This is a genomic window from Shinella zoogloeoides (assembly GCF_030733845.1).
GTDB lineage: Bacteria > Pseudomonadota > Alphaproteobacteria > Rhizobiales > Rhizobiaceae > Shinella > Shinella zoogloeoides_C.
Window position 1 is genome coordinate 774,899 of sequence record NZ_CP132311.1, and the last position, 53,975, is coordinate 828,873.

Sequence of the window (53,975 nt, forward strand, 5' to 3'; positions counted from 1 at the left end):
TCCGTTCTTCGGCTCCGGCACGACCGGCGCCGTCGCCAAGCGCCTCGGCCGCCATTTCGTCGGCATCGAGCGCGAGCAGGCCTATATCGATGCCGCCCGCGAACGCATCGAGGCGGTAGAGCCGCTCGGCAGCGGCACGCTTTCCGTGATGAGCGGCAAGAAGGCCGAACCGCGCGTCGCCTTCAACACGCTGATCGAAAGCGGCCTTATCCAGCCGGGCACCGTGCTGACGGATGCGCGCCGCCGCCACAGCGCCATCGTGCGCGCCGACGGCACGCTCGCTTCAGGTAACGAGGCCGGCTCGATCCATCGCGTCGGCGCCAGGGTGCAGGGGCTCGATGCCTGCAACGGCTGGACCTTCTGGCACTATGCCGAAGGCGCCGAGCTGAAGCCGATCGACGCGCTGCGTGCCGTCGTGCGCTCGGGAATGGCCGGCCTCGAATAGCCGGCAGCCCACCCGAAAAACCTTTCTCCAGCCGCGGCCTCCGGTGTCCCTGCACCGGGGGCTGTGGCTTTTAAAAGTCCAAGTTTTTTACAGCAGCAACCCCAACTTCGGCAGCTTCGATTCAGGTGATGTTAACCATCGGGCGCTTACTGTGATCGAGCAAACACATCAGGCCAAGCAACGGAAATCGTTGTGGAAAGCCAGGGCCGATCAACCGGCGAGGCAGGCAGGATATCGCTTTTCCGGTTTTTGTACCTTCAGTCCCGGAAATGCGAAAACGCCCGGAGCTCACAAGGCTCCGGGCGTTTCGGTTTCCCGGTCATCGACATCGACGCGCACAATGCGGCCCTTCGCGTCGAAGGTCACTGTCTCCTCGCCCGAGCGGCGGGAGACCAGCCCGGAATGCCGGCTCGTCGCCACGAGGCTCCAGAGCGAACGCGCCGCGCGAGGGGACACCCGCTCGACCAGCGAATCCTCCGCCCGCTGGTCGGGAAATTCCTCGAAATAGCGGCGGAAGGCATCGAGGATCGCCGCGCGGCCCTTAATGGAGCCGCCGGTGCCGGCCGAGCGGTAGACCGCATCATCGGCGAAGAAGGCACTGATGGCCGAAAAGTCGAGGGCGGCGATGGCGGCGTGGTAGTCGCGCACCGCCTGCACCGGGTCGAAATCGATAGGGGTATCAGAGCGTGATGCCATGGGCGGCAAGGTCGCTCTTCAGCTTTTCCGGATCGGTGAACAGCACGGCGTTCCAGCCGGCAAGCCGCGCGCCCTCGACATTGGCGGGGGCGTCGTCGATGAAGAGCGTATGGGCCGGCGACAGGCCGAAATCGCGGGCATGCTTCTCGTAGATCGCAAGGTCCGGCTTGATGAGCCCGGCCTCGCCGGAAACCGTGACGCCGCGCGGCATATCGAGGAAGGGGAACAGCTTGCGCGCTTCCTTGAACGTGTCGGCCGCGAAATTGGTGAGCATGGTCACGTCGCGGCCTTCGGTGATCAGCGTCTCCATGATGGCGACGCTCTCGACATAGGCGTGCGAGACCATTTCGTGCCAGTATTTGCGGAAGGCGCGGATATGCTCGATGCGATCGGGATGCGCCTCGATCAGCAGCGCCTCGGCGTCTTCCCATTTGCGCCCGCGGTCCTGCTCCAGGTTCCAGTCGTGCGTGCAGACATTGGCGAAGAACCAGTTGCGTTCCGCATCGTCGGGAATGAGGCGGGTGAACGGGATATGCGGATCGTAGTGGATCAGCACCCTGCCGATGTCGAAGACGATGTGTCGGATTTCGATGCTGCTCATGCTTTCCTCGCCTTTTGAAATGCGTCGGGTATGGCCTGTTTTATTGCCTTCTTCATGACGGTCGGCAGCGCCTCGCCGTCGAGCGTCTCCTTCGGCTGCCACCATCCTTCGCCCGCATCCGCGATCCGCGATATCTTGGAACGGTAGACGGTGAGGCGCAACTCGAAATGGGTGAAGACATGGGTGACGGTGCCGCTCGCCTGCCATTCGGCCGGGAAGGGCGCCGCGGCCGTCCCCGTCTCGCCGTCGATGCGCGCCGTCCAGGCGCTGCCGGGCACTTCCGTCATGCCGCCGAGAAGGCCGCTCGTTTCCCGCTTGCGCAGGAACACCGCGCCCGTCTCGTCCTCGGCGACGAAGGCCGCGCCGAGCCGCACCGGCTTCTCCTTCTTCGCGGCCTTGCGCGGGTAGAGTTCGGGGTCCTCGCGGCCGAGCACGCGACAGTCCGCATTGAGCGGACAGAGCGCGCAGGCCGGCCGGCGCGGCGTGCAGATCGTCGCGCCGAGGTCCATCATCGCCTGCGCGAAGTCGCCCGGCCGGTCCGCCGGCGTCATCGCGGCGACGAGCGTGCGCATTTCGGGCTTTGCCGCGGGCAGGGGCGTCTCGATGGCGTGGAGGCGGGAGATGACACGCTCGACATTGCCGTCGAGCACCGCGCTCTTCCGGTTGAAGGCGATGGCCGCGATGGCCGCCGCCGTGTAGTCGCCGATGCCGGGCAGGGTCTTCAGCCCGTCCTCCGTATCGGGAAACACGCCGCCATGCTGGAAGGCGACGGCTTCGGCGCATTTCTTGAGGTTGCGGGCGCGGGCATAGTAGCCGAGACCCGCCCAGGATTTCATGACGTCCTCGGTGTCGGCATTGGCAAGGTCGCTCACCGTCGGCCAGCGCGACGTGAAGAGCGCGAAATAGGACTTCACCGCGCCGACGGTCGTCTGCTGCAGCATCACCTCGGAAAGCCAGATGCGGTAGGGGTCGGGCGTCACGCCGCGCGCCGCCATGGGCGGGCTGACCCGCCAGGGCAGGTCGCGATGGTGCCGGTCGTACCAGGCAAGGATGAGATCGGCGGGCGCCGCTGTCCGGTGGGCTTGGGTCATGATTTGCCTGATGGGGATCGTCGCGACCCTGTATGTCGATGCAGTTGCCGGCGCAAAACCGCTGCACACTTTTCTCGCAATTGATCTATAACTGGCGGAGTGGTCCGCGATCTTCAAGGTGCTTCGCGCAGGAAAAAGGAATATTTTCCCGTCGCGGTTCCAGCAGAAGCCTGCCTACGGAACCACGAAAACATGAGTAAGGTGAAACGTGAACAACAAGGCCGAAAAGCAGCGGCGCGGCATCGTCCAGATTAGTGAAGTGGCCAATGCCCTCATCGATCCGGTGCTGGCAAAACGCGCCGGCATCAACACGATGCTGCTCGGCTCGTGGGACGAGATCGCCGGCTCGCAGTTTGCCGAATGCACCCGGCCCGAACGCATCGCCTGGCCGCGCCGCGCCGCGGAAATGGCAGGCGAGGGCGGCGGCTACCAGCCCGGCGTGCTGACCATCGCCTGCGAGGGCGCGCGCGCGCTCTTTCTCAGCCACCAGCAGGGCGAGATCATCCAGCGCATCAACGGCTTCTTCGGCTTCCCGGCGATCAACCAGGTGCGGATCGTGCAGAAGCCGGTTTCGGCCGGCCCGCCCCGGCGTGCCAAGCCGCGCCCGCTGACCGGCGAGGCCGCGCGCCATCTCGACGACCTCGTGGTCGGCATCGAGGGCGAGGCGCTGAAGGCGGCCCTCATGCGGCTCGGCACGGCGGTGATCGGCCGCCGGCGCTAGCTTATCCGTAATCATCGAACGGTCACAATTCTTTGAAGTTACTCGCCTTAACTCCGCTTGTTCCCGCCCCAAAGCAGGTATAACGGGGGTGCTGACAGCAATTGCGGGGAAGTGTTCAGCGCTTCATCCGCGATTGCGCCGAGAGATCAAGAATTCCCCATCCCTTCCGACAGGAGAGACCATGTCCCTTTCCGAAATGAGCCTGATGAAGCGCCTCTTCTCCGGCGTTGCCGTCGCGGCGCTCGCCGTGACGCTGGCTGCCTGCTCCGACGACAAGAAGGAGGAGACCGCCAAGGCTCCCGAAACCACCCAGACGACGGGCGAAAGCGCAAGCTCGACGCCGGCGACGTCCACGGGCACGACGACCGAGACCTCCACGACCACGACCACGACGACGACCACGCCCGCCGCCGAGACGGCGCAGCAGAAGCCTGCCGCAGAGATCCCGTCCGCCGAGGGCGACGTGGACATGGCGGAAGTGCTCAAGCCCGGCGCGCTGCCGGACATGGCGCTCGGCGAGGCGAATGCGCCGGTAACCATCGTCGAATACATGTCGACGACCTGCCCGCACTGCGCGACCTTCCACAACAACACCTTCGATGCCATCAAGACGAAGTATGTCGATAGCGGCAAGGTTCGTTTCATCGTGCGCGAGTTCCCGTTCGATCCGCGCGCCGCGGCTGCCTTCATGCTGGCCCGCTGCAACCCGCAGGACCCCACGAAGCTCACCGAGGCGGGGCAGTATTTCCCGATGATCTCCATGCTGATGAAGCAGCAGGAAACCTGGGCCGCCGCCCAGGATGGCCGCGAAGCGCTCATGCAGATGTCCAAGCTGGCCGGTTTTACACAGGAGAGCTTCCAGGCCTGCTTGACGAACCAGAAGCTTCTGGATGATGTGAACGCGGTACGGGAACGCGGTGCCAAGGATTTCGGGATCGCAGCGACCCCGACCTTCCTGATCAACGGCAAGCGCTATTCGGGAGACATGTCGGTTGACTCCATGTCGGCCCTCATCGACAGCCTTCTCTGATCCTTCGACCGGTCTTGCGGCGGGCGACGGCGGAAGCCGTGCGCCCGCTTTTTATTGGGCGGTTGGGAAGAAGACCCCTCCCCAACCCCTCCCCACAAGGGGGAGGGACTTAACGCGCGGCACCCTCGGCATTCAAGGTTTAGGGAAAAGCAGGCTGCTAGCCTTTCTCCCCCCTTGTGGGGGAGATGCCGGCAGGCAGAGAGGGTCTTCATGCGCCTTTCCGGCGAAGGAAGCCGCATGAAATTCACCAAGCTCCGCCTCCTCGGCTTCAAGTCCTTCGTCGAGCCCACCGAATTCGTCATCGAGCGCGGCCTGACCGGCGTCGTCGGGCCGAACGGCTGCGGCAAGTCGAACCTCGTCGAGGCGCTGCGCTGGGTGATGGGGGAGAACTCCTACAAGAACATGCGCGCGTCCGGCATGGACGACGTCATCTTCTCGGGCTCCGGCAACCGCCCGGCGCGCAACACCGCCGAAGTCGGCCTCTATCTCGACAATTCCGACCGCACCGCGCCCGCCGCCTTCAACGACGAGGACGAGATCCAGGTGACGCGCCGCATCGAGCGCGAGAACGGCTCGGTCTACCGCATCAACGGCAAGGAGGCGCGCGCCAAGGACGTGCAGCTGCTCTTCGCCGACGCCTCGACCGGCGCTCGCTCGCCCTCGATGGTGGGGCAGGGCCGCATCGGCGAGCTCATCCAGGCCAAGCCGCAGGCGCGCCGCCAGCTTCTCGAAGAGGCGGCCGGCATTTCGGGCCTGCATTCGCGCCGCCACGAGGCCGAGCTGCGCCTGCGCGCCGCCGAAACCAATCTCGAACGGCTCGACGACGTCACCTCGCAGCTCGAAAGCCAGATCGAGAGCCTGAAGCGCCAGTCGCGCCAGGCGAACCGCTTCAAGGCGCTCTCCGCCGATATCCGCCGCCACGAGGCGATGCTGTTGCACATCCGCTGGGTGCAGGCCAAGGAGACAGAGGGCGAGGCGGAAAGCCAGCTCAACCAGGCGACCTCGCTCGTCGCCGAGCGGGCGAACGCGCAGATGCAGGCCGCCAAGGACCAGGCCGTCGCCAGCCTCAAGCTGCCGGAACTGCGCGAGAACGAGGCCAAGCTCGCCGCCGTGCTGCAGCGCCTGCAGATCGCCCGCGCGCAGCTTGAAGAGGATTCCGCCCGGCTGCTGCGCCGCCGCGACGAACTCACCCGCCGTCTCGCCCAGCTTGCCGAGGACATCGTTCGCGAGGAGCGCATGGTGGCCGACAATGCCGCTGTGCTGGCGCGGCTGACGGCGGAAGAGGAGGAGATCGGCGATATCCTCGCCGAGGCCGACGAGCGCGCCGAGGAAGCCCGCGAGACCATGGACGCGGCCGCCGCGAAACTTGCCGAAAGCGAAGCCGCCCTTGCCGCTGTCACCGCCGAGCGGGCGGAAGCGCAGGCGGTGCGCAACCAACTCGAAAAGGCGATCCGCGACCTCTTTGAGCGCCACCTGCGGCTCGGCCAGCAGCTCGATGCGCAGGCGCGCGAACTGGGCGACATGGACGCGCGCATCGCCGCGCTGCCCGACCCGGAAGAACGCCGCGCCACCGTGCTGCAGGCGGAAGAGGCGCTGGAAGCGGCCGGCGAGATGCTCGTCGCCGTAGAGGAGTCGCTGGAGGAGGCCCGCTTCAACGAAACGACGCTGCGCGGCCCGGTCGATACAGCCCGCGCGCGCCTTGCCGGCATCGAGACGGAGGCGCGCACCATCCGCCGCATGCTGGAGGCGGGCAGCACCGGCGGCTCCTTCGCGCCCGTCGTCGAGGACGTGCATGTCGATCGTGGCTATGAAACCGCGCTCGGCGCGGCGCTTGGCGACGATCTCGATTCGCCCGCCGATGTCTCCGCGCCCGCGCATTGGCGCCTGTCGGGCGATGCCGCGGGCGACCCCGCCCTGCCGGCGGGCGTTTCCGCGCTGAATGCCCATGTCCGCGCGCCGGAGGTGCTGCACCGCCGCCTTGCCCAGATCGGCGTTGCCGGCAGCGCGCAAGAGGCGCTTTCCCTGCTGGCGCAGTTGAAAGCCGGCCAGCGGCTGGTCACCCGCGAGGGCGCGGTCTTCCGCTGGGACGGCCATGTCACCGGCGCGGATGCGCCGAGCGCCGCCGCGCTCCGCCTCGAGCAGAAGAACCGGCTCGCCGAGCTGGAGACCGAACTCGAAGACGCCCGCGCCGCCCTTGCGGATGCCGAGGCCGACCTTGCCCGCGCGAGCGAGACGATCCGCGCCGAGACGCAGCGCCAGCAACAGGCCCGCGAGGCCCAGCGCGGCGCGGCGCGGACGCTCACCGAGGCCCGCGAGGCGCTGGAAGCCGCCGAGCGCGCCGCGGGCGACCTCATCCGCCGCCGCGCGGTGCTGTCAGAAACGCGCGCGCAGATCGAGGCGCAGGTGGAGGAGGCGGCCGTCTCCCTGGAGGATGCCCGCGCTGCGCTGGAAGACGCGCCCGACGTCGCCGATCTGGAACTCAGCCTTCGCACGCACACCATGGACGTGGCGACCGACCGCGCGACGCTTGCCGAAGCACGCGCCGCCCATGACGGACTTGCCCGCGAAATGGCCGACCGTCGCCGCCGGCTGATGTCGATCGCCGCCGAGCGCGAGACCTGGCGCGGCCGCGCGAGCAACGCCGAGAACCATATCGCCACGCTGCGCGAGCGCGAAAGCGAGGCGCGCGAGGAAATGGAGGAGCTTGCCGAGGCCCCCGACGAGATCGAGGAAAAGCGCCGCGAACTCCTGACCGGCCTCAGCAATGCCGAAGCCGCCCGCCGCGATGCCGCCGATGCGTTGCAGGAAGCCGAGAACCGCCAGCGCGAGGCCGACCGCGTGGCGACGACAGCCCTCTCGCAGCTTGCCGAATCCCGCGAGACCCGCGGGCGTGCCGAGGAGCGACTGGTTTCGGCCCGCGAGCGCCGCATCGAGGGTGAGACGCGCATCCGCGAGGCGCTGTCCTGCGCGCCGCACGAGGCGCTGCGGCTCACCGGCCATCCGGCCGATGCCCCGCTGCCCGAGCCCCGCGAGCGCGAACGCGAGCTCGACCGGCTGAAAATGGAGCGCGAGCGCCTGGGCGCCGTGAACCTGCGCGCCGAGGAGGAGCAGAGGGAGCTGACGGAAAAGCTCGACGCCCTCGTCGCCGAGCGCGAGGATATCGTCGAGGCGATCCGCAAGCTGCGCTCGGCCATCCAGAGCCTCAACCGCGAGGGCCGCGAGCGGCTGCTCGCCGCCTTCGACGTGGTCAACGTGCAGTTCCAGCGCCTCTTCACCCATCTCTTCGGTGGCGGCACGGCGGAATTGCAGTTGATCGAGAGCGAGGACCCGCTCGATGCCGGCCTCGAAATCCTCGCCCGCCCGCCCGGCAAGAAGCCGCAGACGATGACGCTGCTGTCCGGCGGCGAGCAGGCGCTGACCGCCATGGCGCTGATCTTCGCCGTCTTCCTCACCAATCCCGCGCCGATCTGCGTGCTGGACGAGGTGGACGCGCCGCTCGACGACCACAATGTCGAGCGCTACTGCAACCTGATGGACGAGATGGCCGCCTCGACCGAGACCCGCTTCGTCATCATCACCCACAACCCCATCACCATGGCCCGCATGAACCGCCTCTTCGGCGTCACCATGGCCGAGCAGGGCGTCTCCCAGCTCGTCTCCGTCGATTTGCAGACCGCCGAGCAACTGCGCGAGGCCGTCTAGTCCGGCGTTATGCGCCTACCCTCTTCGGGGCGACGGCAATCTAAAATGCAACTTGTAATTCTGATGCGCTGGCATACGCTTTTCCCGACGCTCGGGACCGGCGTCTTTGCGGGAGGGTATCATGGCGGATGTTGTCGTTGGTGGTGCCGATCCGGAGAACGAGGACGGGCCGGCCGGAACGGTGGAGACGTCTCAGGAGACCGGCAGGAAGGTCGAGACACAGAACTTCAATACCGTCTTCACGCAGGAGCGCCAGGAGGTCGCCGGCGCCCCGGAGATAGAGACGAAAGCGGCGTCCGACGCCGCCGATGCGGCAAAACCGCATAGGGAGACCGGCCTCTCGCTCTCCGGCGGCGGCATCCGTTCGGCCGCCTTCAGCCTCGGCGTGCTTCAGGCGCTGAATGCGCGTGACATATTCCCCAGGATCGACTTTCTTTCGACGGTATCGGGCGGCGGCTATACCGGCGCGGCGCTCATCGCGGGCATCAAGCGGCGCGGCGGGAAGTTTCCCTTCGGCATGGACGACACCACGAACCGACTCGGCATGGGCGCGAACGAGATCGGCGACAATGCCGAGGTGCGGGAACTGCGCGACAAGAGCCGCTATCTGATGCCCAACGGCAAGTTCGACCTCATCGTCTCCCTGGCGATCATCCTGCGCGGCCTTGCGGTCAACGCCGTCATGATCGCGGCCGCGATCTTCTTCGCCGCTGCCGTCACGCTGTTCTTCAATCCGAAGGCGGATCTGCTCGGCAAATCGTGGGTCTATTCCGTTCTTCGCTGGGAGGTCCCCGACAAGGCCTATCTTGGAACCTGGTTCGTCCTGACGAAGATCCTGGCCGCGGTCCTCGTCCTTTCGCTGATCTTGTGGGCCCTGGTACGCTCGACCGCGCGCGGCGACAGCGATCATTCGGATCCGGGATCCAAATGGGCGAAGTTCATCGCCGGGTTCCTCCTTGTGCTCTTTGCCGTCTTCCTCTGCGAATTGCAGGCGCCGCTGCTTGCCAAGTTGCTGGAGTGGCGGCAGAGCGGCGGCATATTCAAGGGCTGGTTCTCGTTCCAGACCTCGGTGTTCGCGCTCGTTTCCGGCAATGTCCTTCTCACCTTCTTCTGGCGCAAGCTCGTCGGCTACATGCAGGCGGCCGACAAGAACGGCCCATGGCGCGCGCGTTTCGACAAGCTCGTGAGCGGCCTCGTGCTCGTCCTGCTCGCCGCCGCGCTGCCGCTGCTGATCTATGTGCTCTATCTCTGGACGGTCGTGCTTGCGCTGGGCAGCGATGTCCCGGCGCTTTTCGTCATCGCGCAGGATCTTCTCGGGGTGGTCTGGTTCCTTCTGCTGCCATTGTGGTTGCTGATTTCCGTCGCCCACTGGTCCGCGAAGATCGGACCGCTCGGCGAGACGCTGCTCAATAGTGCGTGGTGGAGGGGTGGCAATGCCCGGCAGGGCGAGGTTCTCCGCTCGGCGGCGGCAATCGTCTTCCTGCTGGTGTTGACCCTGTTCCTATGCTGGATACTCGCACCGCATATGACGGCGCTGAAGCTCGGTGTTTATCGTATCGCGACCGATTATCTGGCCCTTTTCATGGTGCTGTTCATGGTGGGCAGTCTCTTCACGGAGAATGCCAACTCCCTCCACCGCCTCTACCGTGACCGGCTGAACGACGCCTTCAATCTTGGAGATGGTGAAAAGAGCTACAGGCTCTCGGAACTTGCCACCCTTGGCGACGATGAGAAAAGCGAGCCGCTGCGGCCGCAGCTCATCATCAACGCCGCCGTCAACATCCAGCATTCGCAGCGCAACAAGCGGGCGCGGGATGCCGATTTCTTCACCTTCACGCCCCGGCATGTCGGGTCGGACGTCACGCAATATGTGCCGACGGAGGACTATCAGAAGGTCGAAACCTCGCTCGATCTCGCCACGGCGGTTGCGATCTCGGGCGCTGCCGTTTCCTCCGCCATGGGAAGGGCGGGGATCGCGCTTGTCGCGCCGACGCTCGCCTTGCTCAATGTCCGCCTTGCCTACTGGCTGCGCAATCCGAACCGCCTCGTGATCGGCGGCGACAAGCGCAAGGTGTCGATGGATGACTGGAAGCTTCCCTACCTCTTTTTCGAGATGTTCAAGCTGCTCGATGAGAAGCGGCCGAAGGTCTATGTCTCCGATGGCGGCCATATCGACAATCTGGGTCTCTACCAGTTGCTGAAGCGCCGCTGTGACCTGATCATTGTGTCCGATGCGGAGGCCGACCCGGCCATGACCTTCGCCTCCTTCGTGGATGTCGAGCGCTTTGCCCGCATCGATCTCGGCATCCGGATGGAGGTGCCCGTCGCCTCGATCCGCGAGGCCGTCCTGAAGCGGCAGGCGGAACTGAAGAAGGCGGATGTCCTTTCCTACAAGGCGCCGGCGCATGGGCACGCGGTGATCGGCCAGATTTTCTATCCCGCGCTCTGCGACGAAAAGAAAGAGGTGATCAAGCCGGCCAAGGAAGGCGTGCTCCTCTATATCAAGGCGTCCATGACCGGCGATGAAAGCACCTATGTGCTCGACTACGAGAAGCGCTATCCGCGCTTCCCGCATGAATCGACCGGCGACCAGTTCTTCTCCGAGGAGCAGTTCGAGGCGTATCGTGCGCTGGGTTTCCATGCGACGACGCATGGTCTGAAGGATACCGTCGGCAAGCCGCAATATGACAGCCTGCGCAACAAGCTGCAGGACATGCTGACCGGCGACGCCAGGGAACAAAACGCGCCCTGATGCATTTATAGGTGCCTGCACGTTCCTGCAGGCGCCAGTGGAATTGGGGACAAAACGTGAGAAGAGATGCACTTTACATGATCATCGGCGCCCTCGTCGTGGTGGTGGCCGGGTTCTCCTACTATGCCTATCAGCAGGAGAAGAAGCCCGATGGCGTCGAAATCCGGGTGAACGAGCAGGGGCTTTCCATCGAGGAAAACTGACGCACCGTCAAATCGACCGCAGCCGTGTTCCCGAGGGAGCACGGCTTTATTTTTTCTCTCTGATATTGCATCGCCGTCGTAATTTTGACGCAGTGCAGCAAAAATCCTGTCATGCCGCGTTTTCAAAGGGATGCAGTTCCTGTAGATTGCGCTAACGCATTTGGGGAGGCGTCGATGGAGAAGTGGGTCTATACCTTCGGGGGAGGCCGCGCCGAAGGCAGCGCGGGCGATCGTAATCTGCTTGGCGGCAAGGGCGCGAACCTTGCCGAAATGTGCAATCTCGGCCTGCCGGTGCCGCCCGGCCTCACCATCGTCACCTCCGCCTGCAACCATTATTACGAAAGTGGCCGCAGCCTGCCGGAGGGCCTGAAGGATCAGGTCCGCGCCGGCCTTCGCCAGATGGAGGCGATCACCGGCCGCATCTTCGGCGATATGGCCAAGCCGCTCCTGCTGTCCGTGCGCTCGGGCGCGCGCGCCTCCATGCCCGGCATGATGGATACGGTGCTGAACCTCGGCCTCAACGACCGCACGGTCGAGGCGCTCGGCCACGATGCGGGCGACGCGCGCTTCGCCTGGGACAGCTACCGCCGCTTCATCCAGATGTATGGCGACGTCGTCATGGGCCTCGACCACGAGGTCTTCGAGGAGATCCTGGAAGACGAGAAGGGCCGGCTCGGCCATGAGCAGGATACCGAGCTTTCCGCCGTCGAGTGGCAGCACGTCATTGCCCGCTACAAGGAGATCATCCGCGAGGAACTGGGCGAGGACTTCCCGCAGGATCCGGAAGTCCAGCTCTGGGGCGCGGTCGGCGCCGTCTTCGCCAGCTGGATGAACGCCCGCGCCATCACCTATCGCACGCTGCACAACATCCCCGCCGTCTGGGGCACCGCCGTCAACGTGCAGGCCATGGTCTTCGGCAATCTCGGCAATTCGTCCGCCACCGGCGTCGCCTTCACGCGCAATCCCTCGACGGGCGAGAACAAGCTCTATGGCGAATTCCTCGTCAACGCGCAGGGCGAGGATGTAGTCGCCGGCATCCGCACGCCGCAGAACATCACCGAGGAGGCGCGCATCGCGTCCGGCTCCGACCGGCCGTCGCTGGAAAAGCTGATGCCGGAGGCCTTCGCCGAGTTCCGCGGCATCTGCGACCGGCTGGAGCAGCACTACCGCGACATGCAGGACCTCGAATTCACCATCGAGCGCGGCAAGCTCTGGATGCTGCAGACCCGCTCGGGCAAGCGCACCGCCAAGGCGGCCCTGCGCATCGCCGTCGACATGGCGACCGAGGGGCTGATCAGCGAGGGCGAGGCCGTGGCGCGCATCGATCCCGCCTCGCTCGACCAGCTCCTGCACCCGACCATCGATCCGCGCGCGCGCCGCGACGTCATTGGCTCCGGCTTGCCGGCCTCGCCGGGCGCGGCGACCGGCGAGATCGTCTTCACCTCGGAAGAGGCCGTGAAGGCGGAGGAGGAAGGCCGCAGGGTCATCCTCGTGCGCATCGAGACGAGCCCGGAAGACATCCATGGCATGCACGCCGCTGAAGGCATCCTCACCACCCGTGGCGGCATGACGAGCCACGCGGCGGTCGTCGCGCGTGGCATGGGCACGCCTTGCGTTTCCGGCGCCGGCACGCTGCGCGTCGATCTTCGCAACGAACTCCTGATCGCCCAGGGCATCACGCTGAGGAAGGGCGACGTCATCACCATCGACGGGTCCTCCGGCCAGGTGCTGAAGGGCGAGATCCCCATGCTCCAGCCGGAGCTTTCGGGCGATTTCGGCCGCATCATGGAATGGGCGGACCGCACCCGCCGCATGAAGGTGCGCACCAATGCCGAGACCCCGGCGGATGCGCGTGCCGCACGCTCCTTCGGCGCGGAAGGCATCGGCCTCTGCCGCACCGAGCACATGTTCTTCGAGGGCAGCCGCATCAATGTGATGCGCGAGATGATCCTTGCCGAGGACGAGGCCGGCCGCCGTGCGGCGCTCTCCAAGCTGCTGCCCATGCAGCGCTCGGACTTCGCCGAACTGTTCGAGATCATGCACGGCCTGCCGGTGACGATCCGCCTGCTCGATCCGCCGCTGCACGAATTCCTGCCGAAGAGCGACGAGGAGATCGCCGAAGTGGCGGCGGCGCTCGAAATCGACGAGGCCGTGCTGCGCCGCCGCGTCGATACGCTGCACGAATTCAACCCCATGCTCGGCCATCGCGGCTGCCGCCTTGCGATTTCCTATCCGGAGATCGCCGAGATGCAGGCGCGCGCCATCTTCGAGGCGGCGGCGGAAGCGGCCAAGGCGACGGGCGCTGCCGTCGTGCCGGAGATCATGGTGCCGCTCGTCGGCCTCAAGGCGGAGCTGGATTACGTGAAGGAGCGCATCGAGGCGGTCGCCAAGGCGGTGATCGCCGAAAGCGGCGTTCCCATCGAATACCTCACCGGCACGATGATCGAGCTGCCGCGCGCGGCGCTGCGCGCCCATGTCATCGCCGAATCGGCCGAGTTCTTCTCCTTCGGCACCAACGACCTGACGCAGACCACCTTCGGCATCTCGCGCGACGACGCCTCGGCGTTCCTGTCGACCTACATCCAGAAGGGCATCGTCGAGCAGGACCCGTTCGTGCAGCTCGATTTCGACGGCGTGGGCGAACTCATCCGCATCGCCGCCGAGCGCGGCCGGCGCACGCGGAACGACCTCAAGCTCGGCATCTGCGGTGAACATGGCGGCGACCCGGCCTCGATCCATTTCTGCGAGGAGGCGGGGCTGGATTACGTCTCGTGTTCGCCTTTCCGCGTGCCGATCGCGCGGCTTGCGGCGGCGCAGGCCGCCTTCAACGGCAATTCCGGCAAAAGTGCGTAGCGCTTTTGCGGTAGGGCAAAGGCCTGAACCGCCTCAGTGCCGCCGCTCGTGCACGATGATGACGGGCTGCGGCATGAACAGCGCGTCGCGGCTCGACTGGCGCAGGCTTTCCCGGCGGTCGAGATCGATACGCTGCAGGCAGGCGGCAAAGGCGTCGGTGCGGGGGCGGAAGCCGTAGGAAACGCAGCGGTTCTCGTCGTTGGCGCGGATTTCCTCCGCCGTCTGGCATCCGGCCAGAAGCATGGCGGTGGCGGCGAGGGCGGCTAGTCTTGGAAACATCGTGGACATGCTGGCTCCGGGCGAACTGTTGCGCGCCCTGGAGATAGGCCCCTCGGCGCGCGTCGGCAAGGCCTCAGATGCGTTCGAGCACGTCGATGAAGGCGTCCGCGAAGCGCTTCAGGCCCTCGGTCTTCTCGTCGGGGTTTTCCACCCTGATGGCAGCGCCTTCCGCATCGAGCAGGGCGAAGACCACTTCGAGCACGCCGTCCTCGCCCTTCGGCACGCGCAGCGCCGCGATGCGCAGGCAATCTTCCGCAAGGCCGGAGGCGGGCAGGTCGAAGAGGAAATCGCCGCCGAGCTGGTCGGCCGCCATGCGCACCGCCGCGGCAAAGCTTTCCTCATCCCCGGAAAAACCGTCGAGCGAGAGTTCGAGCTCCAGCAGCTCCAGCGGCAGGGCGGGCTCGCCCGCGGTGGTGGCGACCGGTGTGTCGGCGGCGGTCTGCGTCGGCAACATCGTCTTCTCCTTCGTCAATTCCGGTGAAAGCATGCGAAACCGCATGAAGACAAAATACCCCCGTCTAATAAAGCTCGTTAACGAGTGTGGCAGATTTACGGCACGCAAGAAATTTGCGCGTGCAACGGCGAAAATAGCCTGGTCCCGTCGCCGCACCGGGCCGGTGGAAAAATCCCTCGCCCTGCGCTAGGGAAGGAGGGCGGCAGCGGCGCCGCGAGCATTCGGTGAGGCCATGGCGATCACGATCCAGTACGAACGGCCCGTTTCCCATGCGGCGCATTGGGCGCGGCGCCTGGCGCTGTTCTCCTGCCTGCTGTTCGTCGCCGTCGTGCTGTCGCACCGCTTCGGCCCGCTGACGACGCCGCATTTCCTCGTGCTTGCCGGCTTTGCCATGGCGATGGCCGGGCTTGCCGTGCTGCTGGCGGCGATCGGCCTGGAGCGCCTCTGGCATGTCGGCGCGCGGGGCGGCAAGGCGTCGTTCATGGCGCTGCTGCTCTCGCTATTGCCGCTCGGCGTCGCGGCGGCGGCCGCCTATTCCTATTTCTACAAGCCGGCGCTCTACGACGTGACGACGGACACCGCTGCCGCGCCGCCCTGGCTTGCCGTCCCCTCGGCCGAGCAGGACTGGCTGCCGCGCGCCGGCGTGGTGACGCCGCGCGACCGCGAGGTGCAGCTGGCGGCCTATCCAGGCCTGTCCGGCCGGCGCTACGAGGGCGCGCTCGACCGCGTCTACCAGGGCGTGCGCAAGGTCGCGGCCGCCTATGGCATCACGGTCACCGCCGAAGACGGGCTCGACAATATCCTTGCCGATCTCGAAGACCTTGTGGTCGATCCGAACAAGGCGGCGCGGAGCGCCGAGGCGGTCGGCGAGGTGCCGATCCCCGAGGCCCGTCCGCTCGAAACACCGCTCATCCCGCGCATCGGCGGCGTCGGCGACGTGCTCCTGCAGGGCGAATGGCGCTCGCCGGTCTTCGGCTTCCGCTTCGACGTGGTCATCCGCCTGCGCGAGGAAGCGGAGACGACATTGGTCGACATGCGTGCCGCCTCGCGCTACGGGCCGCACGACCTCGGCATCGGCGCCGAACTGGTGGAAGGCTACCTCAAGGCGCTGGATGCCGAACTGCTCGGCATTGCCGGCGACTGATCAGAGCCCCGGCGCGGGGAAATAGAGCCCCTTGAGCGACGACGGCCCCTCGGTGACCACCTCGCCGCGCGCCACGAGATCTTCCAGATGCGCCAGCACCGAGAGCGCGGCCGCGCCGTGCAGGCGCGGGTCGGTCTCGCGGTAGATCACCTTGACCATGTCCGATATCAGCCGGTCGCCCGCGCGGATGCGCTCGCGCACCGCCCGCTCGCGCATGCGCCGGTGGGTGCGAAGCCCGCGCAGGAACGAGGCGGGCTCCCTCACCGGTCCGCCATGGCCGGGCAGGTAGAGCCGGTCGTCCCGCTCCAGCAGCCGTTCGAGCGAGGCCATGTAGTCCGCCATGGAGCCATCCGGCGGCGCGACGATGGTCGTCGCCCAGGCCATGACATGGTCGGCGGAAAAGACGATGCCGTCGGACCCGTCGAGCGCGAAGGCGGCATGGTTGGCCGTGTGGCCGGGCGTCAGCAGCGCCGTCAGCGCCCAGCCGTCGCCCTCGACCGTATCGCCATGGCCGAGCGTCACATCGGGCACGAAGTCGCTGTCGGAACTTTCGGCGAAGGGATTGCTCTCGCCGGCATGCAGCGGCCGCGCCGCGCGGTGCGGGCCTTCCGCCACGACGATCGCGCCGGTCTCGGCCTTCAGCCGGCGGGCGAGCGGCGAGTGGTCGCGATGCGTGTGGCTGACGGCGATATGCGTCACCTCGCGCCCGGCGAGCGCCGCCATCAGCGCCTGGAAGTGCGCCTCGTCCTCCGGGCCGGGATCGATCACCGCCACCGAGCGCCCGCCGACGATGTAGCTGTTCGTGCCGTGGAAGGTGAAGGGGCTCGGATTGTTGACGGTGAGGCGCTGCACACGCGGGCCCACCGGCACGGCCGTGCCATAGGCCGGCTGGAATTCGAGGTCGAAACGGGGGCTTTCGTCTTTGTCGCTCAAGGGCAGGGTCACTTGTATTCGATTTCGATGAAGCTCATCGGCTTGTCGCCGCCGTTGACGACATTGTGCGCCACGCCCGCCTCGCGACGGTAGACCGCGCCGGTCTTGCTGTGCACCCGCCGCTCGCCGCCGTCCTCCTCGATCAGGAAATCGCAATCCGTCATCGGCACCACGACATAGCCGAGCCCGTGCACATGATGGCCGGTATCGGCGCCCGGCTCGAAATCCCAGCGCGTGACGCGCACCACCGCATCGTCGAGAAGAACGGTGGGCACGGCCGGCGGGCGGGCGCGGAACTGGGACATGGCGGCTCCTCGTGAAGGAAAGGTTTCCGGCCGGACCCTATCGCCGCGCACCGGGCCTGCCAAGCGCCAAGCCGCCGCGCACCTGTGCAATAGGGCAGGGCGAAGAGAATAATCGCGCGAAAGGGAACATAGGCATTGTCCACGCCGCCCCGCTTTGCTATCAGGCTCCCGCCATGGTGGGGCGTCGCCAAGCGGTAAGGCACCGGTTTTTGGTACCGGCATTCCCAGGTTCGAATCCTGGCGCCCCAGCCATGGTTTTCCAAAAACAAGCATCATCTCGTTGGCGCCACGCACGCTGGACTATGCCTGCGTTGCAGGCTTTCTCGTCCGCCAGCAGGAATTGCGGACATGCTTCATTGAAATGACGGGCGATGCCCCTATTATCTCGTCACGCCGGGTCAGGGCCGGCTGGGATTCAACAGGGAGTCGGATATGGGTATCTTCAGTTCCATCAAGGAAAAGCTCTTCGGCAAGGCAGAGCAGGAAAAGCCTGCGGAAACCGCCGCAAGCGAAACGATCACGGCCGGCAGCGCAAAGCCGGTAACGGCCGATGTTTCGGCGACGCCGACGACGGCCAGCAATGAGGCCGTGACGCAGCCGGCCGAGAACAAGACGGCCGCCTCGTCGGGCGCCCCGGTGGACGTCGCGGCCATCATGGACGCGGCGGTCAAGAAGAACGGCCAGAAGCTCGACTGGCGCCGCTCCATCGTCGACATGATGAAGGCGCTCGATCTCGATTCCAGCCTTTCCGCCCGCAAGGAACTGGCCGACGAGCTCGGCTATACCGGCGACAAGAACGATTCCGCCACGATGAACGTCTGGCTGCACAAGGCGCTGATGAAGGCGCTCGCCGACAACGGCGGCAAGGTCCCGGCCGACCTGCTGGACTGATCGACGATAAAGCCCGCCGGACCTTCCGGCGGGCTTCTCGCCTTAAGGGCGTCGCCAAAAGCCGGTGCGTTCTTGCGCAAGGCCCTTCGTTCCGGCCCGCAGATGGTGTTATCACCGTCGCACAACGCAAGACGGGAGATATTAAATGAGCACGAACAAGGTGGCGGTCATCACGGCCGGCGGCAGCGGAATGGGCGCGGCGGCGGCAAAGCGGCTCGCAGCGGACGGATACAAGGTGGCGATCCTGTCGTCCTCCGGCAAGGGCGAGGCGCTGGCCAAGGAACTGGGCGGCCTCGGCGTCACCGGCTCCAACCAGTCGAACGACGACCTCAAGGCGCTGGTCGACCTCGCTGTCTCGACCTTCGGCCACATCGACGTGCTCGTCAACAGCGCCGGCCATGGCCCGCGCGCCGAAATCACCGCGATCAGCGACGAGGACTGGCACAAGGGCATGGACACCTACCTGATGAACGTCATCCGCCCGGTGCGGCTGGTGGCGCCCATCATGAAGGCGCAGAAGTCCGGCTCCATCGTCAACATCTCCACCGCCTGGGCCTTCGAGCCCTCCTCGATGTTCCCGACCTCCGCCGTCTTCCGCGCCGGCCTTGCCGCCTATACCAAGCTTTTCGCCGATACCTACGCGGCCGACAATGTGCGCATCAACAATGTGCTGCCGGGCTGGATCGACAGCCTGCCGGGCACCGAGGAGCGCCGCGAGAGCGTGCCGATGAAGCGTTACGGCACGATGGAGGAGATCGCCGCCACCGTCGCCTTCCTCGCCTCCGAGGGCGCCGGCTACATCACCGGCCAGAACCTGCGTGTCGATGGCGGGCTGATGCGTTCCGTTTAGAGGGGCGAGGTATTTTCTTACAGAGCGCTGCCGCTTTCCCTTCTCCCCTCGGGGAGAAGGTGGCCCGAAGGGTCGGATGAGCATCTGTGTTGAAGGTCAAGGTGGATTTGGCGTCCAGCATCGATTTTGGGTAAGAAGCGTGTTGGCGAGGACGACGAGTTTTCGCATGACGGCGGTGAGAACGACCTTGGCCTGCTTTCCGTTGTCCTTCAGCCGTGTGGCGAAGGTTTTCATATCCGGATTGTAGCGGCAGGCCGACAGCGCCGCCATGTAGAGGGCGTTGCGCGGCGTCTTGCGGCCGCCACTGATCGAGCGCTGCCCCTGGCGCGCGCCACTGTCGTTGGCGATCGGCGCCAAGCCGGCCAGCATGGCCGCCTGCTTGGCATTGCAGTGCCCCAACTCGCTCAGGCCGATGACCAGGCAATGAGCCGTGACGGCGCCGACGCCGGGAACGGAGGTCAGGATTTCCACTCTGCGGCAAAGCTCGGGATCCTCGGCGATGCGCTGGGCGATCTCCTTGTCCAAGCTTTCGATATGCCGCTGCAAGGCTATGACCAGCTTGCCGAGCTGCTGGCGCAGGAAAGCACTATCCGTCGCTTTCAGGCGGTTCTTGTGCGCCGCCAGATCGGCTGCGGCCGCGCAGCGCGCATTGATCAGTTCGCCAAGTGTTTCCAGAAGCTTGTCGGGAGGCGCGGTGGGCGCTGGCTGCTGCATTTGCGAGAGAATGGCGAGAAAGCGGGCATCCAGCCGATCGGTCTTGGCCAAGTGGCCGCAGGCTCTGGCGAACATGCGGGCGCGATACGGATCGACGATAGCGACCGGAAAGCCGCTCTCATGCAGACTGCGATGGGCCAGTCGGTGAAACTTGCCCGTCGCCTCCATCACGATAGAGGCCGGCTGCAGCCCGCGCAGTAGCCGCTTCAGCGCTTGCAGCCCGGCCTTGCCATTGGCGAGCCTGAGGTCGCGGCCCAGCGGATGCAAATGAATGTCGAGCCACTCTTTACAGACATCGACACCGACATAAACTGGTGCCGCGTTTGGTTTTGACGATACCTTGCCTTGCATGCGGGACTTGCTCCCCATCATCTGTTCAGGACAAACGCGAAGGACGGCCGGACCAAGCTCATCCCCGGTTCAAGCCAAGGGGGTCGCGGTCCCGACCGTCCGCACTCCGGCGGATGGCCATCCGCCGGAGTGCGCATCGATCATCAAGCAATCAATGCAAAATGAACATGCAAGGGGGTGATACGGCGGGAAACGTTGTCCCTTTGCCTTCGGCATCCCCCTCATCCGCCTGCCGGCACCTTCTCCCCGAGGGGAGAAGGGGGATGGTGGCACCCCGATTTTCCTATGGAATTGGCGTGCTTGCTTCAGTACGCGTCAGGCGAGGGTGCCAAGCGGGATGAGTTCCCCGGCGCCTGGCTGCCAGGCATTGCCCTCCCAGTCGCCGAGCCATCGGTCGACCTTGAGGCCGGCCTCGGCAATCAGCGCCTCCAGTTCCGCCTTTTCCGGAAAGGCGATGCGGGAGGCTGCCGAAAGGCGTTCGCCCGTCGCGCGGATCTCGTAATGGGTCTCGTAGGTGACGATGCCGGTCGCGGCATCGCAGGCGACGTCGTTCCACGCGGCGACCGTGCCGAAACGGGGATGCTCGACGAGACGCATGGATTGCTCCGGCCTCCATTCCTCCCATTCCCGGCAGGCGGGATTACGGCTGTCGAAGATGAAGCGGCCGCCGGGCGCAAGATGCGCGGCGATGGTGGCAAGCGCGGCGCGGCGGTCTTCCTTTTCCAGGAAGACCTGGAAGGCATGGCCGGTCAGCACGACGAGGTCGAAGCGCCGGCCGAGCCGCAGCGTGCGCGCATCGCCCTCGATGAAGTCCACGCCGTCCGCGCCGGCCTTGCGGCGGGCAATGTCGAGCATGGGCGCGGCCGGATCCACGCCGACGACCGTACGGCCTCCGGAAAGCGCCACGGCCAGCGCGCCGGTGCCGCAGCCGAGATCGAGCACGCTTGCCGCGTCCTGCGCCAGCGCGTGGCAATAGGCGAAGTCCGGCGACCGCTCCCAGCCGTTTTCCAGATCGTAGAAATCGGCCAGCGCCGGGTCGTGGTAAAGGCGGTCTTCGTCCATGCTCTCCTCCCAGGAAAAAAGGCCGCGCGTTGCCGCGCGGCCCCGGAACGATCGGCCTCGGCCGGCGCTTACTTCTCTTCGCCGGCCGCGTCGAGAACCTTCTCGCAATGCGTCGGGCCGCCCTTCGGATCGACACGATCGGCGACGGCGCGGATATTGTTGATGCGGTAGGCGTCGTTCACGGTCAGCTCGACCGTGCAGGACTTGCCCTTCGCATAGCCGCCGCGCCACTTGTAGAGCGTCGAGCCGCCCGAACCGGCCATGTCGGATTGCGGCGGGCCGTAGGCTGCGAAGAAGCTGCCGGCGGCCTTGCCGTTCCAGCGGGCCTGCAGCGGGTTGGACGCGACGGTTGCGGTGGTGCATGCGGTGAGGGCAAGGGCGAGGCCTGCCAGAATTGCGATGCGGGACGTCATGGGTGCGATTTCCTCGGACTTCGTGCGGCCGTTCTCCGGGACTCGGGGATTAAGCCTCGATTCGCCATAGCGCAGCACGCGCAAAAGGGGAATCGCCGGCCACGCCAACTTTGCGGCCGTCCCCAACCGAAGGGCGCCGAAACTTGCGGATTTGCAACAGTTCGCCAATCCGCCGCCCACGCCGGCTCCATGAGCACTTCCTTTACTCTTGAGGCGCACCATGTTCCCGCAGGACGTGTGTCGCGCCATCGATCCGGGGGCCGGGGCGGTTTCCGGGATCGGGGAACAATCCGGGTGCGGCGTACTTCCTCTATCGTCGTCGTCGGCCATTGAGCGCAAGGAGGCTCGAAATGGCAGTGCAGACAGAAAAACAGAGGGAATACGACCGCACGCTCCTGCGTTTCGTCTTGGGAACGCTGGCCAGCCTACTCGCCTTGGGCATCCCGCCGCTGATGCTGCTGATCTGACGGGCAGGGCGCTCCCACAAAACCTGCCGTCTGATCGTCAGGCGGGCAAAGCACGCGTCCACGCGACGACGGTCTTTCCAGAGGCTTGATTGTGCGGAGGTTTCGGGATTTTTTTTGAAATCCAGAAGGATTTCCGCTGGTCGGAGTGGAGTGATTCGAACACTCGACCCCCACGTCCCGAACGTGGTGCGCTACCAGACTGCGCTACACTCCGTGACCAGCGGGGCATCCTATAGAACAGGCTTTTCGTTTCGACAAGCGCAAAATATCAAAAAAATCCACCGGCTTGGGGAAAGTGCTCCGGTGCCGGGAAATTTTTCTTTTCCGGCGTTCTCCTGCGGGAACCGCTTTGCGGTTCGCCCGTTTCCGTCGCCATGGAACAGATACTCGCCGACCTCTTTCCCGAGACTGAAGTGCCCTATCCGGTCATGCTGGCCCGCATGGTGGGGGCGATCCTGCTGGGGGCCGTCATCGGGGCGGAGAGGGAATACCAGTCCCATCCGGCGGGGCTGCGCACGCACATCCTCGTGGCGCTCTCGGCCTGCGTCTTCTCGCTGCTTTCCATCGAGAGCGTGCACATGGCGGGCTTTTCCGACGAGCAGGTGCGGATCGATCCGCTGCGCGTCATCGAGGCCGTCACATCCGGCGTCGCCTTCCTGGCGGCCGGCATGATCGTCTTCTCCAGGGGCGAGGTGAAGGGGCTGACGACGGGGGCGGGCATGTGGCTTGCCGGTGCCGTCGGGCTCTCGGTCGGCCTTGGCTACTGGTTCGTGGCCGCCTTCGCCACCTTCGCCTGCTTCGTCGTGCTGTTCATCCTCGGCAAGATCGAGATCGGCAGCGAGGAAAGCGGTTCGCAAAAGGACGGCTCGAAGGAGAAGCGGGATTGACCTCGCTGCTTGGCCGTCGCCCATAGCTTCCCGAAAGTTTCGCCGCGCGCGACCCAAGGAATGCAATCTTTCGGGGATAGGGCGGAAAGCGTAATTTCTAGCCAGTTTTCGCGGGTTGAAATGCATGGCTGCGAAGCGTAGGCCGTGCGCACGTCAATACGTGGAGTAAAACCGTGAAAGCCATCGTTTCTCTTTCCGCCTTCGTCGGAAAGACCTTCGCCCTCTGGGTCATCCTCTTTGCCGTGCTCGGCTTCCTGCTGCCCGATACCTTCAAGCAACTGACGCCCTATATCGTCACGCTGCTCGGCATCATCATGTTCGGCATGGGCCTGACGCTCTCCCTCGACGACTTCAGGGAAGTGGCGCGGCGGCCGGTGGACGTCGCCATCGGCGTGGCGGCGCAGTTCCTCATCATGCCGCTGATCGCCGTGATCCTCACGATGATCATCCCCATGTCGCCGGAAGTCGCGGCGGGCGTCATCCTCGTCGGTTGCTGCCCGGGCGGCACTTCCAGCAATGTCATGACCTATCTCTCCAAGGGCGACGTCGCGCTCAGCGTGGCCTGCACCAGCGTGACGACGCTCGCCGCGCCGATCGTCACGCCCTTCCTCGTCTGGCTCTTCGCCAGCCAGTTCCTGCCGGTCGATGCGATGGCGATGTTCGTCAGCATCGTGAAGGTCATCCTCCTGCCGCTGGCGCTGGGCTTCCTGTTGCAGAAGCTCGTGCCCGGCATCGTGAAGGCTGCGGTTCCCGCCCTGCCGCTCGTCAGCGTCATCGGCATCGTGCTCATCGTGGCCGCCGTCGTCGGCGCCAGCAAGCCGGCCATCGCCTCGTCCGGCCTGATGATCTTCGCGGTCGTCGTGCTGCACAACGGCATCGGCTACCTGCTCGGCTACCTTGCCGCCCGCGTCACGGGCCTTTCTGTGGCCAAGCGTAAGGCGATCGCCATCGAGGTCGGCATGCAGAACAGCGGCCTCGGCGCCGCGCTGGCGAATGCGCATTTCTCGCCGGTCGCCGCCGTGCCGAGCGCCATCTTCAGCGTCTGGCACAATATTTCCGGCGCGCTGATCGCCAACTACTTCGCGCAGGTGCCGAACGGCGAGGAAGCCGACGGCGTCGAAGCCCCGGCCCGCTGATCGCAAGGGCGCTTCGGCGCCCTTCATCATCGATCGCTGACGGAACAAATCGCGCCGCCGCACATTTCCCCGTCAACGCAATGACGAAAGGAAACTTCGATGGCTCGGGCTTTGATTCTCTGGTTGATGGGCGTACCGCTCTTCCTCGTTCTCCTGCTCTGGTACTTCTTCTTCTGAGCGGGATTCGAGACGGAAAATACCAAAAAGGGGCCTTTCGGCCCCTTTTCTGCATCCTGAGAACGGCGGCTACTCGTCGAGGTCCGCCAGGATATCCGCGGCGCGGCCGGCGCTCGTGTGGCGCACGTCGATGTTCTGCCGGCGGTTGGCGAAAAGCTCAGTCGCCATGATCTTCTCGGCAAGGTCTGCGGGCAGCGAGAAGAGGACGCGCTGGTCGTCCTTGTGAATGCCGCCGAGTTCCGAGCGGCGCCCCGTGATCATGCCGCCGGCCACCGTGTTGTTGGTGTCGGGATCGATCAGGATGAAGGCGCCGGTGGTGCGGTTATGCTCGTAGGTGTCGAAGATCGCCTGCTCGTCGAAGGTCAGGTGCACCTTGCCGATGGCGTTCATGCCGAGCTTTTCAGTGGCATTCCACTTCGAGGTCTTGAGGTCGAGCTGGCTGATCGGCTCGATGCTGACGCGCTGGCGGCGCGAGCCGCTCTTCAGCCAGTAGCGCTTGCCGGGCTCGATGCCATCAGGCTGCAGCGCGACGAGATGCGCGTCGAAGCCGCGGCCGGTCATCGGCTGGCTGTCGATGGCGACGATCATGTCGCCGCGCGACACATCCACCTGCCGGTCGAGCACCAGCGTGATGGCATCGCCCGCGACGGCCGCGTTGCGCACGAGGTCGAAGGTGACGATCTTGGTGACGTTCGCGACCATGCCCGAGGGCAGCACGACGACCGAATCGCCCGGCTTGACCGAGCCGCCGGCCACCGTACCCTGATAGCCGCGAAAACTCTCGCCGGGGCGCGAGACGCGCTGCACCGGCAGGCGGAAGCCGACCGTCTGGTTGGAGCGCGTGGTGGCCTTCTCCAGCGTCTCGACCAGCGTCGGGCCGTCATACCAGGGCATGGCCTTGCTGCCGTCATAGACGACGTTCTCGCCCTTCAGCGCCGACATGGGGATGGCGGTGATCTGCTTGACGCCGAGCGTCAGCGCGAATTCCCGGAAGTCGTGGGTGATCTGCTCGAAGCGGGCGCGGTCGTAGTTCGTCAGGTCGATCTTGTTGACCGCGAGCACGAACTGGCGAATGCCCATCAGCGAGGCGATGGTGGCGTGGCGGCGCGTCTGCTCAAGAATGCCGGCGCGGGCATCGACCAAGAGCACGGCAAGGTCCGCCGTCGAGGCGCCGGTCGCCATGTTGCGGGTATACTGCTCGTGGCCGGGCGTATCGGCGACGATGAAGGAGCGGCGGTCCATCGAGAAATAGCGATAGGCGACGTCGATCGTGATGCCCTGTTCGCGCTCGGCCTGAAGGCCGTCGAGCAGTAGCGCGAAATCGGGCAGGCCGAGATCGTTCTGCTTGCCGCTGTCGCGGTGGAGCGTCGCGGCCTGGTCTTCCTTGACGGCCTTGGTGTCCCAGAGCAGGCGGCCGATCAGCGTCGACTTGCCGTCGTCGACCGAGCCGCAGGTGATGAGGCGAAGCGGGCGGGAATCGCGGATCGCCCGAGCCTGACCAAGGGCGGGTTCTCCGAGCGGAAGAACCTCGGCGGTTGCGGTGGCGGAAACGGTCATCTCAGAAATACCCTTCGCGTTTCTTCTTTTCCATGGAGCCGGACTGGTCGCGGTCGATCGCGCGGCCCTGGCGTTCGGAGACGGTGGCAGTCTCCAGCTCGGCGATGATGTCGTCGAGCGTTTCGGCGTTGGAGCGGATGGCGCCGGTCAGCGGGAAGCAGCCGAGCGTGCGGAAGCGGATGACGCCTTCCTGCTTCACCTCGCCGGGCAGCAGTTCGAGGCGCGGATCCTCGGCCATGATCATCATGCCGTCACGCTCGACATAGGGGCGCTTTTTCGCGAAATAGAGCGGCACGATCGGGATGTCCTCGGCCTGGATGTAGCGCCAGATGTCGACCTCGGTCCAGTTGGAGAGCGGGAAGGCGCGCACGCTTTCGCCCTGGCGGATCATGCCGTTATAGACGTTCCACAGTTCCGGGCGCTGGTTGCGCGGGTCCCAGCGATGATCAGGCGTGCGGAAGGAGTAGATGCGCTCCTTGGCGCGCGAGGCTTCCTCGTCGCGCCGCGCGCCACCGAAGGCCGCGTCGTACTTACCGGCGTCGAGCGCCTGGCGCAGCGATTCCGTCTTCATGATGTCGGTATAGAGCGCCGAACCATGGGAGAAGGGCGTGACGTTCTCCGCCGCGCCGCGCGGGTTGACGTGCTCGATGAGGTCGAGATCGTATTCCTTCACGATATTGTCGCGGAAGGCGATCATCTCGGCGAACTTCCAGCCCGTGTTGACGTGCAGCAGCGGGAAGGGAACGCGGCCAGGATAGAAGGCCTTGCGTGCAAGGTGCAGCAGGACCGAAGAGTCCTTGCCGATCGAATAGAGCATGACGGGACGCTCGAATTCGGCGGCGACCTCGCGGAAGATGTGGATCGCTTCGTTTTCCAGCGCCTTCAGGTGCGGATCGAGCGGGGGCTTGTGCGGTGCGTTCTGCTTGGCTTCCGTTTCGTGACGGATATCGGACATTTTGAACTCTACTCCGGATGGGGCGCCTTGGGAGGGGCGGGTGTCTTTCAGGCGGCGCTAGGGGCCGGGATGGGGGAAGCGGCGGCCTCGGCAACGTGCAGGCCGCATTCGCGTTTCTCGTCGTTCTCCCACCACCAGCGGCCGGCGCGCTCGGGCTCGCCCGGCTTGATGGCGCGCGTGCAGGGCTCGCAGCCGATGGAGGGGTAGCCACGATTGTGCATCGCGTTCACCGGCACGGCATTCTCGGTGACATAGGCCTTGATGCGCGCGATGTCCCAGTCGGCCAGCGGGTTGATCTTGATGAGGTTCCGCTCCGCGTCGTACTCGGCGAAGGGCGTATCGGCGCGGTTGCCGGACTGGCCGCGGCGCAGGCCGGTGATCCAGAAGGATGCCCCTTCGAGCGCGCGCGCAAGCGGCTTCAGCTTGCGCACGCCACAACAGGCGTGGCGGGCTTCGACGCTCTCGTAGAAGCCGTTGAGGCCATACGTCGCCGCATAGGCGTCGATGTCGTCCTGTACGGGCGCATAGCGGGTGATGGTAATGCCGTACTGGCCCTCGGTCTCGTCGATGAGCTCGACGGTCTCCTTGAACAGCCGGCCCGTCTCCAGCGTCACGACATCGATGCTAAGGCGCCCGGTGCCGATGGCGGCGGTGATGACCTGGTCCTCGATGCCGAGGCTGGTGGTGAAGACGACACGCCCGCCAAGCTCGGCCACGAGCGCAAGGCGCCCGGCAAGGTCGAGACCGGCCAGTTTGTCGTTCAGGGCTTCCGCAGTCCCGTTTCCGGTAAGAGCAGTCATTCCGTTTCCAAGCCTTTGCGAGAATTTGCCGGATTATCGCAGGCTTGGCGGAGGGGAGACAGCAAAACGGATTTCCAAAGCGTAAGGCCGAAGAGCAAATATCTCTCCATCTTCGCCCGCAGGCAGAAATCCTGCCGCCGGAGAAGGCTTTGATATTATTCTACAAAAATAGTAGATTATAGGCCGGCCGTGTTCAGGCGGCGGCCTCCATGTCGAATTCGAAGTGGATACGGTCGTAAGGGAAGGCGAAGCCGTCCTCGGTCTTGTCGACCACGCCGCTTTTCACCAGCATGTCGAGATCCCCGTGAACGTTCTTGATGTCGCGGTTCACCAGCTTCGCCACCTCGCGCACGGTGAGCGAGCCCCGGCCGGCCATCGCCATGACGATCTCCGTCCGCTTGGGCGCCAGCGTCCGGTGCATCGCCTCCCACGATTCGAAACTGAAAGTAGGCTGTGCATCGCCGCCCTCGCCCTTGGCCGCCGATGCCGAATTGCGCTCGACTTCTGCGATCATATTCTCGTAGCTCTGAAGCCTAATCGTGAGTGTGTTCATCAATCCATCCTTTCATGTTGGCCCTGAAATCCAGCAGCAGCTTGCGGACGCTGCTAAAGACATACGGATGTTCTTCTGCGCCGAAGTGAATGTGGTCTCCCTTGCCTGCCTCGTTATCGTAGCGCATCACACAAACGCCATCGACAACGAAGGCCAGGCGATACTTGAAGAGGTGACGGCTGCCGCGCAACGGGGTGGGTACTTGCCAAATGACCATCTGAGCGAACATCGTGTCACCGATCTGTCGCCGTTCATTGAGGAGGCACGTCGCTTTCATGTTGGCGTTTATACCATCACTCGGCCTTGTTGGCAATTACACCAACGAGCTTCCGTAAGACGGCGGCAGCTTGTCGATGGGGCGGGCGGCAAAATGCCTACCGATCGCTCACCGCCGCGCGCGGGTTCACCCAGGGCTCCTGGTTGGAGCGGGCCAGCGGCTGCTTGCCGAGGATGTGGTCTGCCGCCTTCTCGCCGGTCATGATCGAGGGGGCGTTGAGGTTGCCGTAGGTGACGTGCGGGAAGATCGAGCTGTCCGCGACGCGCAAGCCCTCGACGCCTATCACACGGGTTTGCGGGTCCACCACGGCCATCGGGTCGCTCGCCGCGCCCATGCGGCAGGTGCCGCAGGGGTGATAGGCGCTCTCCAGGTGCTCGCGCAGGAAGGCGTCGATCTCCTCGTCCGTCTGGACGCTCTCGCCCGGCTGGATTTCCGGCCCGCGGAAATCGTCGAAGGCCTTCTGGCCGAAGATCTCGCGGGTAAGCCGCACGCAGTGGCGGAATTTCACCCAGTCTTCCTCATGGCTCATATAATTGAAGCGGATGAGCGGATCGGCCATCGGGTCGGACGAGCGCAGGGTGACGTTGCCGCGCGATCTCGACAGGTTGTAGCCGACATGCACCTGGAAGCCGTGGCTCTTGGCCGCCGCCTTGCCGTCGTAGGAGATGGCGACGGGCAGGAAGTGGTACTGGATGTCCGGCTGTCTCAGCCCCGGCGCCGAGCGCAGGAAGGCGCAGGCCTCGAACTGGTTGGAGGCGCCAAGCCCGCCCTTGGAGAGCAGCCACTGCGCGCCCGCCACGCCCTGCCAGAACCACGGAAGCCAGGAATAGAGCGAGACCGGCTTGGTGGAGATCTGCTGGAAATAGAACTCCATGTGGTCCTGAAGATTGGCGCCGACGCCCGGCCGGTCCACCTTCACCTCGATGCCCATGTCCTTCAGGTGCTGCGCCGGGCCGATGCCGGAGAGCATCAGGAGTTTCGGCGAGTTGAAGGACGAGGCCGAGACGATAACCTCGCGGTTCGCCTTCACCACCTCGACCTTGCCGTTCCGCTCGATCTCGACGCCGACCGCGCGGCCGTTCTCGATGACGATCCTCCGCGCGAAGCAGCGTACCAGCGAGACGTTCGGCCGCTTCATGGCGGGACGCAGATAGGCGTTCGCCGCCGACCAGCGCCGGCCGTTGTGGATGGTCTGCTCCATCAGGCCGAAGCCTTCCTGCTTGGAGCCGTTATAGTCGTCCGTCAGCTCGAAACCCGCCTGGCTGCCGGCCTGGATGAAGGCGTGGAACAGCGGGTTCGTCACCGGGCCGCGCCGCACGTGCAGCGGCCCGTCCGTGCCGCGCCAGCCGGCCTCGCCGCCCTGCGAGGTCTCCATGCGCTTGTAGTAGGGCAGCACGTCCGCATAGGCCCAGCCCTGCGCGCCGAGCTCTTCCCAGCGGTTGAAGTCCTCCGCATGGCCGCGAACATAGACGAGCCCGTTGATGGAAGACGAGCCGCCCAGCACTTTCCCGCGCGGCGCGGTGATGCGCCGGTTGTTGAGGTGCGGCTCGGGTTCGGAAAGATAGCCCCAGTTATAGCGCTTCATGCTCATCGGCCAGGCCAGCGCCGCCGGCATCTGGATGAATGGCCCGATATCCGACCCGCCATATTCCAGCACCATGACACTATGCTTGCCGTCCTCCGACAGCCGGTAGGCCAGCGCCGAACCGGCCGATCCGGAACCGATGATGATGTAGTCTGCGTTCTGCATGACGCTGTTCTCTCTCGTGTGACGCCTGGCCCCTCATCCGCCTGCCGGCACCTTCTCCCCGCAAGCGGGACGAAGGGGGAGGCGGCACGCGCTTCGTCCCATCATCGCCACTTCCGACAGGGAGGAACGGTGCCTCGCGCTTCCTTCTCCCGTTTTACGGGGAGAAGGTACCGGCAGGCGGATGAGGGGCATTCACCATCAAATCAATACGGCGCCTCGACCTTGCCCATCGAGACATAGACCGTCTTCAGCTCGGAATAGTGCTCCAGCGCGGCCAGCGAGTTCTCCCGCCCGAAACCGGATTGCTTGGAGCCGCCGAAGGGGATTTCGACCGGGGCGAGGTTGTAGGCGTTGATCCACAGCGTGCCGGCTTCAAGCTGGTCGACGACGCGGTGCGCGCGGGTGAGGTCGGAGGTGAAGACGCCGCCGGAAAGGCCGAATTCCGTGGCGTTGCCGCGTTCGATCACCTCGTCCTCGTGGTCGAAGTCGAGCACGCACATGACCGGCCCGAAAATCTCCTCGCGCGCGATGGTCATGCCGTCGGTGACGTCGGCGAACACGGTCGGCTGGATGTAGTAGCCGTCGCCCGAAACGTCGTTAGGGATTCCGCCTCCGGTCAAAAGCGTCGCGCCCTCGGCCTTGCCCTTCTCGATATAGTCGAGAACCTTGTCGCGCTGCACCTTCGAGACCATCGGCCCGAGCTGCGTCGCCTCGTCCATCGGATCGCCGATCAGGATCTTCTCCGTGCGCTCCTTGAGGCGGGACAGGAACCTGTCCTTGATGCCCTTCTGCACGAAGACGCGCGTGCCGTTCGAGCAGACTTGTCCCGTCGAATAGAAATTGCCGAGCATCGCCCCGCCGATGGCGCTTTCGAGGTCGGCGTCGTCGAAGACGATGAGCGGCGACTTGCCGCCGAGTTCCATCGTCACATGCTTGAGGTCGGAAGCGGCGGCGCCCGCCACCTGCTTGCCCGTCGGCACGGAGCCGGTCAGCGAGACCTTGGCGACGTCAGGATGGTTGACGAGCAGCGGTCCGGTCGTCCGGTCGCCCTGGATGACGTTGTAGAGGCCCTTCGGCAGGCCGGCTTCGATCAGGATTTCCGCGATCTTCAGCGCGCCGAGCGGCGTGTTCTCCGAGGGCTTGAAGACCATGGCATTGCCGCAGACCAGCGCCGGCGCGCCCTTCCAGCAGGCGATCTGCTGCGGGTAGTTCCACGCCCCGATGCCGACGCAGACCCCGAGCGGCACGCGCTTGGTGAAGGCGAAGTCCTGGCCGAGCGGGATATAGTCGCCGTTGAGGCCGGCTGCCGCGATGCCGCCGAAGAATTCGAAGGCGTCCGCGCCGGAGGTCGGGTCGGCGACGATGGTCTCCTGGATCGGCTTGCCGGTATCGAGCGTTTCAAGCTCGGAAAGCTCGCGGTTCCTCTCGCGCATGATCTCGGCGGCGCGTTTCAGGATGCGCCCGCGCGCCGTCGGGCTCATTGCCGCCCATTCCTTCTGCGCCCGCTTGGCGGAGGCGATGGCCTTTTCCACGATGGCGGGCGTTGCGGCGTGCAGCCTGGCGATCACCTCCCCAGTGGCGGGGTAGAGGCTTTCGAAGGGCGTGCCGGCGGCATCCTCGACATACTCGCCGTCGATGAAGTGCGAGGCTTTAGGTTGGGCTCTCATCTTATTCTCCCCGCGGATAGCGTTTGGATTCCTCGAGATTGTCGAGGTTCATGTGGTTGCGCATGTAGCGTTCGGACGCCTTCTGCAGCGGCTGGTGGTCCCAGGGGTAATAGGCACCGTTGCGCAGTGCCTCGTAGACCACCCAGCGCCGTGCCTGGCTTTCGCGCACGGCTTCGTCGAAGGCGGCCATGTCCCAGCGCGCCTCGCGCATCTGCCGGAAGGCCTCCAGGGTCGCCTTGATAACAGGGTTTTCCGAGGCGGCGAGATTGCTGAGCTCCAGCGGATCGGCCTCGAGGTCGTAGAGCTGTTCCGGGTCGAGCGCGCAATGGATGTACTTCCACTTGCCCTCGCGGATGCCGACGAGCGGCGCATAGGAGGCTTCCGCCGCATATTCCATCAGCACCGGCGCGATGCGCTCGCCGCCGTTGATGACCGGCAGGAGGCTTTCGCCGTCCGTCCAGGGCATCACCTCGTCCATGGAGATGCCGGCAAGGTCGCAGAGCGTCGGCGTCACGTCGAGATTGGAGGTCGGCGCGAGATGCAGGCCGGGCGTGACGCCCGGACCCGCTATCATCAGTGGCACGCGGGCCGAACCCTCGAAGAAGTTCATCTTGAACCACAGGCCGCGCTCGCCGAGCATGTCGCCGTGGTCCGAGCAGAACAGGACCAGCGTGTCGTCCAGCATGCGCGTGCGCGCCAGCGTGTCGACGAGTTCGCCGACCTTCTCGTCGAGATAGGAGATGTTGGCGAAATAGGCCTGGCGCGAGCGGCGCACGTCCTCGCCGCTGATCGCGAAGCTGGCATAATCGCAGGAATGCAGGATGCGGGCGGAATGCGGGTCCTGTTCCTCCAGCATGCCGACCTCCGGCATCAGGTGCTCGCAGTCCTCGTAGAGGTCCCAGAACTTTCGGCGCGCCACATAGGGATCGTGCGGATGGGTGAACGAGACCGTGAGGCACCAGGGACGGCGGTACTGGTCGTCGTTTTCCCGCGAGAGCTGGTAGAGCTTCTGGTTCGCGAGGAAGGCGACCTCGTCGTCATATTCCATCTGGTTGGTGATCTCGGCGACGCCCGCGCCCGTCACCGAACCCATATTGTGATACCACCAGTCGATGCGCTCGCCCGGCTTGCGGTAATCCGGCGTCCAGCCGAAATCCGCCGGATAGATGTCGGTGGTCAGCCGCTCCTCGAAACCGTGCAGCTGGTCCGGCCCGACGAAGTGCATTTTCCCTGACAGTGCCGTGTAGTAGCCGGCGCGGCGCAGGTGATGCGCGAAGGTCGGGATGGAGGAGACATATTCCGCCGCATTGTCGTAGACCCTCGTTCGGCTCGGCAGCTGCCCGGCCATGAAGGAGGCGCGGGCCGGCGCGCAGAGCGGCGAGGAGGTGTAGTTGTTGCGGAACCGCGCCGAGCGCGCCGCGAGCGCCTTCATGTGCGGCGCATGCAGGAAGTCCGCCGGCCCGTCCGGGAAGAGCTTCCCGTTGAGCTGGTCGACCATGATGATCAGGATGTTCGGCTTGCTGGCGGTCACGGGCGGGTCCTTGAAATGGCGCTGTTGAAATGTGGGGCCGTACCCCCCTCTGCCCTGCCGGGCATCTCCCCCTCATGGGGGGAGATCGAATCGAGGCGACGCCGCGCTCCGCGTTGTCGGTGCAAGTGAAGAGATGCCATTGCGCCAAGCCGATCTCCCTCCTTGAGGGGGAGATGCCCGGCAGGGCAGAGGGGGGTGCCGCGGGCTCCGGTCATTTCCCCACCTCCGCCGCGCAGGCCCGCAATTGCGCATCGACATAGCTTTCCGTCAGCGCGATGGACGATTCGATGCTGACGGGCGCGGACTTCAGCCCCTGCCGCAGGTAGAGCCCGTCGATCATAGCCGCCGCGCCGTCGGCGATCTCCACGGCGCGCGTCGCCGGGCAGAGCTGCCTGAGGCTCGCCAGCAGGTTGGAATTGAGCCGCCGCGCATAGACGACGAGCAGGCGCCGCACCGCCTCCGAGCGCTGGGCTTCCGAATAGAAGGCGAGCCAGGCGGCGACGGTTTCCGGCGCGAACTGGTGTGCCTGGAAATTGACGCGGATGATCGCCGAGAGTTTTTCGCGCGGCGTCGCGGCCGCCTTCAGCGCCGCCACCGCATCCTGGCGTAACTGGCGCAGCAGGCTGCGGATCGTCTCGATGACGAGCTGTTCCTTGGAGCCGAAATAATGGTGCGCAAGGGCAGGGGAAACGCCGGCATGGCGGGCGATCTCCGACATGGTGACCGTCAGCGAGCCGTGATCGCCGACCGCCCTCAGCGTCGCGTCCACCAGCGCCTTGCGGCGCACCGGCTCCATCCCAACCTTCGGCATCCCGTTCCCCTAGTTTTCGGCAAGCGTATTTTTAATTGAGTGATCAATCAATAAAAATTTATTGCGACGGACAATAGCCTTTCTGGCGGCTCTATTCGTCGGGGAGAGCCGCCTTGATGGCTTCGACAGCGGACTTGAGCGGGCTCAGGTTTTCCGTCACGACCGCCCAGACCACGTCGTCCGCGATCCTGTGGTACTCGTGACAAAGGATGTTGCCGATGCCGCGGATCTGCTTCCACGGCACATCTGGTGCAAGGGGCAGCAATTCGTCGGGAATGTGCCGGGATGCCTCCGAGACGATTTCCAGCGCACGCTGGGTCGCGAGACGCAACAGCCAGTCCTGTTTGAAGTCGGCGAGGGACTTGCCGGCAGTATGGGCCTCGATGCCGCCGATGGCGTCGAGGATTTCAGCGAGGACAGGCCCGACTTTGCGTCCGGTCATCAGAAAACGCGGACCGCCGATTGTTCTATGTCGTCGCGGAGCATCGGATGCAGGCTGCTCCGCGTGGTCACGTCCACTGCGACGGAAAGGTTTTCCTCCAGGAACTGCTTTATGCCGATGAGGTCGATGAGGGAAAATCGCGCGGCCGGATCGTAATCGATGAAAAGGTCGAGATCGCTCGAAGCGAGGGCTTCGTCGCGCGCCGTGGAGCCGAACAGATATAGCGCCGTGGCGCCCATGCCCTTGACGGCATCGGCGTGCTGGCGAAGTTTCCGGACGGCATCGATCCTGTTCATGGCGATATCCTACAGCATCCGGCATCATCCATCCATATCCCACCGTCCGACGCGCTGACTGCCGCCGCCAGCTCGTCTCCATCCTCGAACGGCGCCGCAGAGCCGTTTGACAGGTGCCGTGCCAGCGCCTAGAAATCCACCGTGGGATGGGGATGGAGCTCCCCGACAACTGCCGTTCACCGGCTGATAGCTCCTGCCAGACCGGCCAGCGATGGCCGTCGACGGCGGGAGCGTGTTTGGCGACCGCCCGAGGGCGGTTTTTTGTTGTCCGGAAACCGGAACGCTGAACTTGAGGGCAACAGACATGAACTATCTGATCGTCTTTCTCGGTGCGGGCGTCGGCGGGGCCGGCCGGCATGGGGTGAACGTGCTGGCGGCGCGCCTGTTCGGCACGGCTTTTCCCGCCGGAACGCTCGTCGTCAACGTGCTCGGCTGCCTGCTGATGGGGCTGATCGCCGGCTTCTTCGCCTTTCGCGGGCACCTGCCGCAGGAGGCGCGGCTTTTCCTGGCGACCGGCATTCTCGGCGGCTTCACCACCTTTTCCGCCTTCTCGCTCGATGCGGCGCTGCTCTGGGAGCGCGGCGAGGCGGGGCTGGCGGCGCTTTATGTCGGGGCGTCCGTGATCTTGTCGCTCCTCGCCGTGGCGGCCGGGCTGACGCTGTCGCGCCTGATGCTCGCGGGAGGTGCAGCGTGAAGGCGCTCCTGACCTCCTGGCAGGCCTGGGCGCTCGGCTCGGCCATCTTCGCCGCGCTCACCGCGATCTTCGCCAAGATCGGCATCACCGGCGTCAATTCCGACTTCGCGACCTTCGTGCGCACCGTCGTCATCCTTCTCGTCATCGCCCTCATGCTGACGCTTGCCGGCAATTGGCAGGCGCCCGGTTCCGTGCCGGCGAAGAGCTGGATCTTCCTCGTTCTGTCGGGTCTGGCGACCGGCGCGTCCTGGCTCTGCTATTTCCGCGCCCTGCAGATCGGCAAGGCCTCGCAGGTCGCGCCCGTCGACAAGCTGAGCGTCGTGTTCGTCGCGGTCTTCGCCGTGCTCGTGCTCGGCGAGCAGCTTTCGGCCGCCCATTGGATCGCGGTTTTAATGATCGGCGGCGGCGCCTTGCTGCTGGCGCTTCCCATATGAGCGAAATCTTTTTCAACTCCTTGTAGTTGTTACGGTTTCATGAAATTGTCATACTAGGGAAACCGTTTCTTCAGGGATCGGGGTGGACACTTCGCGGCAACTGTCCACGCCCCGGAGCCTCAAATGTCCGCCGCCGAATTGCTTGCCCTCAGACGTTTCGGCGACGGCGAGATCGTCACCCTCGCCAAGCTGGTCATCGAGACGGCCTTCCAGCCGATCGTGGAGGCGGCGACCGGCGCGGTGTTCGGCTACGAGTCGCTGATGCGTGGCTTCGATCGGCTCGGCTTCCGCTCGCCGCTCGATCTCATCGACAGGGCGCACGAGGCCGGCCAGCTCCTGGCGCTGGAGCACATGGTCAACAGCCGCGCCATCGCCGCCTTCGCGGCCCTGCCGGATTTCCGCTCGCGCACGCTTTTCGTCAATCTCGATTCGCGCCTCGTGCCCGATGGCGCCGATCTCGTCGAGCGGCTGGCGGGGCACCTTGCCCGCGCCGGCATCCCGGCCTCCTCGATCTGCTTCGAGATTTCCGAGCGCTTCGACAACGATACGCTGCCCGACTTCGCCGCGCTGGTGCGCAAGCTGCGCCTTGCCGGCTTCAAGCTCGCGATCGACGATTTCGGCGTCGGCCACAACGGCCTGAAACTGCTGTGCGACCACCCGGTCGATTATCTCAAGATCGACCGCCACTTCATCTCCGGCATGGAGGCGGACGCCCGCAAGCGCCATCTGGTGCGCAACACGGTCAACGCCGCCCATGTGCTCGGCATCCGCGTCATCGCTGAGGGCGTCGAGAACGAGGCGGAGTTCATCGCCTGCCGCGAGGCGGGCTGCGATCTCGTGCAGGGCTGGTTCGTCTCCCGCCCGGTCACGGATTTCTCCGCGCTGAGCCCGGTCTATGCACAGGTCGCCCGCGCCGGCGGCACGCGCCGCTCATCGCAGACCCTCGACAGCATCCTCATCCGCCGCGAGATCGAGCAGGTCGCGGTGCTGCGCGAGAACGAGAGCCTGGAATCGGTCTTCGAGTTCTTCCGCCGCGATCCCAAGCGCACCTTCTTCCCGGTGCTCAACGCCAATGACGAACCGCGCGGCATCCTGCACGAATATCATGTGAAGGAACTGAGCTATCACCCGTTCGGCCGCGATCTGCTGAAGAACAAGCTCTACCAGAAGAGCCTGTCGCACTTCGTCACCACCGCGCCGATCGCCGATCTCGACACGCCGGCCGAACAGCTCCTCGACGTCTTCACCGGCATGGGCGGCAACGAATGCGTGATCCTGACGGAGAACCTGCGCTATGCCGGCATCCTGTCCGCCTCCTCGCTGCTGAAGATCATCAACGAGAAGCGGCTGAAGACGGCGGAGGACCAGAACCCGCTGACCGGCCTTCCCGGCAACCGCTCGATCCGCGACTACCTGCAGGACAAGGCGCTCGACGGCGACCAGCTCCGGTGCCTGTGCTATTTCGACTTCGACAATTTCAAGCCGTTCAACGATCACTACGGCTTCCACAAGGGCGATCTCGCCCTCTCACTGTTCGCTTCGCTGATGCGCCGCGAATTCATCGGCGAGGACATGTTCATCGGCCATGTCGGCGGCGACGATTTCTTCGCCGGCGTTTCCGGCCGGCCGGTGGAGGCGGTGCGGGAGATCCTGGAACGCCTGCTGGCCGATTTCAGCCGCGAGGTGCGCTCGCTCTATTCGCCGGAGGACCGGCTGGCGGGCGAGATCCGCGGCCGCGACCGCGCCGGCCATGCGACGAGCTTTCCATTGATGCGCTGCTCGGCCGTGGTGCTGGTCGTGCCGGAGGGCGAGGTGATCGGCGAGGCCGGGCAGATCAGCAGCCGGATCGCCGCCCTGAAGGCGGACGCCAAGGGCAGCGACGGCGGGCTTGTCCTGTCCTCGGCATCGTCGGGCGTGCAGCAGGGGACGGCGCACTGAACGGATCGGTCGACTTTCCGCCCCTCTTCGTGACAGGCCCGGAAAAATCCATTTTCAGGCCGGCCTGATCCAATTCCTGCAGGCCACTGGTATTGCAGCGCTTTTGGCTGAATAAAGCGGTTTCCCCGGCTATTGCACCGGTTCAAGGGACGGCCGGAAGCGATTCAAAAGATTCGCGCTTTCGGCTAGAGTCGGGTCAAAGCCATGCATCGAACACGCGGGGAGCCAAGCCATGCCAGTGCCATCGTCCATGTCCTATGTCGGGCTCACCGAACACGGCGGCCCGCACAATCTGGTGGTGATGGAAGAGCACACGCCGCATCCGGCAAGCGGCGAGATCCTCGTGCGCGTCGCGGCGGCGGGCATCAACCGGCCGGACGTGCTGCAGCGCAAGGGCGACTACCCGCCGCCGCCCGATGCCAGCCCCATCCTCGGCCTGGAGATCGCCGGCGAGGTCGTGGCGCTCGGCGAGGGCGTCACCGCCTATAGGGTGGGAGATCAGGTCTGCGCGCTCGCCAATGGCGGCGGCTATGCGCAGTATTGCGCGGTGCCGGCGACCCAGGCGCTGCCCTTCCCGAGCGGCTACGACGCGGTGAAGGCGGCGGCGCTGCCGGAAACCTTCTTCACCGTCTGGGCCAACCTCTTCATGATGGCGGGCCTGAAGCCGGGCGAAAGCGTGCTTGTCCACGGCGGATCGAGCGGCATCGGCACGACGGCGATTCAGCTTGCCGCCGCCTTCGGCGCGCGCGTCTTCACGACGGCCGGAACGGCGGAGAAGTGCGAGGCCTGCCTTTCCCTCGGCGCCAGCCGCGCCATCAACTACCGCAGCGAGGACTTCTGCGCCGTCATCGCCGAGGAGACCGGCAAGGCTGGCGTCGACGTCATCCTCGACATGATCGGCGCGGCCTATTTCGAGCGGAACCTGAAATCGCTTTCCCGCGACGGGCGTCTGTCGATCATCGCCTTCCTTGGCGGCGCCTTCGCGGAGAAGATCAACCTGGCGCCCATCCTGCAAAAGCGCCTGCACCTGATGGGGTCGGCCATGCGCCCGCGCACCGCGTCCGAAAAGCAGGCGATCCGCGACGAGCTCCTGGAAAAGGTCTGGCCGCTGCTGGCGGAGGGGCGCATCGCGCCGGTCATCCACGCCGTCATGCCCTATACGCAGGCCGCCGCCGGCCACCGCATGATGGAGCATGGCGACCATATCGGGAAGATCGTGCTGACCTTCGATTGAGGCTCCCGCCCCTTGTAGGAACAAGGGGTTGAGGCCTGGCGATGAATCAGTTTCGCAAAATGCCCGGCGCGCGGTCAGTCCGCCTGCTCGATGCGGTCGCGGCCGAGGTGCTTTGCGCGGTAGAGCGCGCGGTCGGCCCGCTGGAAGAGGTCTTCCATTGCGTTGCCGCAATATTCCGCGACGCCGGCCGACATGGTGTAGGCGCAGCCGAGCCCGGCGGCGGTCTCCACGCGCGAAATGTGCTGGCGCAGCCGCTCGGCGGCGCTCGCCGCCTCGTTGATGCCGGTGCCGGGCATCAGCACCAGGAACTCTTCCCCGCCGATGCGCGCGAAGATATCGCTGCCGCGCAATTGCTGCCGGCCGGAGGCCGCGAAATGGCGCAGCACGTCGTCACCCTTGGCATGGCCGTAGCGGTCGTTGATCGCCTTGAAATGATCGAGGTCGACCAGCACCAGCGAAAGCTGCGTGCAGTCGTGGAAGGCGACCTGCATCTCCACGTCCAGCCGCTCCATCGCCGCGCGGCGGTTGAGCAGGCCCGTCAGCGGATCGGTATCGGCGGCAAGCTGGGCGGCATCGCGGGCAAGCTGCAGCACGCGCTCGTTGGATTTCAGCAGGGTTATGTCGGTGAAGACGTGCCACAGCCAGTTGCCGGGCAGCAGCGTCTCGTTCACCAGGAACCAGCGGTCGTCGTGCATGTCGATTTCGAAGGTGCGCTGCGGGCTGCTGCGCCGTCTCGCCTGCGCCATCGCCAGGAAGTCCTCGATCGGCGCCGCCATCCTCGGTCCGACGCTCGCCGCATGGCAATGGCGCATGATGTCGGCGAAGGTCTGTGCGTCGGCCTGCACGTCGAACAGCGCCTTGAAGGCCGTGGAACCGTAGGAAAGCTCGTCGTCGGGCGAAAACAGCGCGAAGGCGACGCCGGAGGCGTCGAGCCCGGAAAGGATGAGGTCCGTGGTGACGCGGTCCCGGATGAGCGCGAGCGGCAGGATCGCGTCGACAGGCGCCATGCCGCTTTCGTCCGACCAGCTATGACCGCCGTTTCGTCTCACCCGCCATGTTCCTCCACAGACAGAATCACCGGACATCGCGCCGACGATAGGTGTCCTTTGTGGCAGAAGGAGGCATGGTCGCAATCGAGACGGCCGGTTGCCGTTAACAGATCCTTAATCCGCCGGCGCCGCTTTTTCAGGGGGAAGCGTGACGGCGAGCAGGATCGCGAGCGCCGCCGGAAGGGCGAGAACGGCGTAGAGCCAGCGCGCCGCCGTCACGGCGCCCTCGGTGCCGCCCGGCTGCAAAAGACCGGTCGAATTGACGATGATGCCCGCAAGGGCCGCCCCGAAGGCCGCGCCCAGCGCCTGCATGGTGGTGATCGCCGCCGAGGCCTTGTCCGTCTCGCCTGATGGCGCCAGGTGCAGCACATGCGTGACGAGATGCGCCCAGCCCATGCCGATGCCGAAGCCCATCAGGAAGATGAAGACGGTGGCGAGCGTAAGAAGCATCAGGTCGCCGGCCGGATTGTGCCTTGCAAGCGTGAAGACGAGGAGGGCGGTCGCCAGGGCCTCCAGCGCCGCGCCGGCAATGATGACCCGGTTGGCGCGCCGCCCCTTGAGGCCGGCGGTTGAGAAGGCTGCCGCCGTCCAGCCGAGCGCCAGCAGCGCCACGAGATAGCCGGAGACGAGCGGCGTCACGCCATGCAGCACCTGCAGGAAATAGGGGATGTAGACATCCGAGCAGACGGTGACCAGCAGCATCAGCATGATGAGGTAGACGCGGGCGAGCGGCGAGGCGAGGCTGATCGTGCCGGCCGGCAGCAGCCGCGCCTCCGCCCGCCGCTCGATGGCGATGGTGACGACGACGCCGATGACGGCGGCGGCAGCCAGCGCCGCGCGCAGGGCCGGGGCCGTCACCGAGCTTGCGAAGGAGAGCATGACGACGGCGGCGACGAGCAGCACGATCTGGACGAACGGCGTCTTCGTCGTCACCCGCTCGCCTTCGCCTGATGGCAGAAGCTTCGGCGCGGAGACGGCCATGAGGATGGAGAGCGGGATGAGCAACGCGAAGGCCTCGCGCCAGTCGCTGCCGGCCGCGAAGATGCCGCCGATCGTCGGCCCGAGGAAGGTGGCGATGCCCCAGGCCGCCGCATAGAGCGTCGAGGCCGTGCTCCACAGCGGCTGCGGATAGACGAAGCGGATGAAGGCATAGCCGAGCGCGACGAGGAAGCCCGCGCCGAGCCCCTGGATCGCCCGGCCGATGAGCACCGTCTCCATTGTCGGCGCGATGGCGCAGACGAGGCTGCCGATGCCGAAAAGCACTGCGCCGAAGACATAGCAGCGGTTGAGCGTCACGCCCTCCGGCCGCACGGCGACGAAGGTGGATCCGAGCACGGAGGCCGCGACATAGATCGTCGTCGCCCAGGCGAAGAGCGACAGGCCGCCGATGTCGCGCACGATCGAGGGCATCAGCGTCGCGGTGATGTAGGTCTCCACCGCATGCAGCATGATGCCGCCGCCGAGCATCAGCGTCCCGAACAGGTAGGCGCGGGAGAACAGGCTGGAAAGCCGCGGTGCGGCCTCCTTGGGGGTGATGACGCTCTCGGACATGGAAATCGGCCTTGATATGCAAAAAATATGGGCAACAGACGTCGCACGGCACTGGAACGACTGCAAGCCATGACTTTTCGCGAGGTTCGAAGGAGTGGAAGATCGTTGATGGACAGGGCCTTGGGCCCGAACAAAGGTGTGGCGGCGCAATCCCCCTCATCCGACCCTTCGGGCCACCTTCTCCCCCGAGGGAGAAGGGGACGACCGCGGGCGCCGCATTTCCCTTCTCCCCTCGGGGGAGAAGGTGCCGGCAGGCGGATGAGGGGGGTGCCACCCCAGCCTTACGGGGTCCATTCCCCCGCAACCTGCCGGGTCGCGACGTTGAAGCGGTTCCAGACGTTAATGGCCGCGATCTCCACGACGAGGGCGGCGAGCGCCTTTTCGTCATAGTGGCGGGCCGCCTCGTTCCAGATCGCGTCCGGAACCGGCTCCTCGCGGTCGGCGATGCGCGTCAGCGCTTCGGTCAGCGCCAGCGCGGCGCGCTCCGCATCGGTGTAGAACGGCGCCTCGCGCCAGGCGGCGACGGAGAGGATGCGCCGGTCGGTCTCGCCGGCCTTCTTCATGATGCGCGGGTGAAGGTCGACGCAGAAGCCGCAGCCGTTGATCTGGCTTGCGCGAAGATGCACGAGATGGGCGGTCTTTTCCGGCAGCTCCGTCTTCTGCGCGGCGCCCTGGAGCGCCCGCATGGCGGCCATGACATCGGGGAGGACGGCGACGATATTGTTCATACGGGATTGCATTTTTTGGCTCCTTGCCTTGATTTTCGCTTCGACGCTTGCGAGCCCTGTCACACCGGTGCGGCTTCGTTCGTCATGGCCTTGACGCCGCTGGACGAAGGAGTGTGACCGATGGGCGAAAAAAATATCCTGACCGACCGTTTCGAGGCCGAGCGCGGGCGCCTCAGCGCCGTCGCCTTCCGCATGCTGGGCTCGCGGGCGGAGGCGGAGGATGCGGTGCAGGAGGCCTGGCTGCGGCTGGAGCGGGCGGGCGGCGACGGCATCGACAATCCCGCGGGCTGGCTCACCACCGTCGTCGGCCGCATCTGCCTCGACATGCTGCGCGCCCGCACGAAGCGCCGCGAGGACCCGATCGACGGGGAGGAGGGCGAGGCGCAGCATGCCGATCCGGCCGCAGGCGCCGACGAACAGGCGGCGCTCGCCGACTCGGTCGGCCTTGCGCTTCTCGTCGTGCTGGAGCGCCTGGCGCCGGCCGAACGCCTCGCCTTCGTGCTGCACGACATGTTCGACGTGCCCTTCGAGGAGATCGGCCGCATCGTCGATCGCTCGCCGGTCGCCGCGCGCCAGCTTGCGAGCCGCGCCCGCCGCCGGGTGCAGGGCCTGCCGGAAACGCCGTCGGCGGACTACCACCGCCGCAAGGGCGTCGTCGCGGCCTTCCTCGCCGCCTCGCGCGACGGCGATTTTGCGGGGCTGCTCGCCGTGCTCGATCCCGACGTCGCCTTCCATGCGGATGCCGACGCCGTGCGGCTCGGCTCGCTCGCCGAAATTCATGGAGCGCAGGCCGTCGCCACCAACTTCAAGGGCAAGGCGACCGCCGCGAAGCTCGCGCTCATCGACGGCGCGTTCGGCCTCGCTGTCATCCTCGGCGGCCAGCTCAGGGTCGTCGTGCGCATGGAAGTGGAGGGCGAGCGGATCGTCGGGATCGAATCGATCGCCGACCCGGCCCGCATCGCTGCCTTCGAGGTGGAATACCTCTAGATGCCGATGCGCCCGATGGCGGGTATCTTGATCGCCGGCCGTGCCAGGTCCACGCCGGCGACGAGCCCCATGACGTGCAGCTCGATGCCGCTGCGCAGGCCGGCCGAAACGCCGAGGAGCCCGTAGAGCGTCGCATGCACGTCCTTTCCGTCGGGATCGACCGCGAACAGCCTGCCCTCCGGCAGGTAGTCGCGGCCGACCGCATCCGGCGGCAGCACGACGCCGAGCTCCGGCACGGAGCGCAGCACATGGGCGACGAAGGTGTTGGAGTTCGGCCCCGGCCAGATGCGGTAGCCGCCGGGCTTGGAATAGGGATAGGCGGCGATCGCCTTCTCGATCTTCGGGATCAGCCGCGCCGCTTCGTCGCCGCTGACGCTCACCACCACGCGCGGCGTGTTGGAATACCAGTAGGCATCGGGCGCATAGCCGTTCTTGCGCACCGGCGTGCCCCAGCCGACCTTGTCGTAGCGGTTGTAGGTCGCGGCATTGGCCTCCTTGGTGACGATCCAGGCGTGGCTCGCCACCGCGCCCTTCATGCCGCCCGTCGCGGCGGAGAAGATGTGGATCGTCGCCTGCGGCGTCTCCCCGGCCTTCGGCAGGATGCCGGCGGATTTCCAGTTGGCCTCCCGCCAGCTCTGCGGCCGGTCCTTGATGTACCAGTAGCCGGCCGAGGCGAGTGCCGGCATGAGGTAGATCGCGAGAAAGAGGACGAGGACGTTCCTCAGCAATTTCATGGCCGGCTCCGAAACCGAGTGTGCACAGGCGAGGTTTTCGGATAATACCGCAGCGGAAATCGGATATTTGAGGGCATGATCATGGCAAACCCGGTCCTTGTTGAAGTCACGCGCGGCAATCTCGTCGAAAGCCGTCATCGCGGCATGGTCGTCGCGGTGGATGGCGATGGCAAGGTGGTGTTCTCGCAGGGCGATATCGAGGCAGGCGTCTTCCCCCGCTCGGCCTGCAAGGCCATGCAGGGTCTGCCGCTCGTCGAAAGCGGCGCGGCGGATGCCTACGGCTTCGGCGACAAGGAATTGGCGCTCGCCTGTTCCTCCCACAATGGCGAGCCTGAGCACGCCCGCCTTGCCGGCGCCATGCTCGCGGCGGCCGGCGTCGATGAAAGCGTGCTTGAATGCGGCGCGCACTGGTCCTTCGAGCAGCCGGTGCTGATCGGTCAGGCCCGCGGCCTCGACCACCCGACGGCGCTTCACAACAATTGCTCGGGCAAGCATGCCGGCTTCGTCTGCGCCGCCTGCCACACAGGCAAGGATCTGAAGGGTTACGTGCGCTACGAGCACCCCGTCCAGGCGGAAATCCGCGGCGTCATGGAAAGCCTGACGGGCGCGGCGCTCGCCACCGACAATTGCGGCGTCGACGGCTGCTCCATCCCGACCTATGCCATGCCGCTGAAGAGCCTCGCCCACGGCTTTGCGAAAATGGCGACGGGCACCGGCCTTGCCCCCGTACGCGCGAACGCCGCGCGCCGCCTCATCGAGGCCTGCATGGCCGAACCCTTCTACGTCGCCGGCACGAAGCGCGCCTGCACCCGCCTCATGCAGACCGCTCCCGGCCGTATCTTCGCCAAGACCGGCGCCGAGGGCGTCTTCTGCGCCGCCATCCCGGAAAAGGGCATCGCGATCGCGCTGAAATGCGAGGACGGCACCACCCGCGCCGCCGAAAGCATGGTCGCAGCCACGCTAGCCCGCTTCTTCACGGACGAACCGGAAGTGAGCGCCGCCCTGATGGCCCAGGCCAACCGCTCCATGTCCAACTGGAACGGCATCCACGTCGGCGACATCCGCGTGACGAACGCCTTCGCCGCCTGATTTGACGCCCTATGACGTCATGCGCTATGATGGCGCATGATCAAGAGCTTCGCCGACCGGGAGACCGAATCGATCTGGTCTGGCCGTCGAAGCCGGCGCCTTCCGGCCGATATGCAGGCCATCGCCTTGCGCAAGCTGCGCATGCTGCATGCCGCACAGACGGTGACGGACCTGCGCGTGCCGCCCGGCAACCGGCTGGAGCTCTTGAAGGGAAATCTGGCCGGACTCTATTCCATCCGGATCAATGACCAGTGGCGTATCTGTTTCGGCTGGTCGCAAGGAGATGCCGTCGATGTCCGCATCCTCGACTACCATGACTGAAGCCGGCCTGCTGCCCAATCCGCATCCCGGCGACATTCTGCTGGAAGAATTCCTCCAGCCGATGGAAATGAGCCAGAACGCGCTTGCCCGCGCGGTCCATGTCCCGCCGCGTCGCATCAACGAGATCGTTCTCGGCAAGCGGCAGGTGACCGCGGACACGGATCTGCGGCTTACCCGCTATTTCGGCCTGTCGGAAGGCTACTTCCTGCGCCTTCAGGCCGAATTCGACCTGATGCAGAAGCGCCGCGAGATCGGGCGCGATCTCGAGCGCATCGTCCCGCGCGACGCCGCCTGATCAGTGCCGGGCGGCGCGGCAGATTTTTTCGCACACCTTGTCGGGAAGGCAGAATCCGTTACGTCCTTGTGGCATGACGGGGTCGAGGCCCCGTTTCAAAAACCAATCAGGAGGACTTCCATGCGCATGATCTTCGTCAACCTTCCCGTCAAGGACCTGCCGGCCACCCGCCGCTTCTTCAATGCACTCGGCTTTTCCTTCAACGAGGATTTCAGCGACGAGACCGCCGCCTGCATGGTGGTGGACGAGAACATCTTCGTCATGCACCTGACGGAGGAAAAGTTCCGTCAGTTCGTGACGGGCGAGGTGGGCGATCCGGAAAAGGCGACGCAGGTGCTGACCTGCCTGTCGGCCTCGAGCCGCCAGGAGGTCGACGACGTCAAGGCCAAGGCACTCGCCGCGGGCGGGCGCGAATGGAAGCCGAACATGGAATTCGGCCCGATGTACGGCTGCTCCTTCCAGGACATCAACGGCAATGTCTGGGAGTTCATGCATATGGACCAGTCGGGCGGCTGAAGGGCGACCGAAGGCCCTCTCTGCCTGCCGGCATCTCCCCCACAAGGGGGGAGAACGCAAGGCGCTCGCTCTTCCCTCCATTTTTCACGCCGAGAGTGCTGCACGTTAAGTCCCTCCCCCTTGTGGGGAGGGGTCTTTAATCATTGGCAATAGGCCACCTGCCGGAAGAAGCTGCCGGCAGGTGCTACTGCATCAATCGTCGTGGCTGTGCGCCTCGGCGACGAAGCTCAGCGTCGCGGTATAGCCGATCTTGTCAGCCTTCGGGTCGTTTTCCAGCGGCACGCTGTGATCGGCCGCCAGCACGTTGAGCCCGTCATTGCGGATCGTCACCACCACTTCGCCGTCCGCGTCCGTCGGATCGCTCTTCAGCGAGGCCTGGTTCACATAGTCGAGCGTCACGACCGCGCCGGCGAGCGGCTTGCCGTCGTAGAGCAGGCGCAGGCGGATCGGATCGCCCGCCTTGCGGCCGACAGGGTTGTCTAGCGGAACGATCTGCAGGTCCTGCTTCGGGAAGGCGGGCAGGGCGTCGTGCACATGGAGGAGGGAAAGGCTGTTCTTGATGTAGTGGCCGGTCTCCTTGGCGTCGGCGACCTTGTCTTTCGGCTCGTTCACCCATTTGCCGTCAGCCTTCTCCGTCCAGTAGCCGTTGTCGAAGGTGAGCGCGATGGCGGCCGGCTCGCCCTCGGGCTTCAGGATCGCGTGTTTGTTGCGGCTGTCGATGGCCGCGGGGCTCGCCGTGCCGTCCTCGGCAATGGCGACGGCCTCCTTGATGCGGGCCGGGTCATAGGCATCGTCGCCGGCGCCGTGGCCGTAGACGACGCCGAGTTCGCCCCAGCGTTCGGCGACCCACGCGCCATGCGCGCCGGCCGTCGCGGGAAGGGAAAGGGCGAGCGCGAGCGCGCCCGAAACAGCCATGATCTGTCTCAGCATTCTGGTCTCCGATTTAGTAATGTTATTACGTTACGAAAATCGGTCTAGCCTTCCGCCGGGAGGGCTGTCAAGCGTCGACGGGCAAAAGAAGAAGGGGAAGGGTCAGGCGCGCAGCTTGCGGATTTTCGCGGGTGCCCTGGCGGTCCAGGCATCGTCGAGCCGCTGGCGCAGCTCCGTGTCGTCGATTTCAGCGGCGCGCACGAGCAGCGCGGGCCAGCCCCGGTAGTGATCCGTCTCGTAGTAGATCGCCGGCGCCATCTCGATCAGGCGCTCCTTCTCGTCCAGCGGCGCCATCAGCACCAGCGTGTCCGCGTCCTTGATGCGCATGAGGAGCTTTCCGGCGACCTTCAGCGCCGGCGTGCCGTAGGAGGTGCCGGTCTCGGTGCCCGGCAGGTCGCCTGCGAGGCGCAGGAGCCGCCAGCAGCGGGTCGTCGTCATCAGGCATGAAAAAACCTCCCCGGTGAAGCTTACACCGGGGAGGCCAGGACTGCGAGGGAGGATCACGCAGGATGGCAGGCGTGCGGCCGGGTTTCGGCAGCGGGGGGTTGCGGGCGGAAGAGGCCGAAGGGAAGGTCGCCGAGCGAACGGGAATCCATCGTCCTGATATCGGGATGGGATAGCGGGTCGCGCACCCAGACGGGAGCCTCCGCAGCGTCGATCTCGGTTTTCAGGGCTTCGGCAACTCTGGAGAAAATCTTGAACATTGCCTTCTCCTTTCATTTCGTTACCATTGTTGATGCCCGATAATCGCGCCAAAGTGCCGTTCCGGCAATCGAGTAGTTCGAGACGAGACTATAGAAAAGCTATATGAAGAACCTCAACCGCGTTCATCTCAACGGCCTTCGCGCGCTGGAGGCGGTGGGGCGGCTCGGCTCGCTGCAGGCCGCCGCCGGGGAACTGGGCGTGACGGTCGGCGCCGTCAGCCAGCAGGTCATCAAGGCGGAGGAGCAGCTCGGCCGGGCGATCTTCGAGCGCACGGCGCGCGGCCTTAAGGAAACGGCCTTCGGCGCGCCGTTCCTCGCCCGCCTGTCCGCCGCCTTCCGCCAGCTTTCCGAGGCGGTCGCCACCACCCAGCGCCGCGACGACGCGATCCTGACGATCTCCGTCGCGCCGATCTTCGCCTCCCGCTGGCTGATCCACCGCATCGACCGATTCAGCGCGGCCCACCCGGATATCAGCCTGCGTATCGAGGCGACGATGACGCTGGTCGATCTTGCGCGCTCGGATGTCGACCTCTGCATCCGCGTCGGGCCGGGCGGCTGGCCGGATGTGGCGACGGAGTTCCTGATACCGCAGGTCGTGTTCCCGGTCTGCGCGCCGGCGCTTGCGGAAGGGATCAGGACGCCGCAGGACCTCGCCGCCCAGCCGGCGGTCATCGACGGCAACGATCCGTTCACCTGGGAGCGCTGGTTGAAGGCGGCGGGCTTCGACGTGCCGGCGCCGAAGGCACGACACGTCTTTTCCGATGCCTCGCTCTGCCTCGATGCGGCGCTGGCGGGGCAGGGCGTGCTGCTCGGCTATCCGGTACTCGCCTCCTGGGCGCTGAAGGAGGGGCGCCTCGTCGCGCCGTTCCCCATCCGGGTGGAAACCGGCATGGGCTATTATTTCGTGACGGCCCCGGGCATGCCGGAGCCGCGCAAGGTCTCGCTCTTCAAGCGGTGGCTGCGGGCAGCCATCGCCGAGGACGAGGACGGTTTTGCCGGGGCGGTCATTCCAGCTCGGTCTGCCGCGCCGCCATCATCGCCTTGAAGGCCGGGCGCGACTGGCAGGCCTCGAGCCAGGCCTTGACGTTGGGCGCCTCGTCGAAAAGCTGCGGCTGGCTCATCGCATAGCGGAACACTTCCGCAAGGTTGAGGTCCGCCACCGTGAACCGGTCGCCGACGACATGGCCGGTCGCGGCAAGGTGCATGTCGAGCCGCTTGAAACAGGCCTTCAGCGCCTTCGCCGCGCCGCGGATGGCAAGGCGTCCCTGTTCGCTCTCGGCCGCGTTCGTATCCAGCGTCAGGATGATCTTGACGGCATGCGGCTCCACCTCGGTCGCCGCCCACATCGTCCATTGCAGCATTTCCGCCTCTTCCGTCACCGTCCGGCCGGAAAGCGGGCCGCCATGCTTGCGGGCGAGGTAGAGGTTGATGGCGAGCGATTCCGTCATCACGAAGCCGCCGTCGTCGATGCAGGGAATGAGGCCGGTCGGGTTCACCGCAAGGAAATCCGGCGACTTCGTGTTGAGCGGCGCGTCGCTCGCCTGCGGATCGTCGAGGCGGCGCGCCTGGATGACCGGGACCGAGGCGAAGGGCAGGCCGAGTTCGCCGGCAAGCCAGTAGTTGCGCGAGGCACGGGAGCGGTAGACGCCGTAGATGGTGAGCATGGATCCTCCAGGGGTGCCCGCAAGAGTGCGGGCTTGCGTAAGAACAAACAGCCGCGGCCGTTTCTGCGCTAGAAGAAAGGCGAAACGGCATGGGCATGGCCGGCACCATAGGCGGCGCCCGGGTCCCGCGGTAGGGTGTGCGCCTGATCGATCCATGAATTGTCGTGATGGCGGGTCTGCTTGTCGCATTGACCTTCTGCCGGCACGAGACTAATGGCGATGGGTCCGCATCTGGCGGACGGGGACGGACGATGACACGAGGCATGACACGATGGGGCTGCTGCCTGCGTATTCTGTGCGCGGTCGCCCTGCTGTTCGTCGGCTTCGCCCACCAGCCCGCCTCCGCCGCAGAGCCCAGCGCCATCGAGCTTGCCCAATATGTGCTGCCCGACGGCACCATGCCGGACCTCTGCCTCAACGACCATGTCGACGGCAAGGTCAAGCATGTCATGCCCGGCAAGTGCGAGGCCTGCCGCATCGCCGGCGCCATGCTGATGCCGCAGCCGGCCGATCTTGCCGGCGCCCTGCTCGCCTTCCGCGATATTTCCGCCCTTCCGCTCGCCGAAGAGGCGCTGCATTCGAAGCGCGAGCGCCCCGGCGCGCCGCCGCGCGCACCGCCCCTCCTGTCCGCCTGATCTTCGCCCGCACGCCGCCCAGCCGCCGTGCGCCTGAATTTCCAGCCTGACAGGACCCCCGATGTCCGTAATTTCCGATGCGCCGGCCATTGCCGCCGCCGAACCTTCCGCGCTCGCCCAGCGCCTCTACCGCGCCATCTGGCGCTGGCATTTCTTCGCCGGCCTTCTGGCCGTGCCCTTCATGATCAGCCTTGCCGTCACCGGCGGGCTCTACCTCTTCAACGACGAGATCGACGCCAGCCTCTTCCGCTACCGCAATTACGTGACCGTCGGTGGCACGGAGCTCTCGCCCTCGGCCATCGCCGAAAGGGCGGTCGCCGCGGTGCCGGGTTCTACGCTTTCGTCCTATCGCACGCCCGCCGGCGCGGACCGCTCCGCACGGGTCACGGTGGCGACCGAGGCCGGCAAGGTGCTCGTCTTCGTCGATCCCCATGACGGCGCCGTGCTCGATACGGTCGCGGCGACGGAAGAGTTCAACCAGGTCGTCGAGGACCTGCACAGCCTCGATTATTTCGGCACCTCCTGGGAGCGCATCATCGAGGTCGTCGCCGGCTTTGCCATCGTGCTGGTGCTGACGGGCGTCTATCTCTGGTGGCCGCGCAGCCAGACGGGCGGTGTCCTCAGCGTGCGCGGCACGCCGGCCCGGCGCGTCTTCTGGCGCGATCTCCATGCCGTCACCGGCATCTTCGCCAGCGTCGTTATCCTGTTCCTCGCCTTCAGCGGCCTGCTCTGGTCCGGCTTCTGGGGCGCCAAGGTCAATGCCACGCTGACGGCGAACGGCATGGGCTATCCGGTCCAACTCTGGGACAGCGTCCCGCAATCCATGCTGATCACCACGGACGTCCTGTCCAAGCCGTCGTGGCTGATGGAAAACGCCCCGGTGCCGCAGTCCACCCTCTTGGCCGGCGGCCAGCAGGCGCTGCCGCCGATCGGCCTCGACAATGCGGTAACCATCGCCGATGCCGCCGGCATGCTGCCCGGCTACGAGATGTCGCCGCCCTCGGGCGAAACCGGCGTCTACACCGCCGCGATCTACCCGGCCGACCTGCAATATGAGCGGACCATCCATATCGACCAGTATTCCGGCGAGCGCCTGGTGGATATCGCCTATGGCGACTATCCGGCGACCGGCAAGGCGATCGAATGGAGCATCAACATCCACAAGGGCCAGGAATGGGGAATGTTCAACCAGCTTCTCATGCTCTCCACCTGCCTCGTCGTCATCGCGATGAGCGTTTCGGGCGTCGTCATGTGGTGGAAGCGCCGGCCGAAGGGCCGCATCGGCGTGCCGCCGGCCCCGCGCGAGACGCGCATCTATGCCGGTCTCTGGGGCATCGCCGTGGTGTTCGGCGTGCTTTTCCCGCTGACGGGCCTCACCATCCTCGCCATGATCCTCCTCGATCAGGCCGTCATCCGCACCGTGCCGCCGCTGCGGCGCCTCTTTTCGTGATCAGAAAGCCAGAAAGGAAACTCCCATGAAACGTATCCTCGCTACCGCCGTCGCGCTGGCGCTTTGCGCCTCGGCCGCCTTCGCCCACGATTTCACGCTCGGCACGCTCGAAATCGAGCACCCGGCCTCCAAGGCGACGCTGCCCGGCCAGCCTGTCGGCGGCGGCTTCATGATCGTCACCAACAAGGGCACCGAGGCCGACCGCCTCGTCTCCATCGCCGCGCCCGACGTTTCCGACGACGTGCAGATCCATGAAATGGCGATGGAGAACGACGTGATGAAGATGCGCCAGCTTCCTGACGGCATCGAGATTCCGGCCGGCGCGACGGTGGAGCTCAAGCCCGGCGGCTTGCACGTCATGTTCATGAAGATCAAGCACCCCTTCAAGGAGGGCGAGAAATTCAAGGCGACGCTGACCTTCGAAAAGGCCGGCACGATCGACGTGGACTTCACGGTCGAGGCGGCAAAGCCCGGCGCCAAGAAGGGCGAAGGCGCTTCCGGCGATCATGAGGGCCATGGCGGCTGAGAAAAGCGGATGAGGGAGCCGTCTGCCTAGAGTTTGTCAGAGAAAAGTGGGAACCGGTTTTCCCGAAAAGACAAACGAAAACAAAAGAATTTAGAGCATGTCTGGTTCGGTCTGAACCTGACATGCCTAGAGATCCCAGGGGTTCAGGCAGGCGGCGCCGGTATCGGCGAAGTCGGCGATATTGCGCGTGACGACGACCAGTTCGTGAACGATGGCGGTGGCGGCGATCAATCCGTCCGCCCCGCCGCGCGGCCTCAGCGCCGAAAGGCGGCCCCACTCCACGGCGATCCGGTCGCTGATCGGCAGGATGCGCGCCGCATGATCCCGCCGCAGGCGTTGAAGCCAGGCGGAAAGATGCGCCGCCGCCTGCGGATCGGAGCGCTCCTTCAGCGCGATCCCGCGCATGATCTCGCCGAGCGTGATGACGCTGAGATGGAGCCGGTCGGGCTCCACCGATCGCAGCCACTTCACCGCTTGCGGCGAGCCACGGCGCGCCTCGGACAGGACGTTGGTATCGAGCAGATACATCAGAGCGCCACGTCGCGCTGCGGCCATTCCGGGCGGTCTTCGACAGCCTCGATCAACGCATCGTCCCAGGCCGGGCCGGATAGAAGGTCATCGACGAAGTTCGGCCGGTCGGCCTTGAGGGCGTTGTAGTCCTCGATCGACAGCACCACCGCCGTCTGTTCGCCGCGGAGCGTCACGACCTGCGGCCCTTCCGTGCGGGCTTTCTGGACGACTTTGGAAAACTGGTTCTTCGCATCCTGCAATTGCCATTCCATGGATGCCTCCTGTCTAGACTGTCTAGCTAGGATATGATCGTCGCGCCCGTTTTACAAGGCGGAAGCGGATGAGGGAGCCGGGTAGGTATTCTGCCCCCTCATCCACCCATTGACGCCTCCTCGTTCGGGCAAGAAAGAGGAGGCGCTTACCGGGACGGGCCTAGCCCGTCCGGTTCCGTTCGATCGTCAGATGCGCGAAGGCCGCGCCGTCTGTCGCCAGATCCCCGGTCGTGCGCTCGTTCCAGCGGTAGCCGGCGATCGCCGCGTCGGGGGTCTCCTCGAAGATGTTGCCGGAGATGAGGGCCGAGCCGGCATCCTCCACCACCGTCACGGCGCAGCCGACCGGGCTCGACCGCACCAGGTTGCCGGAGACGACGAGGCCGCGCATATAGGGGCCCCAGCCGAGCGCCAGCCCCCATTTCGGGGCGTTCTCGATGGTGTTGCCGGAGACGACGGTGTCGGCCTCCACGGCGATGCCGAAGCCGAATCCGGCGCCGTCATGCACATAGGGGCCTTCGAGCTTGAGGTTGCGCACGACATTGCCGGTGACGCTGGCAAGCCGCCCGCCCTCGTTGAAGTTGACGATCAGGATGCCGTTCGCCGCGCCGTCGATGAGGTTTCCGCTGACGATGGCGCCGGTGAAGCCGAATTCGGAATAGATCGCCGTCTCGCCGCTTTCCAGGCACGTATTGCCCGAGATCTGCACGTTCGAGCCGGCATTGGCGCGGATGGCGGAAAAGGCGCAGTCGGAGACGTGGTTGCCCGAGATCATCACGTCGTCGGCGCGGAAGACGTTGATGCCGTTGCCGTACTGGCCGGTGCCGCCGTTCGTGGCGCCGATGCGCGCGATGCGGTTGCCGGACACGATGGTCCCGTCGCGGCCCTTCTGCCAGCGGTGGATGAGGATGCCGCCATTGC

At 65.7% G+C, this 53,975-nt stretch carries 57 protein-coding genes, 2 tRNA genes and 1 riboswitch (2 of these 60 running past the window's edge); of the genes, 26 read left to right on the top strand and 33 right to left on the bottom strand.

The window, feature by feature from the left end; translation table 11 throughout:
* A protein-coding gene (locus Q9316_RS04755) for a site-specific DNA-methyltransferase (RefSeq protein ID WP_306034090.1) crosses the window boundary here: on the top strand, window positions 1-445 show its final stretch. 686 nt of this gene lie to the left of the window's left edge; only the last 445 of its 1,131 coding nucleotides appear in the window; its start codon lies beyond the left edge, outside the window; it ends in the stop codon at window positions 443-445.
* Window positions 446-733: 288 nt separating this feature from the next.
* Here Q9316_RS04755 and Q9316_RS04760 read toward each other — a convergent pair whose 3' ends face one another.
* The 3 genes from Q9316_RS04760 to mutY are packed head-to-tail and all read right to left on the bottom strand — an operon-like array spanning window position 734 to window position 2,833.
* Entirely contained in the window at window positions 734-1,141 is a 408-nt protein-coding gene (locus tag Q9316_RS04760; protein WP_371877958.1) for a nuclear transport factor 2 family protein, read from the bottom strand.
* Window positions 1,125-1,742: an HAD family hydrolase gene (locus Q9316_RS04765; RefSeq protein WP_306034091.1), complete on the bottom strand. Its 618-nt coding sequence runs from the start codon at window positions 1,740-1,742 to the stop codon at window positions 1,125-1,127. The genes Q9316_RS04760 and Q9316_RS04765 overlap by 17 nt, the downstream gene beginning before the upstream one ends.
* The gene (mutY, locus tag Q9316_RS04770; RefSeq protein WP_306034092.1) at window positions 1,739-2,833 is read right to left on the bottom strand and encodes an A/G-specific adenine glycosylase; all 1,095 of its coding nucleotides are present in this window, start codon (window positions 2,831-2,833) and stop codon (window positions 1,739-1,741) included. Before mutY ends, Q9316_RS04765 begins: the two co-directional genes overlap by 4 nt.
* A 208-nt stretch (window positions 2,834-3,041) precedes the next feature.
* Between mutY and Q9316_RS04775 the strand changes: the two genes are divergently transcribed.
* The 6 genes from Q9316_RS04775 to ppdK all read left to right on the top strand — a co-directional run bounded on the left by Q9316_RS04775 (window position 3,042) and on the right by ppdK (window position 14,094).
* Entirely contained in the window at window positions 3,042-3,554 is a 513-nt protein-coding gene (locus Q9316_RS04775; protein ID WP_306034093.1) for a DUF721 domain-containing protein, read from the top strand.
* Window positions 3,555-3,735: 181 nt separating this feature from the next.
* Window positions 3,736-4,584, top strand: a complete 849-nt coding sequence (locus Q9316_RS04780; protein WP_306034094.1) for a DsbA family protein — start codon at window positions 3,736-3,738, stop codon at window positions 4,582-4,584.
* Window positions 4,585-4,821: 237 nt separating this feature from the next.
* Window positions 4,822-8,286 (top strand): chromosome segregation SMC family protein, encoded by a 3,465-nt coding sequence (locus Q9316_RS04785; RefSeq protein WP_306034095.1) that lies wholly within the window; start codon window positions 4,822-4,824, stop codon window positions 8,284-8,286.
* Window positions 8,287-8,407: 121 nt separating this feature from the next.
* On the top strand, window positions 8,408-11,038 hold the full coding sequence (locus Q9316_RS04790; RefSeq protein WP_306034096.1) for a patatin-like phospholipase family protein: 2,631 nt from the start codon (window positions 8,408-8,410) through the stop codon (window positions 11,036-11,038).
* 56 nt (window positions 11,039-11,094) lie between these two features.
* Window positions 11,095-11,241 carry a hypothetical protein gene (locus tag Q9316_RS04795; protein WP_306034097.1) on the top strand — a complete coding sequence of 49 codons (147 nt, stop codon included), beginning with the start codon at window positions 11,095-11,097 and terminating at the stop codon, window positions 11,239-11,241.
* A gap of 174 nt (window positions 11,242-11,415) precedes the next feature.
* The gene (ppdK, locus tag Q9316_RS04800; RefSeq protein ID WP_306034098.1) at window positions 11,416-14,094 is read left to right on the top strand and encodes a pyruvate, phosphate dikinase; all 2,679 of its coding nucleotides are present in this window, start codon (window positions 11,416-11,418) and stop codon (window positions 14,092-14,094) included.
* A 33-nt stretch (window positions 14,095-14,127) separates the two neighbouring features.
* Here ppdK and Q9316_RS04805 read toward each other — a convergent pair whose 3' ends face one another.
* On the bottom strand, window positions 14,128-14,382 hold the full coding sequence (locus Q9316_RS04805) for a hypothetical protein (protein WP_306034099.1): 255 nt from the start codon (window positions 14,380-14,382) through the stop codon (window positions 14,128-14,130).
* A 64-nt stretch (window positions 14,383-14,446) separates the two neighbouring features.
* Window positions 14,447-14,827, bottom strand: a complete 381-nt coding sequence (locus Q9316_RS04810) for a hypothetical protein (RefSeq protein WP_306034100.1) — start codon at window positions 14,825-14,827, stop codon at window positions 14,447-14,449.
* 238 nt (window positions 14,828-15,065) lie between these two features.
* On the opposite strand from Q9316_RS04810, the gene Q9316_RS04815 reads away from it, so the two are divergent.
* Window positions 15,066-15,971 (top strand): DUF1499 domain-containing protein, encoded by a 906-nt coding sequence (locus Q9316_RS04815; protein ID WP_306035214.1) that lies wholly within the window; start codon window positions 15,066-15,068, stop codon window positions 15,969-15,971.
* On the opposite strand, the gene Q9316_RS04820 is transcribed toward Q9316_RS04815, so the two are convergent.
* A complete protein-coding gene (locus tag Q9316_RS04820; protein WP_306034101.1) occupies window positions 15,972-16,904 on the bottom strand; it encodes an MBL fold metallo-hydrolase in 933 nt (310 codons plus the stop codon).
* Between the two features lie 8 nt (window positions 16,905-16,912).
* Window positions 16,913-17,209: a cupin domain-containing protein gene (locus Q9316_RS04825; RefSeq protein WP_306034102.1), complete on the bottom strand. Its 297-nt coding sequence runs from the start codon at window positions 17,207-17,209 to the stop codon at window positions 16,913-16,915.
* Between the two features lie 177 nt (window positions 17,210-17,386).
* Between Q9316_RS04825 and Q9316_RS04830 the strand changes: the two genes are divergently transcribed.
* The 3 genes from Q9316_RS04830 (at window position 17,387) to Q9316_RS04840 (ending at window position 18,950) form a co-directional block, all read left to right on the top strand.
* A tRNA-Gln gene (locus tag Q9316_RS04830) sits at window positions 17,387-17,461 on the top strand.
* Window positions 17,462-17,641: 180 nt separating this feature from the next.
* A complete protein-coding gene (locus tag Q9316_RS04835) occupies window positions 17,642-18,100 on the top strand; it encodes a DUF3597 domain-containing protein (RefSeq protein WP_306034103.1) in 459 nt (152 codons plus the stop codon).
* A 145-nt stretch (window positions 18,101-18,245) separates the two neighbouring features.
* Window positions 18,246-18,950: an SDR family oxidoreductase gene (locus Q9316_RS04840; RefSeq protein ID WP_306034104.1), complete on the top strand. Its 705-nt coding sequence runs from the start codon at window positions 18,246-18,248 to the stop codon at window positions 18,948-18,950.
* A 96-nt stretch (window positions 18,951-19,046) separates the two neighbouring features.
* Here the strand turns inward: Q9316_RS04840 and Q9316_RS04845 are convergent, their stop codons facing one another.
* The 4 genes from Q9316_RS04845 to Q9316_RS04860 all read right to left on the bottom strand — a co-directional run bounded on the left by Q9316_RS04845 (window position 19,047) and on the right by Q9316_RS04860 (window position 22,171).
* Window positions 19,047-20,015 (bottom strand): IS110 family transposase, encoded by a 969-nt coding sequence (locus Q9316_RS04845; RefSeq protein ID WP_306034026.1) that lies wholly within the window; start codon window positions 20,013-20,015, stop codon window positions 19,047-19,049.
* A gap of 315 nt (window positions 20,016-20,330) precedes the next feature.
* Window positions 20,331-21,077, bottom strand: coding sequence for a class I SAM-dependent methyltransferase (locus Q9316_RS04850; RefSeq protein ID WP_306034105.1), 747 nt, complete (start codon window positions 21,075-21,077; stop codon window positions 20,331-20,333).
* A 68-nt stretch (window positions 21,078-21,145) separates the two neighbouring features.
* The gene (locus Q9316_RS04855; RefSeq protein ID WP_306034106.1) at window positions 21,146-21,490 is read right to left on the bottom strand and encodes a hypothetical protein; all 345 of its coding nucleotides are present in this window, start codon (window positions 21,488-21,490) and stop codon (window positions 21,146-21,148) included.
* A 604-nt stretch (window positions 21,491-22,094) separates the two neighbouring features.
* Window positions 22,095-22,171: transfer RNA gene (locus Q9316_RS04860), tRNA-Pro, on the bottom strand.
* 160 nt (window positions 22,172-22,331) lie between these two features.
* On the opposite strand from Q9316_RS04860, the gene Q9316_RS04865 reads away from it, so the two are divergent.
* Together Q9316_RS04865 and Q9316_RS04870 are read left to right on the top strand one after the other, a co-directional pair.
* Window positions 22,332-22,844, top strand: a complete 513-nt coding sequence (locus tag Q9316_RS04865) for an MgtC/SapB family protein (protein WP_306034107.1) — start codon at window positions 22,332-22,334, stop codon at window positions 22,842-22,844.
* Between the two features lie 173 nt (window positions 22,845-23,017).
* Window positions 23,018-23,980, top strand: coding sequence for a bile acid:sodium symporter family protein (locus Q9316_RS04870; RefSeq protein WP_306034108.1), 963 nt, complete (start codon window positions 23,018-23,020; stop codon window positions 23,978-23,980).
* Window positions 23,981-24,226: 246 nt separating this feature from the next.
* Here Q9316_RS04870 and cysN read toward each other — a convergent pair whose 3' ends face one another.
* The 11 genes from cysN to Q9316_RS04925 form a co-directional block, all read right to left on the bottom strand.
* Window positions 24,227-25,714 (bottom strand): sulfate adenylyltransferase subunit CysN, encoded by a 1,488-nt coding sequence (cysN, locus tag Q9316_RS04875; protein WP_306034109.1) that lies wholly within the window; start codon window positions 25,712-25,714, stop codon window positions 24,227-24,229.
* Window position 25,715: 1 nt separating this feature from the next.
* Window positions 25,716-26,669: a sulfate adenylyltransferase subunit CysD gene (cysD, locus tag Q9316_RS04880; protein WP_306034110.1), complete on the bottom strand. Its 954-nt coding sequence runs from the start codon at window positions 26,667-26,669 to the stop codon at window positions 25,716-25,718.
* A 47-nt stretch (window positions 26,670-26,716) separates the two neighbouring features.
* A complete protein-coding gene (locus Q9316_RS04885) occupies window positions 26,717-27,469 on the bottom strand; it encodes a phosphoadenylyl-sulfate reductase (RefSeq protein ID WP_306034111.1) in 753 nt (250 codons plus the stop codon).
* Window positions 27,470-27,662: 193 nt separating this feature from the next.
* The gene (locus Q9316_RS04890) at window positions 27,663-28,022 is read right to left on the bottom strand and encodes an HVO_A0114 family putative DNA-binding protein (protein WP_306034112.1); all 360 of its coding nucleotides are present in this window, start codon (window positions 28,020-28,022) and stop codon (window positions 27,663-27,665) included.
* Window positions 28,003-28,251, bottom strand: coding sequence for a toxin-antitoxin system TumE family protein (locus tag Q9316_RS04895; RefSeq protein ID WP_306034113.1), 249 nt, complete (start codon window positions 28,249-28,251; stop codon window positions 28,003-28,005). Before Q9316_RS04895 ends, Q9316_RS04890 begins: the two co-directional genes overlap by 20 nt.
* Window positions 28,252-28,396: 145 nt before the next feature.
* Window positions 28,397-30,049, bottom strand: coding sequence for a choline dehydrogenase (gene betA, locus Q9316_RS04900; protein WP_306034114.1), 1,653 nt, complete (start codon window positions 30,047-30,049; stop codon window positions 28,397-28,399).
* A gap of 203 nt (window positions 30,050-30,252) precedes the next feature.
* Window positions 30,253-31,716 (bottom strand): betaine-aldehyde dehydrogenase, encoded by a 1,464-nt coding sequence (gene betB, locus Q9316_RS04905; RefSeq protein ID WP_306034115.1) that lies wholly within the window; start codon window positions 31,714-31,716, stop codon window positions 30,253-30,255.
* A 1-nt stretch (window position 31,717) separates the two neighbouring features.
* Window positions 31,718-33,247 carry a choline-sulfatase gene (gene betC / locus Q9316_RS04910; protein WP_306034116.1) on the bottom strand — a complete coding sequence of 510 codons (1,530 nt, stop codon included), beginning with the start codon at window positions 33,245-33,247 and terminating at the stop codon, window positions 31,718-31,720.
* Window positions 33,248-33,458: 211 nt separating this feature from the next.
* The gene (gene betI / locus Q9316_RS04915) at window positions 33,459-34,058 is read right to left on the bottom strand and encodes a transcriptional regulator BetI (RefSeq protein ID WP_306034117.1); all 600 of its coding nucleotides are present in this window, start codon (window positions 34,056-34,058) and stop codon (window positions 33,459-33,461) included.
* 91 nt (window positions 34,059-34,149) lie between these two features.
* Window positions 34,150-34,500, bottom strand: a complete 351-nt coding sequence (locus Q9316_RS04920) for a HepT-like ribonuclease domain-containing protein (RefSeq protein WP_306034118.1) — start codon at window positions 34,498-34,500, stop codon at window positions 34,150-34,152.
* Window positions 34,500-34,796, bottom strand: coding sequence for a nucleotidyltransferase family protein (locus Q9316_RS04925; RefSeq protein ID WP_306034119.1), 297 nt, complete (start codon window positions 34,794-34,796; stop codon window positions 34,500-34,502). The genes Q9316_RS04920 and Q9316_RS04925 overlap by 1 nt, the downstream gene beginning before the upstream one ends.
* 139 nt (window positions 34,797-34,935) lie before the next feature.
* Window positions 34,936-34,999: riboswitch (Fluoride riboswitch) on the top strand.
* Window positions 35,000-35,100: 101 nt separating this feature from the next.
* Here Q9316_RS04925 and crcB point away from each other — a divergent pair.
* From crcB to Q9316_RS04945, 4 genes are all read left to right on the top strand, one after another.
* Entirely contained in the window at window positions 35,101-35,490 is a 390-nt protein-coding gene (gene crcB / locus Q9316_RS04930; RefSeq protein ID WP_306034120.1) for a fluoride efflux transporter CrcB, read from the top strand.
* Window positions 35,487-35,924, top strand: coding sequence for an EamA family transporter (locus Q9316_RS04935; protein ID WP_306034121.1), 438 nt, complete (start codon window positions 35,487-35,489; stop codon window positions 35,922-35,924). Before crcB ends, Q9316_RS04935 begins: the two co-directional genes overlap by 4 nt.
* 123 nt (window positions 35,925-36,047) lie before the next feature.
* Window positions 36,048-37,862: a GGDEF domain-containing protein gene (locus Q9316_RS04940; RefSeq protein ID WP_306034122.1), complete on the top strand. Its 1,815-nt coding sequence runs from the start codon at window positions 36,048-36,050 to the stop codon at window positions 37,860-37,862.
* Between the two features lie 232 nt (window positions 37,863-38,094).
* Window positions 38,095-39,096, top strand: coding sequence for an NAD(P)H-quinone oxidoreductase (locus tag Q9316_RS04945; RefSeq protein WP_306034123.1), 1,002 nt, complete (start codon window positions 38,095-38,097; stop codon window positions 39,094-39,096).
* A 74-nt stretch (window positions 39,097-39,170) separates the two neighbouring features.
* Here the strand turns inward: Q9316_RS04945 and Q9316_RS04950 are convergent, their stop codons facing one another.
* From Q9316_RS04950 to Q9316_RS04960, 3 genes are all read right to left on the bottom strand, one after another.
* Window positions 39,171-40,103 (bottom strand): GGDEF domain-containing protein, encoded by a 933-nt coding sequence (locus tag Q9316_RS04950; protein ID WP_306034124.1) that lies wholly within the window; start codon window positions 40,101-40,103, stop codon window positions 39,171-39,173.
* 156 nt (window positions 40,104-40,259) lie between these two features.
* On the bottom strand, window positions 40,260-41,696 hold the full coding sequence (locus tag Q9316_RS04955; protein ID WP_306034125.1) for an MFS transporter: 1,437 nt from the start codon (window positions 41,694-41,696) through the stop codon (window positions 40,260-40,262).
* 281 nt (window positions 41,697-41,977) lie between these two features.
* Window positions 41,978-42,436: a carboxymuconolactone decarboxylase family protein gene (locus Q9316_RS04960; RefSeq protein WP_306034126.1), complete on the bottom strand. Its 459-nt coding sequence runs from the start codon at window positions 42,434-42,436 to the stop codon at window positions 41,978-41,980.
* A gap of 108 nt (window positions 42,437-42,544) precedes the next feature.
* Between Q9316_RS04960 and Q9316_RS04965 the strand changes: the two genes are divergently transcribed.
* Entirely contained in the window at window positions 42,545-43,411 is an 867-nt protein-coding gene (locus tag Q9316_RS04965; RefSeq protein WP_306034127.1) for a sigma-70 family RNA polymerase sigma factor, read from the top strand.
* Here the strand turns inward: Q9316_RS04965 and Q9316_RS04970 are convergent.
* Window positions 43,408-44,145, bottom strand: coding sequence for a DUF3750 domain-containing protein (locus Q9316_RS04970; protein ID WP_306034128.1), 738 nt, complete (start codon window positions 44,143-44,145; stop codon window positions 43,408-43,410). The genes Q9316_RS04965 and Q9316_RS04970 overlap by 4 nt on opposite strands.
* A gap of 81 nt (window positions 44,146-44,226) precedes the next feature.
* Here Q9316_RS04970 and Q9316_RS04975 point away from each other — a divergent pair, with 81 nt between their 5' ends.
* The 4 genes from Q9316_RS04975 to Q9316_RS04990 all read left to right on the top strand — a co-directional run bounded on the left by Q9316_RS04975 (window position 44,227) and on the right by Q9316_RS04990 (window position 46,366).
* Window positions 44,227-45,234: an asparaginase gene (locus tag Q9316_RS04975; RefSeq protein WP_306035215.1), complete on the top strand. Its 1,008-nt coding sequence runs from the start codon at window positions 44,227-44,229 to the stop codon at window positions 45,232-45,234.
* A gap of 36 nt (window positions 45,235-45,270) precedes the next feature.
* Window positions 45,271-45,555, top strand: coding sequence for a type II toxin-antitoxin system RelE/ParE family toxin (locus Q9316_RS04980; RefSeq protein WP_306034129.1), 285 nt, complete (start codon window positions 45,271-45,273; stop codon window positions 45,553-45,555).
* Window positions 45,527-45,850 carry a HigA family addiction module antitoxin gene (locus Q9316_RS04985; RefSeq protein ID WP_306034130.1) on the top strand — a complete coding sequence of 108 codons (324 nt, stop codon included), beginning with the start codon at window positions 45,527-45,529 and terminating at the stop codon, window positions 45,848-45,850. The genes Q9316_RS04980 and Q9316_RS04985 overlap by 29 nt, the downstream gene beginning before the upstream one ends.
* A 120-nt stretch (window positions 45,851-45,970) precedes the next feature.
* The gene (locus Q9316_RS04990; protein WP_306034131.1) at window positions 45,971-46,366 is read left to right on the top strand and encodes a VOC family protein; all 396 of its coding nucleotides are present in this window, start codon (window positions 45,971-45,973) and stop codon (window positions 46,364-46,366) included.
* A 192-nt stretch (window positions 46,367-46,558) separates the two neighbouring features.
* Here the strand turns inward: Q9316_RS04990 and Q9316_RS04995 are convergent, their stop codons facing one another.
* From Q9316_RS04995 to Q9316_RS05005, 3 genes are all read right to left on the bottom strand, one after another.
* Window positions 46,559-47,296, bottom strand: coding sequence for a DUF4198 domain-containing protein (locus tag Q9316_RS04995; protein ID WP_306034132.1), 738 nt, complete (start codon window positions 47,294-47,296; stop codon window positions 46,559-46,561).
* Between the two features lie 102 nt (window positions 47,297-47,398).
* On the bottom strand, window positions 47,399-47,734 hold the full coding sequence (locus tag Q9316_RS05000) for an MmcQ/YjbR family DNA-binding protein (protein ID WP_306034133.1): 336 nt from the start codon (window positions 47,732-47,734) through the stop codon (window positions 47,399-47,401).
* Window positions 47,735-47,796: 62 nt separating this feature from the next.
* Window positions 47,797-48,000: a hypothetical protein gene (locus Q9316_RS05005; protein WP_306034134.1), complete on the bottom strand. Its 204-nt coding sequence runs from the start codon at window positions 47,998-48,000 to the stop codon at window positions 47,797-47,799.
* Between the two features lie 103 nt (window positions 48,001-48,103).
* Between Q9316_RS05005 and Q9316_RS05010 the strand changes: the two genes are divergently transcribed.
* Window positions 48,104-49,045, top strand: coding sequence for a LysR substrate-binding domain-containing protein (locus Q9316_RS05010; RefSeq protein WP_306034135.1), 942 nt, complete (start codon window positions 48,104-48,106; stop codon window positions 49,043-49,045).
* On the opposite strand, the gene Q9316_RS05015 is transcribed toward Q9316_RS05010, so the two are convergent.
* Window positions 49,005-49,664, bottom strand: coding sequence for a glutathione S-transferase family protein (locus Q9316_RS05015; protein ID WP_306034136.1), 660 nt, complete (start codon window positions 49,662-49,664; stop codon window positions 49,005-49,007). The genes Q9316_RS05010 and Q9316_RS05015 overlap by 41 nt on opposite strands.
* 251 nt (window positions 49,665-49,915) lie before the next feature.
* Between Q9316_RS05015 and Q9316_RS05020 the strand changes: the two genes are divergently transcribed.
* The 3 genes from Q9316_RS05020 to Q9316_RS05030 all read left to right on the top strand — a co-directional run bounded on the left by Q9316_RS05020 (window position 49,916) and on the right by Q9316_RS05030 (window position 52,275).
* On the top strand, window positions 49,916-50,299 hold the full coding sequence (locus Q9316_RS05020) for a hypothetical protein (protein ID WP_306034137.1): 384 nt from the start codon (window positions 49,916-49,918) through the stop codon (window positions 50,297-50,299).
* A gap of 70 nt (window positions 50,300-50,369) precedes the next feature.
* Window positions 50,370-51,749 carry a PepSY-associated TM helix domain-containing protein gene (locus tag Q9316_RS05025; protein WP_371877990.1) on the top strand — a complete coding sequence of 460 codons (1,380 nt, stop codon included), beginning with the start codon at window positions 50,370-50,372 and terminating at the stop codon, window positions 51,747-51,749.
* A 25-nt stretch (window positions 51,750-51,774) separates the two neighbouring features.
* Window positions 51,775-52,275 carry a copper chaperone PCu(A)C gene (locus Q9316_RS05030; protein ID WP_306034139.1) on the top strand — a complete coding sequence of 167 codons (501 nt, stop codon included), beginning with the start codon at window positions 51,775-51,777 and terminating at the stop codon, window positions 52,273-52,275.
* A 126-nt stretch (window positions 52,276-52,401) separates the two neighbouring features.
* On the opposite strand, the gene Q9316_RS05035 is transcribed toward Q9316_RS05030, so the two are convergent.
* The 3 genes from Q9316_RS05035 to Q9316_RS05045 form a co-directional block, all read right to left on the bottom strand.
* A complete protein-coding gene (locus Q9316_RS05035; protein WP_306034140.1) occupies window positions 52,402-52,803 on the bottom strand; it encodes a type II toxin-antitoxin system VapC family toxin in 402 nt (133 codons plus the stop codon).
* Window positions 52,803-53,057, bottom strand: a complete 255-nt coding sequence (locus tag Q9316_RS05040; RefSeq protein ID WP_306034141.1) for a type II toxin-antitoxin system Phd/YefM family antitoxin — start codon at window positions 53,055-53,057, stop codon at window positions 52,803-52,805. Before Q9316_RS05040 ends, Q9316_RS05035 begins: the two co-directional genes overlap by 1 nt.
* 160 nt (window positions 53,058-53,217) lie before the next feature.
* A protein-coding gene (locus Q9316_RS05045; protein WP_306034142.1) for a TIGR03808 family TAT-translocated repetitive protein crosses the window boundary here: on the bottom strand, window positions 53,218-53,975 show its 3' portion. It continues 613 nt past the right edge of the window; the window shows 758 of its 1,371 coding nt (coding positions 614-1,371); the start codon falls outside the window, past its right edge; the stop codon is at window positions 53,218-53,220.

What these genes read in the sequence shown, in the direction of transcription:
- Q9316_RS04885 (WP_306034111.1), bottom strand. Translation starts at nt 27,469, where the DNA reads ATGACTGCTCTTACCGGAAACGGGACTGCGGAAGCCCTGAACGACAAA.
- Q9316_RS04920 (WP_306034118.1), bottom strand. Translation starts at nt 34,500, where the DNA reads ATGACCGGACGCAAAGTCGGGCCTGTCCTCGCTGAAATCCTCGACGCC.
- Q9316_RS04985 (WP_306034130.1), top strand. Translation starts at nt 45,527, where the DNA reads ATGTCCGCATCCTCGACTACCATGACTGAAGCCGGCCTGCTGCCCAAT.
- Q9316_RS04840 (WP_306034104.1), top strand. Translation starts at nt 18,246, where the DNA reads ATGAGCACGAACAAGGTGGCGGTCATCACGGCCGGCGGCAGCGGAATG.
- Q9316_RS04890 (WP_306034112.1), bottom strand. Translation starts at nt 28,022, where the DNA reads ATGAACACACTCACGATTAGGCTTCAGAGCTACGAGAATATGATCGCA.
- crcB (WP_306034120.1), top strand. Translation starts at nt 35,101, where the DNA reads ATGAACTATCTGATCGTCTTTCTCGGTGCGGGCGTCGGCGGGGCCGGC.
- Q9316_RS04760 (WP_371877958.1), bottom strand. Translation starts at nt 1,141, where the DNA reads ATGGCATCACGCTCTGATACCCCTATCGATTTCGACCCGGTGCAGGCG.
- Q9316_RS05005 (WP_306034134.1), bottom strand. Translation starts at nt 48,000, where the DNA reads ATGTTCAAGATTTTCTCCAGAGTTGCCGAAGCCCTGAAAACCGAGATC.
- Q9316_RS05010 (WP_306034135.1), top strand. Translation starts at nt 48,104, where the DNA reads ATGAAGAACCTCAACCGCGTTCATCTCAACGGCCTTCGCGCGCTGGAG.
- Q9316_RS04990 (WP_306034131.1), top strand. Translation starts at nt 45,971, where the DNA reads ATGCGCATGATCTTCGTCAACCTTCCCGTCAAGGACCTGCCGGCCACC.
- Q9316_RS04780 (WP_306034094.1), top strand. Translation starts at nt 3,736, where the DNA reads ATGTCCCTTTCCGAAATGAGCCTGATGAAGCGCCTCTTCTCCGGCGTT.
- Q9316_RS04940 (WP_306034122.1), top strand. Translation starts at nt 36,048, where the DNA reads ATGTCCGCCGCCGAATTGCTTGCCCTCAGACGTTTCGGCGACGGCGAG.
- Q9316_RS05035 (WP_306034140.1), bottom strand. Translation starts at nt 52,803, where the DNA reads ATGTATCTGCTCGATACCAACGTCCTGTCCGAGGCGCGCCGTGGCTCG.
- mutY (WP_306034092.1), bottom strand. Translation starts at nt 2,833, where the DNA reads ATGACCCAAGCCCACCGGACAGCGGCGCCCGCCGATCTCATCCTTGCC.
- Q9316_RS04975 (WP_306035215.1), top strand. Translation starts at nt 44,227, where the DNA reads ATGGCAAACCCGGTCCTTGTTGAAGTCACGCGCGGCAATCTCGTCGAA.
- Q9316_RS04955 (WP_306034125.1), bottom strand. Translation starts at nt 41,696, where the DNA reads ATGTCCGAGAGCGTCATCACCCCCAAGGAGGCCGCACCGCGGCTTTCC.
- betB (WP_306034115.1), bottom strand. Translation starts at nt 31,716, where the DNA reads ATGAGAGCCCAACCTAAAGCCTCGCACTTCATCGACGGCGAGTATGTC.
- betI (WP_306034117.1), bottom strand. Translation starts at nt 34,058, where the DNA reads ATGCCGAAGGTTGGGATGGAGCCGGTGCGCCGCAAGGCGCTGGTGGAC.
- cysN (WP_306034109.1), bottom strand. Translation starts at nt 25,714, where the DNA reads ATGACCGTTTCCGCCACCGCAACCGCCGAGGTTCTTCCGCTCGGAGAA.
- Q9316_RS05020 (WP_306034137.1), top strand. Translation starts at nt 49,916, where the DNA reads ATGACACGAGGCATGACACGATGGGGCTGCTGCCTGCGTATTCTGTGC.
- Q9316_RS04850 (WP_306034105.1), bottom strand. Translation starts at nt 21,077, where the DNA reads ATGGACGAAGACCGCCTTTACCACGACCCGGCGCTGGCCGATTTCTAC.
- ppdK (WP_306034098.1), top strand. Translation starts at nt 11,416, where the DNA reads ATGGAGAAGTGGGTCTATACCTTCGGGGGAGGCCGCGCCGAAGGCAGC.
- Q9316_RS04765 (WP_306034091.1), bottom strand. Translation starts at nt 1,742, where the DNA reads ATGAGCAGCATCGAAATCCGACACATCGTCTTCGACATCGGCAGGGTG.
- Q9316_RS05030 (WP_306034139.1), top strand. Translation starts at nt 51,775, where the DNA reads ATGAAACGTATCCTCGCTACCGCCGTCGCGCTGGCGCTTTGCGCCTCG.
- betA (WP_306034114.1), bottom strand. Translation starts at nt 30,049, where the DNA reads ATGCAGAACGCAGACTACATCATCATCGGTTCCGGATCGGCCGGTTCG.
- Q9316_RS04845 (WP_306034026.1), bottom strand. Translation starts at nt 20,015, where the DNA reads ATGCAAGGCAAGGTATCGTCAAAACCAAACGCGGCACCAGTTTATGTC.
- Q9316_RS04995 (WP_306034132.1), bottom strand. Translation starts at nt 47,296, where the DNA reads ATGCTGAGACAGATCATGGCTGTTTCGGGCGCGCTCGCGCTCGCCCTT.
- Q9316_RS04835 (WP_306034103.1), top strand. Translation starts at nt 17,642, where the DNA reads ATGGGTATCTTCAGTTCCATCAAGGAAAAGCTCTTCGGCAAGGCAGAG.
- Q9316_RS04980 (WP_306034129.1), top strand. Translation starts at nt 45,271, where the DNA reads ATGATCAAGAGCTTCGCCGACCGGGAGACCGAATCGATCTGGTCTGGC.
- Q9316_RS04855 (WP_306034106.1), bottom strand. Translation starts at nt 21,490, where the DNA reads ATGACGTCCCGCATCGCAATTCTGGCAGGCCTCGCCCTTGCCCTCACC.
- Q9316_RS04950 (WP_306034124.1), bottom strand. Translation starts at nt 40,103, where the DNA reads ATGGCGCCTGTCGACGCGATCCTGCCGCTCGCGCTCATCCGGGACCGC.
- Q9316_RS04825 (WP_306034102.1), bottom strand. Translation starts at nt 17,209, where the DNA reads ATGTCCCAGTTCCGCGCCCGCCCGCCGGCCGTGCCCACCGTTCTTCTC.
- Q9316_RS04810 (WP_306034100.1), bottom strand. Translation starts at nt 14,827, where the DNA reads ATGTTGCCGACGCAGACCGCCGCCGACACACCGGTCGCCACCACCGCG.
- Q9316_RS04970 (WP_306034128.1), bottom strand. Translation starts at nt 44,145, where the DNA reads ATGAAATTGCTGAGGAACGTCCTCGTCCTCTTTCTCGCGATCTACCTC.
- Q9316_RS04790 (WP_306034096.1), top strand. Translation starts at nt 8,408, where the DNA reads ATGGCGGATGTTGTCGTTGGTGGTGCCGATCCGGAGAACGAGGACGGG.
- Q9316_RS04805 (WP_306034099.1), bottom strand. Translation starts at nt 14,382, where the DNA reads ATGTCCACGATGTTTCCAAGACTAGCCGCCCTCGCCGCCACCGCCATG.
- Q9316_RS04960 (WP_306034126.1), bottom strand. Translation starts at nt 42,436, where the DNA reads ATGCAATCCCGTATGAACAATATCGTCGCCGTCCTCCCCGATGTCATG.
- Q9316_RS04925 (WP_306034119.1), bottom strand. Translation starts at nt 34,796, where the DNA reads ATGAACAGGATCGATGCCGTCCGGAAACTTCGCCAGCACGCCGATGCC.
- Q9316_RS04785 (WP_306034095.1), top strand. Translation starts at nt 4,822, where the DNA reads ATGAAATTCACCAAGCTCCGCCTCCTCGGCTTCAAGTCCTTCGTCGAG.
- Q9316_RS05000 (WP_306034133.1), bottom strand. Translation starts at nt 47,734, where the DNA reads ATGACGACGACCCGCTGCTGGCGGCTCCTGCGCCTCGCAGGCGACCTG.
- cysD (WP_306034110.1), bottom strand. Translation starts at nt 26,669, where the DNA reads ATGTCCGATATCCGTCACGAAACGGAAGCCAAGCAGAACGCACCGCAC.
- Q9316_RS04965 (WP_306034127.1), top strand. Translation starts at nt 42,545, where the DNA reads ATGGGCGAAAAAAATATCCTGACCGACCGTTTCGAGGCCGAGCGCGGG.
- Q9316_RS04945 (WP_306034123.1), top strand. Translation starts at nt 38,095, where the DNA reads ATGCCAGTGCCATCGTCCATGTCCTATGTCGGGCTCACCGAACACGGC.
- Q9316_RS05015 (WP_306034136.1), bottom strand. Translation starts at nt 49,664, where the DNA reads ATGCTCACCATCTACGGCGTCTACCGCTCCCGTGCCTCGCGCAACTAC.
- Q9316_RS04895 (WP_306034113.1), bottom strand. Translation starts at nt 28,251, where the DNA reads ATGTTCGCTCAGATGGTCATTTGGCAAGTACCCACCCCGTTGCGCGGC.
- Q9316_RS05040 (WP_306034141.1), bottom strand. Translation starts at nt 53,057, where the DNA reads ATGGAATGGCAATTGCAGGATGCGAAGAACCAGTTTTCCAAAGTCGTC.
- Q9316_RS04865 (WP_306034107.1), top strand. Translation starts at nt 22,332, where the DNA reads ATGGAACAGATACTCGCCGACCTCTTTCCCGAGACTGAAGTGCCCTAT.